Here is a 57,671-nt window from a genome sequence, read left to right as displayed (position 1 = left end):
ACGGGACTAGCCTTGCGCACTCAAGCCCATGAGTGCTTAGCGCATAATCAGATAGCTCACGCTTTGTCCTAATGCCCTTGGCGCGGCTGTCAAAGGCCAGTTGAGGGCTAAATCAATGGCTCCTCATCAACTCTGCTGCACACAGAAAGAAGATGCCTAAACCGTTAGACATCTTCCTAAGAGAATTTTCTACAGAATTGAATCTCTGAGTGCTTAGAGAGCCTCACCATCAACAGAGATTTCGTCTGTTGGTGCTGTCTCAGCGTTTTGTATCTGACGCAGCGCCTCCTGCTGACGCAATCTGAAATCTTCGGCTTCGCCAGAGATAGCCCGATCTTGGCGCTCTTGAAATTCATCGGCACTCATTGAAGGTGCCAGAATAGCCCGGTGAATTAGCTCATAGGGATTTGAGGTGTCTCCAAACAAGTCTGCACCATCATCATCAGTTCCTAATCCCTCAAGCGGGTCAAGATCGGATGTTTGAGCGATCGCGCTGCCTGAAGCAAGAGCGGTCCCCAAGCTTAGCGCCGTACCTAACAGTAGGTAAGAAAAAAGTTTTTGCATTGAAACCATGGCTACCTATCGTCTCCTATTCTGCCAAACATCACGACCGACCAAGTTCACGCACTACTCTAGCAAAGATTTTCTGACACACACCGTGCAATAGACCAGTTTATGCAATGCGACGTCGTAATAGGGGCTGAATGAGGGCCAATGATACCCCACAGAAGGCCAGCAAAATCGCCAAGGCGGCACCCATTGTGACTTCGGCAAATGGCGCGTGCATAACAACGCTGCTTAAGCTCCAACTGCCTGGATGTAAGTAGATATATCGAATGGGTTCGATCGCATAGCTCAGGGGATTCAAAGCAGCAACAAACTGCAACCACTGAGGCATAAAGGACAGGGGAACCAGCGCAGTACTCGAAAATAGCAGCGGCAGGTTGACCACAAAGATAACTGCAATTAGCTCGATGTGTCCGGGTAAGGCAAAAGATAGACCTAAGCTGAGAGCCGTGACGCCCAGGACCAAAGTCAGCACGACTAAGATGACCAAGCCTAAACCCACAGGATCAGGAAGGCCAGCTCCTAATAATGCGCTCAGCCCAATGATGGCAGCCGTTTGAACCAGACTCAGCGCCGCGATAAAAATAGCCGAGGCTACAACGATCGAGTAGCGAGACGCTAAGGGGGCAACCAAAAATCGATTCAGGAATCCAAATTCCCGATCAAACATCACAGGTAATCCAGCGTTCAAAGCGCCCCCAAAGGCGGTGAACACAATGATGCCGGCCCCAAGGAACTGACCGTAGTTCTGGCTTTCGCCAAACAAACCTTGAGGAACATTTTGGAACAGGGCACCAAATAAAATCAGCCACATAACAGGCTGAATGATGCCTGCAATCAGAGTTGAGGGACGGCGCTGTAGCTGAATGAACAGCCGTCGTGTCATGGCACCCGTTTCCTGGAGGAAAGCACTAGAGAAGATGCCCGGCGTTGAGACAGGACCGTTGCCGTTGACCTGAGCTTTCCAGGCGCGCAAGTCGGGATTGTCCAATGAGAGTTTGGGCTTTTGAGAAAGGGTTGTGCTCATAGGTTTTGTGAGAGCGATTGACAACAAGAGTAATCGAAATTGAGCGTTGAACGGGTTGGTAGAGAGAAGTTTCGCGATGGACAAACGAGCGGTGCAGTTACGCCCCCTTCATGGCCTGTTTGCGTTCAGCCTTTAGGTCGCGACTGCCCGCCGCCGCAATCTCAGCATCCATAAGGGTACGCCCAGTAGCGGCTAGATACACGTCATCTAAGCTAGGACGAGATTGGGAAATGCCAAAGGTTGGTAAGCTGGCGTCTTTCAGCGCTTGTTGCACCGTCATCAGCGCATCGGATTGAGATGAAACGACTAAGTTTAACGAATTGCCCTGAGCCGTATTGACAATCACTTCTTCTACACACGGTAGGGTTTGCAGAATGCCTCTGGCTTGGTTGGCTTCATCATCAGGAGTGAACTCACGTAGCCGCAGCGTGATGCGATCGCCCCCTACTCGGTCTTTCAATTCACTAGGGGTGCCTGCTGCAATCACTTTGCCCTGATCGATAATGGCAACACGGTCAGACAGCGCATCTACTTCTTCTAAATAGTGACTGGTCAGCAAAACGGTAGTCCCCGCTTCCCGTAGCTGACGAAGAAATTGCCAAACCGCAGAGCGAGTCTCAATATCCAAGCCCACTGTTGGTTCGTCTAAAACGAGGACATCCGGCTGATGTAGGAGTCCTAAGGCGAGGTCAAGGCGCTTCTTTAAGCCGCCTGAATAGGTACCTGATTTTTTATCAGCCCAGTCTGTCAGCTCCAGGAGACTAATCATCTGTTCAATGCGATCGCGCGCCACTCTAGCCGGCATGTGATAAAGCGCGGCCTGAAGCTGCATCAGCTCTCGCCCAGTCAAAACCTTATCCAGTGCCACATCTTGAGCAATGTAGCCCAACATTTGGCGGGCCAATGGCGGATTATCAAGGACTGAAACGCCGTTGACTTCAACTTTTCCAGCATCCGGCGTGCTCAAGGTACAGAGGCAGCGGATGGTGGTCGTTTTTCCAGCACCGTTGGGACCTAAAAGCCCAAAAATCTCCCCTGGGGCGATCGTGAAGGAGACATCTTTGACTGCTTCAACATCACCGTAGCGTTTCTGCAAACCATCTATCAGAACAGCTGGAGGCATAAAGCTAACCCGAATTCTCATCTCACACGATACATCGATCATTCTATCGAAGTCGCTGTAGGAGTGGGAAAAGGGAGTAAAAGCGCAGGGCGCTAAAGAGTCTGGCTTCTCTCAGTGGAGTGGGTGGGGGTCTAGCTTAACTCTCCACGCTTGTGCATCCAATAGCATCAGTACGCCACCGCCGCCAGCTTCCCGCTGGCTGATTACTCTGGCCAGCTAGATTCAATGCCAGAAAGGACGCTCTCGGCATCTTCGCCACCCACATAATCCACCATACCGCTCCAGAAGGTGCCCGTGCCGACAACGCCCGGCATCATATCAGAAGCGTCGAAGCGAACTGTTTCCGCTTCTGCCAAGATTTCTGCCTGCTGCTGGGTGACCTCATCAGGATAGACATCCAGACTCACCTCATTGTGAGGCGAAATGAAGCTCCCTAGTGAAGCCCAGATTTCGTGGGCTGCGGGCGTCGTCAGATATTCCATCAAAGCCTGAGCCGCTGGGGTGTCGTTGAACATGGCAAAGATGTCACCCGCTACGAGGACAGGAGTACCAAACTCCGGATCAATGCCTGGCAGCGGAAACACTGCAACGGTTTCTCCAGGAACGACATCCTCAGGTAGAAAGCTGGCGATAAAGTTTGCCTGTCGGTGCATATAGCAGCGGGGGGGATCGGTAAAGAGACCTTGGATGGAGTCACCAAAGGGAGTACTAATAGCCCCCACAGTGCCTCCCGACACGTACTCTTCGTTAAGAACAATCTCACCAAACTGCTGAAAGGCTGTCTGTACAGGCTCTGAATCAAAATCAATTTCATGGGTAATCCACTGGTCATACACATCAGGACCAGCGGTGCGCAACATAATGTCCTCAATCCAGTCGGTGCCGACCCAGCCGGTGGCATCGCCGCTCTCCATGCCCAAACACCAAGGCGTCTCGCCATCAGCCACAATCTGGTCACTGAGGGCAATCATTTCTTCCCAAGTGGTGGGAACCTCATAGCCGTTTGCAGCGAAAGCTTGAGGGTTATACCACACCAGACTCTTGACCGAAGCACGGAACCAAACACCGTAGAGGTCTTCGTTAACGGTTGCCAAAGTCAGCCAATCCTCGGAATAGGCCGTTTCCAAAGCGTTCTGATCGATGAAAGAGTCAATCGGAACGAGCTGGCCGGACTGAGCAAAATCACTCATGAGTCCCGGTTGAGGGAACATAGCGATATCCGGCGCATCGCCGGATTCGACCCTTACGGGCAATAGCGTGGCAAAGGCATCGGTCCCTTCATATTCAACAGTGATCCCCGTCTCGGCTTCAAAAGCGTCAAAAACCGCTTCTAGCTTTTCCTGCTGGTCGCCAACTACGACCCCTAGCACGGTGACCGTATTGCTATCAGCCTCGGCATCTCCTGCGGTTTCTTGCCCTCCATTACAGGCTGCCAAAAAGGACAGACTGAGACCGATGACGATGCCCTGACTCAGATACTGTTTTAGCGTTGCGCTGTTCATGGTTCTAAACGTTCACTGTGAGTGTTTCCGTCCTTTCACCATAGGACGAGATGGGCGATCCGGGCAAAGGTCAGGGTGGATAGGTCATGTTAACCGAATGGGACAAAACCCATATCCTTTGTTCGGTAAGATGATAGGCTCTACTAAATGCTGTGTTGATTCTTTCTATATGAGAGGACTTAAGAGATGAAACGTTTGCTATTGGGCCTGGTCGTGGCCTTGGGGATGTTGATGAGTGGCTGGTTAGGGTGGGACGTTCCCTCTGCGTCAGCGACTAACTTAACCAATGCCTGGAGTGTTGCACCCGTTTTAGCCGAAGAGGCATTACGAAACGCGGTTGACGACAAGCTGAGTACTGAGTATGGCTCCAAACTCGACCTGAATAATGCGAATGTTCAGGCGTTCGTCAAGTATAAAGGGATGTATCCAACGATCGCGGGCAAGATTCTGAAAAGTGCTCCCTTCGAAACCGTTCAAGATGTCCTAGATATTCCTGGTCTGAGCGATCGTGAAATCGATATTATTGAGTCCAATTTGAACAATTTCACAGTTACTCCGCCTGATCCCGCTTTTGTAGAAGGGGCTGACCGCTATAACAACGGCGTTTATCGCTAATTGGTGAATCCTGCTGCATTGAGCGGTTTTCATCCATTGTGTGCACTTTTGAGTCGGCAGGGTTTTACAATTCCCTGCCGACTTTTCACTATTTTGTTTTGCTGCTGAGGAGAATGCATTGCCAATAGTTCCCTTCGATGTCCTAGTCATCGGCAGTGGCGCGGCGGGGTTGTATGCCGCGCTGTGCATTCCCTCCCGTTATCGCATTGGTCTCATCACTAAAGACGTTCTCAGCCAGTCCGCTAGCGATTGGGCTCAGGGGGGTATTGCTGCCGCGATCGCCCCTGAAGATTCTCCCCGCCTCCACAAGGCCGATACCCTACAGGCCGGAGCAGGACTCTGTGACCCTGCGGCAGTTGATCAACTGGTCGAACAAGGGGCGACCTGCATCAAATCCCTGGTGGAATTTGGCGTTCCCTTCGACCAGGAGGAAGGCACGCTTTCTCTAACGCTAGAGGCTGCCCATTCCCGGCGGCGCGTCCTCCATGCAGCCGACGCAACAGGACGCGCCGTAGTCAGTACGCTGGCAGATGCCGTTCGCCATCGCTCTAATATCACCGTTTTCGAACACACCTTAGCGCTGGATTTATGGACAGAGGGCGATCGCTGTCAGGGCGTAATAGTTGCCCATGAACACACCCTCTCTTGGTGGCCTGCTGGCGCTGTGGTTGTTGCCACGGGCGGCGGCGGTCAGGTCTTTTCCCAAACCACGAATCCTCCTGCCAGTACGGGAGATGGCGTAGCGATGGGGTGGCGGGCTGGAGTACAGCTGAGGGATCTGGAGTTTTTTCAGTTTCATCCCACAGCGCTTAAAGTTTCGGGTGCTCCACGTTTTCTTATCAGCGAAGCCGTTCGGGGTGAAGGTGCTCATCTAATTGATGCCGCAGGCCGGCGATTTGCCTTTGATTACCATCCCCAAGGTGAACTCGCTCCCCGGGATGTTGTCAGTCGCGCTATTTACTGTCACCTCTTGCAGCGGGAGGCAGACAATCCCGACTGCGTATGGTTAGACTTACGACCCATTGATGACGAGCGGATTAAGTATCGCTTTCCCAACATCATCGCGGTTTGCCAACGATGGGGCATTGATCTTTTTCAGCAGCCGATTCCTGTTTCTCCAGCTGCTCACTATTGGATGGGCGGCATCATCACAGACCGACACAGCCACACAACGCTATCGCAGCTTTACGCCGTTGGCGAAACAGCTAGCACAGGCGTTCATGGCGCCAATCGCTTGGCCAGCAACTCTCTGTTGGAATGCCTCGTATACGGGCGTCAACTTCAGCATCTTCAGGTCGCCGCCAGCCCCCAGTCCCCAGCTCCTGGCGTCTCTGAAACCATCGGCATCTCTCCAGGCGAAGCAGAAACCCTGAGCCAGATCCGCTCAGAGCTACCTGATATCGTTTGGCAAGGAGCTGGCATTAGCCGCAGCGCTGAAGGTATTGAAACGGCCCTAGGCCAACTCGATCACCTGCGATCGCGCTTCACCACCCTCCCCATCACTCAGCGCTGCCTCCAGTGCTTAAGCCAACCCGCCCAATACACCTTACATCTAGAAGCAGACACTCTGCGTCTGTGGTCAGAAACCCGCAACCTGCTGGATCTTGCTCATCTTATTCTCAAAAGTGCTCACTTCCGCCCCGAAAGCCGAGGCGGTCATTATCGTGAAGACCATCCCAACACAAACGAGCAGTGGCAAGTCCATACGCGGGTGCAGGGCGATCAATGGTGGACATAAACATCTGCACGGCGTCTCTTGGTGCAAATCAAAAGCTTGACCCTGGAAAGAATCAAGCTCAGCAGCAGAATTATTTTGATAAAAAAACCTTACAGACTATGACTGTCCGCTAAGAGCAGGCTTAGGTTCAGGTGCGACGCCATCCATCCCCTCTTCGTAAACTGTGAGTTGCTCAGGCGGTTCGCTGAGGGCGATCGCGATGACAGCGATAACCTTTGCCCCTTCTTGCTGTAAATCATCCACATAGCCCGGCTTGGCCAACTCGGCTTCTGGTTCCGTATCAAACGGTCCAAAGTAATACGTGCAGGCTGGCCCAGCCGTTTTAATCTCTAGCCACCAAGACTTATCCGACCCGAACAATGACCCAAAAAGCTGACTCAAAATATTTTTCATAGCAAATGCCCGTCTATCTCTGCTTCTTATCAAACTGCTTTGTGAGGGAGCGATAAAGATTCTACTCCCAGACTTTTATACTCTGTCAATTTGCTTTTTGCAAAGAATTAAGATCCAATCGCCCAATCCGTTGTTGACGATAAATCTCATAAAGCGCCATGCCTGTAGCAACAGATGCATTTAGGCTAGGGGTTTTGCCCCCAAGTGGAATAGACACCAGACTGTCACAGCTTTGCTGAACAATCATACTCAGACCATTTCCCTCAGCACCAACTACCAACACCGTAGCACCATTAAACTCGGCTGTATGTATTGGGCGACTCGCTTCAGCAGATAGTCCATAGATCCAAAAATTTTCAGTTTTGAGCGTTTCCAGGGCCTGCCTCAAATTGACTACGCGAGCAATGGGCAGATGCTCAACCGCGCCTGCGGCCACCTTGGCCACCGTCGAAGTAACCCCTGCCGCCCGGCGCTGTGGGATGATCAATCCCTGAGCACCCAAAGCTTCAGCACTGCGAATTATTGCGCCTAAATTATGGGGATCGGTGATACTGTCTGCGGCCAAGAGGACAGGACGGGTCGTTTTTTCCCGAGCATGGGCAATGAGGTCATTCAGCTCCCAATAGTCGTAAGCCGCAACTTGGGCAATGATGCCTTGGTGGTTCTGACCTTGGGCCATTTGGTTAAGTCGCCGCTGGTCGACCTCATCAATCACAACGCCGTTGGCTTTTGCAGTGTCAATGAGCGGTAAGAAGCGGCCATTGTAGCGGTAGCGATCGTTCACCCAGAGGCGATTTAGCGTACGGTTACCCTCTAGAGCCGCCTGAATGGCGTGACGTCCATAAATCAAATCCGGCGACTCTTGGGATTCTTCGACGGCAGAACTAGCCCCCTCATCCGAAGCTGATCCCAGACGCTTAGCAGGTTTTTCGGGTCTGTCTGATCCCCGTCTGCCATAGCTGGAAGAGGACTGATCGCTGCGCCGTTTACCGCCAATGCGATCGCGCCCAGAAAACCGTTTTCCACTGCCACCACCCCGCTTTGGCGGGCGACCCGAGGAGGCTTTCTGAGGACGGCCTGCAGAGGCTTTCTGAGGCCGTCCCGAAGACGAACGACGGGAAGAGTTAGTAATAGGTTTAGGGCGATCGCTCATGAAACTAATCCGATAGTAAAAACACAAGAATGAATAGGACTAATGCCGAACGTTTGCGGGCAGGAAAAGCACTAGGGCAGAAGGATAAATTGTTGGGCTGGCTAAGGCGACCTGAACAGTTCTAGTCAAATTATGGTTTGCTGCAATTTGAAGAATTAACTGAGCAGCCATTGGGCAGCCTGGGTTAAGTGAAACCCACTAAGAGGAAGACGATTGAGGCTCGTTCATGTCAAGCGGTAGAGCATTTAAGATTTCCATTAGACGCTCAGCATTCGTGAGATAAAGATATCCGAGTAACGCTTCGAAGGCCGTTGCTTGCTGATAGTCCTGGCGACTTGCCCGTTGCCCGCGATTGGGAGCCGCATTACGACCTCGCCGAACAACGTCTGCCTCGGCATCGGTCAGATGAGGTCTCAAATAGCCTAGGTAGTGGGCTTGCTGCTCAGCTCGAACGTGAGATACCACCTGCTGGTGAAAACGCCGCACCTGCTTAGGCGGCATCAGGCAGCGGCTGCGAACAAAGAGTTCATAAACCGCATCGCCTACGTAAGCAAGCGCAAGAGGTGAGAGCGATCGCACCTCATTGTTCGACAAAACAATAGTTCCAGACTGCAACAACAACATTCTGGAACTGACTAACGCTTCACTAGCCTCATTAGGTGAGGATTGAGTCATCGGGATAACTCAACGCTCAGAAGGTGCCATTGGTTTCCATTTACAGGCTAGCTCAGGTTTGTGATCGCCTCGTCCACCGAGGGCTGAATTGCCAAAAACTTTTCCAATCGAACCAGCTTAACCGTCTGCATCACTCTAGGATTTGCAATGAGCTGCAGGCTACCTTGAGCGTCTTTGGCCTTCTTGACCAACTGCACAAGGGCCCCCAGGCCAGAACTATCGACAAAATCAATTCCAGAGAGGTCCAGAATCAAATTGCTAGGCCCTTGAGTTGCGTAGTTTCCCATCACTTTCCGAAACGTCGGTTCTGAGAACGCATCCAAAAGCCCAGTGAGGCGAAATATTTGACAATTCGCCCTAACTTCGCGTGTGCCTCGCAAACTTACAGTAAGGGTCAATGCTTCAGCGATGGGAAACCTCCCGGTGCGTAACTCAGAATTAGAGACATTAGTATAAGACAGGATTTTAGCAACTGCAAGCAACACTGTAATCTCTTCAAAGGAAGAGGTTGCAACGTTTTCGGCCAATTTTAGTCAAAAAGAACCTCAGCTAATTTTTAAGCTAAAGATCCTTTCCTACTTTTCACTCCATCAGGACTCTCAATAGGGTTGAATTTTAACCCAAGCTTGCTTGCTAATCAGGAGAGAACTTGCCCCAAATTTATAGCTTCAGTCCTCTAGGCTAGTGGGTCTAGCAGCCGCGTGCTTAACCCATAGCCCGATAGCTCACCGTCTTATCCTAACGGAAGAACTGACGACAGCTAGAGCAGCTCACCCCGAGTGACAACTCAGGCTAGCATAGGAGAGCTTTAACGCCCTTCATTCTCTATGACTTCTGAGACCTCTGCTCCCAACAGGCTGGATACAACTGCCGACAATTTGACTGAAGACTCCACTCAGCAGGGGTTAACGGCTGAGCAATACAAGCGCAAGATGGAGAAGCGCAAAGCCGTTCAACAGCAGCGGCTAGCCGAGCGGACCGTCGAGAAAGGGTTAATTATTGTTCACACAGGCAACGGCAAAGGCAAAACCACTGCTGCGTTAGGTATGGTGCTGCGATCGCTCGGCCATGGCTACAAAGTTGCGATCGTTCAGTTCATCAAAGGCGCATGGGAGCCAGCCGAGAAAGCCGTTTTTGAACCCTGGTCCGAGCAGCTAGAGTTTCACGCCTTGGGAGAAGGGTTCACTTGGGAAACTCAGGACCGCGATCGCGACATGGCCAAAGCCGAAGCGGCTTGGAACGTCGCCCTGACCTATATCCAAAATCCGACTTATCGCACCATTCTGCTCGACGAAGTGAACATTGCGCTCAAACATGGCTTTCTGTCCATCGAGCCAGTCTTGGCAGGACTGGCTCAAAAAACACCAGACACCCACATTATTCTGACCGGACGCGGAGCACCGAAAGCTCTTATCGACCAAGCCGACTTGGTGACAGAGATGAAGCTTATTAAGCATCCCTTTCGGGAACAGGGTGTCAAAGCTCAACCCGGCATTGAATTTTAGGTAGGGGTGCAGCCGTGGTCCCTACGCACCCAAATCTTGCATCGCGAATCGAATTTGTTCCAACCGCCGACGATTGACCCCCAAATCGGATTCTCCTAACCGAGCCGCCGACCGCACATGAATCACCGACTCATCCTCAGGTAAATAGAACTCCGCATCGTCTACAAACCCCATTAGCCGGCTGGCCGACTCAACCCGAATGTAATCGTCTGTTTGAGCCACAATCTCAGTGCGGGGAACCACACCCAACACCTTGATTAACAAATCACGTGCTTGCTCGCGACTCCCTGTGTAGGGAATCGGCGCGATTGCATGGTCTGCATCGGCCCCCTGACTGACCACGCAGTTCGGTGACTGCGGACAGGTCGACAGATGACCGTCTTTGAGTCCCAGTTCTGGCGCTTCTCCTGCAAACAGCTTGCTGAAGCCCGGTAAGGCGGCGAGGGATGAAGGCGAAGCGGCGATCGCAGGCATCGTCAAGACAGGCATGATCAAGAGGCCGATCGCCAACACAAACGAGACAATAAATGACATAACACCATAGGATTTATGCGAACGTATCGGATTATGGCACAGCCGAGAGGGGAGTGAGTGGACCGTCCGCAGAAGCAGAAATCTTGAGCGTGGCGATTTCCCAAGGCGCTAGATGTTTGGGATGGTCGCTTGCGATCGCCGCTTCCAGCAGGTTTGTGCGTTCCGGCAGTGCCGCCTCCAGAGACAGATCCACTTCACCGCCATACATCTCCCAAAACCGCAGTACATACTCGCTATCATTCTCTTCTGCTAGCTTGAGGGCTGCCAAATGGACATCAGAGCAGCCAATATCTAAAAACGATGCCTGCGTTGGAGAAAAGCAATTACCGCCAACATCTGAATTTTGACTTCCGCTATCATCCATCCCATCGGCCCCATGGCCGACCACCCACTGCAATTCTGAGTTAAAAGTGATTGCATGATTGGGGGTCCTCGCCCTGCGCCAGTCGCCAGCGTGGGGATACAGCGCATAGGTGAAGCAGTGTCGTCCCCGATCAGCTTGAGGATCCGGCCAGAGCGGAGCCTTGAGCAATGTCAGCCGCAGCTGATTGGGACGCGCATCAAAGCCGTGCTTATAGTCCGTCAGCACGCTCAGCCCGACCGTTCCGTCGCTGAGATCAGCCCAGCGATAAGCGGGCACCTCCCACTTCGTTTGCTCATGGGGATCAGTCGATTGAGTGGATCGCGCGATCGCTCCGAAAGGAATCTCGTAAGTCGCGTGATCCGATTCGATGCTGAGGGGAAATGCGGCCTTCAAAACGACCTGAGTTGCGTGCCAGTCAGCAACCGTCTCGACTTTGAGATAGGGAGAGTGACGGTCGAGTATATAGTCCTGCTGTAGCGTAGAATCTGCGATCGCTCGGACAGTTCGGAGCCGCTGCCGAAGCGGGCCGTCCTCCAACCAAGTGATGGACTTCAAAATGGCTGCTGGCAGCGGATGGCTTTCGTAGTCAGGCGCAATATCCCAAGCATCCCAATACTGTCCGGCATCTCGAAACGCCTGCAATTGGTTGGCAGGCGATCGCACCACAGACTGCTGACTCCCCTTGTCCCAAAGTTCTAACAGCTCACCGGTTTGGGAATCTACAACCGCTCGTAAACACTCATTCTCAAGCTGCCAGCCCCCTTTGCTCTCAGCGCTGGGGTTGATCCCGGGTGAAGCCTTGAGCTTGTCGGCTGTCGGCTGTCTGTTGCTGTTGTCTTCCCCATAGAAATCGGGAATCAGCCAGAAAACGCGATAGCCCACTGACGGAACGATAGCAGGGAAAAGCAAGCAGCTGATTGGGGCAGATCGAGAGTCATCTCCTGACTCGATTTGACCGGGTGGGCAGTCTTTTAATTGTGACTGCTGACTCAATTGCGTAGTGACCCAGTTCTGATCTTCTGCATCAAAAACGCTCCAGTGCTCAGCTGCAATGGTCAGCTTCGAGAGATCGACCTCGACTATCCCCTCGTGCTCCCAATTCAAACTGTTGAAGACCAAAATGGGAATCGCCTGAGGATGAGAGGGAGATGAGAAGGGTAAAGATCGAGCGATCGCCTTCAAAGCCTCGGCCCGAATGGTCTGTGCAGTCCCATAAGCTGACTGCCAAGTCTCATTTGCCGTTTCAAAGACCTCAGGAATTGCTGTCCCCGGCAGGATATCGTGGAACTGATTAAACAACACCTGCTTCCAAGCCGTTTCCAAAGTCGATTTGGGATACTCCATCTGTCCCTGTTTATGAGCCCACACCGCAAATAACTCCGCCTCCCGCAGCGTCTCCTCACAGCGTCGGTTAAACCATTTCTGATCCGCATGAACGGTGTAGCAGCCCCGATGAAGTTCGAGGTAGAGTTCGTTTTTCCAGACGGGAAATGGGAATGTGACAGGTCCGTGGGAGGCTGTGATACGTTGCGTCCTCTGCAAATGCTGCACTACCGATGTGAATTGCAGTTGCGGAAAAAATGGGGAATTAGCCCAGCGGCGAGCCTTTTCCAGCATGTCACGGGTAGGACCACCACCGTGATCCCCCATGCCGGGCAGCCAAAGCATTTCTGGGCATCCCGTTTTGTCTTCCCAGTCCGCACCATGTGTCGCCATCTGCGCGGGATCGATATCAGTTCCAATGGGAGGAAGCGTTAGGCTCAGGATGCGAGTTCCATCTAGACCCTGCCACCAGAACAGACTGTGAGGAAACTGAGTCGTCTCGTTCCAACGCAGCTTCTGTGTCGCGAAGTAGTCAATGCCCCCCAGCTTCAACAGCTGCGGAAGCTGCCACGAGAACCCGAAGCTGTCAGGCAGCCAAGCGATCGCACTCACCGCTCCAAACCGCGATCGCGAATACCGTTGGCCATACAGAATCTGTCGAGCTAAGGATTCACCGCCAAGGGTATTCAGCTCTGGCTCCACCCAAAGTCCGGCGTCAATGGACCAGGAACCTTGCTCTACGGCTTGCTGAACCGATTGAAACAAGTCAGGTTTATGGGTTTCCAGCCAATCAAACAGCGCTGGGCTGGAATGGGTATAGGTCAGTTCTGGGAAAGCAGACTGAAGCGACAGGACGGAACGGAAAGTGCGCTCGGCGGCTTGCCAGGTATCCTCTACCGGCCATAACCAGGCAAGATCAAGGTGGGCATGTCCTACACAGGCGATGTGACGCTGCTTGATCCAATCGCTCAACGGTTGGAGGCGCGTGCGGAGCGCTGTTAGCTCCGCTTGAAATGCTCTTGGATGGGGCACTTTAGACCAGTCCAGGGGCGCGATCGCCGCCGTTATTGGGGTCAGCTTTTCCGGAGCCAGCTTTGCTGCATAGGTCTTCAGCACAGTCAGCTCGTCTGCCACAAAGCCCGGATCGGGACAGTCAGGGTTAGAGGATTCGTAAACCAGCTCAGAGCGGACGAGGGCGCCGTCATCGTGCCCCGGACTCAGCATATGAACGGCAACTGTAAAAATATCGCCGGGACGAGCGCGATCGCTTAATTGAATTCGCGCGAAGTAATCAAATAGGTCGCCTTCCTGAATGAGACTGCCATTGACGTAGACCTCAACCGCTTCTGCCCACCAGGTCAAACTTAGCCGCAGCCCCAACCCCTCTAGATGAAAACCATTTAAGGTTTTGGGGATCGCAATTTGCTGACACAGCCAAATGGATTTTTTCCCGCGATCCCAAGCGATATGGTCTTGGTCATTGAGAGGGGCGATCGCCCAGCGTGGCCAATTGCACCTCTGTAAAACGTCCGAGGGGGCACCAGCATCCTGAGAAACATGCCAGTTTAAGTGAATCGATTGTCGGCTAAGCGCTTTAAGTCGATCAGCCGTTTCAGAGATCAGCAGGATGGAGGCCTCATTCTGAGCCATTAAGTTATCAGTGGTGGACATACCTCATCCCTAAAAAGTCCTTTTGAAAATGTTGATAAGACATTTGCACGGGGCTAAATCAGCTTTGTAACTAGGTCAAAGGGTGGATCTAAGACGATGTGCCGTTTGGCGATATGATAGACCTTACCGATTGCTGTCTATAGTGGGACGTTCACAATGCTGACCTTGAAGATTGTTGTTTACATCGTCGTTGCCTTCTTCGTTGGTTTGTTCATTTTTGGATTCCTCAGTGGGGATCCCTCCCGTAACCCTGGCCGTCAAGACTTAGAGTAATCAGCCTGAGTGGTTTTGCGAAATAGTGCTAGTTGATTGGTTTTGATTGGCACTATTTCGCGTCACGGTCGTCTAAGCGTCTAAGCATTTACATTTACGTCGTTTGCTTTCCTTGCAGTTGCTGTTTCTGACAAAGAGTGTTCTCGGGAATATCAGAATCAGGAATAGAAGGAAACCGGATTGACCTGCTTGAATCTTGTAATTTTTAGCGGTACTTTCAAGGCTGTCTCCGAAAGTATCGTCTTTTGTGAGAAGCCCGCTGGTCGGGCTTTAATTTTGACTGTTTGGCGGTCCATGCCCTACCTTCCTCCTTCTGATCTTTCTCCTCCTCCTATTGTTCAATCAGTGCAGACGTCAGACGTATCTGCTAGCACTCTGGAACAGAGTTTTCAGCCCTCGGAGGATCAGGCTAAGCGATCGCGACAAGAGCCTCAAGCCATTGAAACGCAGTCATCAGCAACCCTTATCGCCCTGTCTGATGCCGTTCTTATTGCTGATAGTGATACCGGCGATTTTCCCATTCCTGTCGATGAGGTCGCCCCCCTCGCCACTCCCCAGACACAAGCAACTGGTTTACAAACTACGCCTGTCCCCACCGAGATTGAAACATTCCCGACGGCTTATCCGCGTTTTACCCCTTCACCCATTGCGCCAGTCCCTTCAGGCGCAGTCATTGCTGAGATCGAAACCGTTCTATTCCTCTCCGATGTAATGGCTGTTGAGACAGCTAGCGATGAGGTAGAGCAGGAGGTTGAAACAGATCAAGAGCGCGATCGCTCAGTTCCATCATTGGTCTTGTCGGCCCCATGGGTTGACCAAACAGCTGCCGCCACTGGGGAATCCAGCCTGAGTCAGGCGGAACCAGAAGCCGAGCCAAGCGCCCCCGAGCCTGTTGAGGAAGTCGAATCTGACGAACTGGAATCTAACGAACCAGAGCCAGATGAACTAGAGCCGGACGAATCAGAGTCTGACGAAGCTCCCCCTGAAGCAGAACTTGTTGAGCCGAACGAACCAGAGCCAGATGAACTAGAGCCGGATGAACTAGAGCCGAACGAGCCAGAACCAGATGAACCAGACCAGTCGTTCCCCCGAGCGGCTACCCCAGAACCCTTTTGGTCTAATGGTGCGGTTACCAATGCCGATGTGCTGCTGCCTCCCTCTTTACCGACCAATCGTCCGCCTGCTCCCCTAGATCTGACCTCCGACTACCAAGAATTTGAACCGCTGACCCAAATCATTACCGCAAGAGGTAACGTTGTCTTACGGTTGGGCAATGGCGTTTTGAGTGCTGACCGACTGTGGGCCAATTTAGAGAATCGTTACGTTTTAGTCGAAGGCAACGTCGTTTTTACTCGTGGAGAGCAAGTTGTTGAGGCCGATCGGGGTGAATACAACCTCTTGCAAGGGCAGGGCAGCCTTTTTGATGCCAGAGGTGAGCTGTTTTTGCCAGACATTGATAGGGATTTTGGCGACATCCTGCTGGGGGCGGATACGGCAACTCCAGGGGTCTTGGATGCTGATCCGATTGGGAATGTGCGAAGTACCGGTAGCATCACCTTTGGCACCGGTTTCGAAGCTGGCGAAGAAGACGCAGGTGTGGACACACCGGATGCGGGAGGCTTTGTTCGGCGCATTCGATTCGAGGCAGACAGGCTGGATTTTGATGCCGAAGGATGGTATGCCCAAGGGATTCGCCTGACCAACGACCCCTTCTCCCCCCCTGAGCTAGAGCTACGAGGAGATACGGCTAGGCTGACCCGCCTAACGGAAGTTCAGGATGAGCTGTTCGTCGAAAATGCTCGATTGGTGTTCGACCAAAGCTTCTCAATTCCCCTATTCCGAAATCGGATATTGCTGAGCAGGGGTGAAGCGGACGATGCCAATCCCTTTTTTGTCAACTTCGGATTCGACGATGAAGACCGAGATGGCCTATTCGTAGAGCGGTCTTTTACTGTGATGGATACTGGCTCTTGGACTTTGCAGCTAACGCCTCAACTGCTTGTGCAGCGTTTTGCGGGTGGTGAAGATAACGACAATTTTCTCAGTAACTTTGGTCTAGAAGCCGATTTAACGGGATCGCTAGGCCCCACAACCTCGGTAGAAGCCAACGCCAGCTTTGCCGGGCTGGATTTTGAAAATCTTGAGAATCGCGTGCGCTCTACCGTACGGGTTCGACAAGCGCTTGGCAACCACAGTCTAAACCTAGAAGCCATTTATCGCGATCGCCTGTTCAATGGTTCCCTAGGGTTTCAAGACGTGCAGAGCAGTTTAGGCGTTGTTTTGCTGTCACCCGACTACGTTTTGGGCGATACGGGCATCATTCTTAACTACCAGGCCTCAGCTCAATACATCACTGCGGAAACAGATCGGATTGAGCTGATCGACTCACCACCGCCCTTCGATGACGAGGTGGTCAGTTTAGGTCGCTTTCAAGGCAGTATTGCCCTGTTCAAACCCTTTATGCTCTGGCAGGGAACCGCACTGCCACCCACCCGCGATGAAGGACTCCGGTTCACCCCGGTTCCCAGAACACCGAACATACAACTGATTGTGGGGGGACGAGGCACTTACACCTATTACACCAGCGATGATACTCAGGAAAGTCTTTCCGCCTTCGTCGGCGTAGTGGGTGAGTTGGGCCACTTCTCTGATGACTTTTTTGATTCAACCGTGTTCAACCTGATCTATACGCGATCGTTCATCGGCGACGGTTCCTCGCCTTTTCTATTTGATCGCAACGTGGATCAGAATGTGCTTACCGGAGGTATTATCCAGCAAATCTACGGTCCCTTCCGCTTGGGGTTTCAAACCTCGGTCAACCTAGATACCAATGAAGCAATCAACACCGACTTTGTGCTGGAGTATAGTCGCCGCACCTATGGCATCGTTCTGCGATTCAATCCCACTCAGGCCACTGGTTTTATCGGCTTTCGCCTAAACGAATTTGGTTGGACGGGTCGGGCTGCCCGCTTTGGCGGAGCAGACATTCAACAAGTCGAAGGCGGCGTCATCCGCCGATAGACCATCCTCTTTTTATCCTGAGCCAAGGTGCAAAAACGTACAAGACAGCTCCAAAATTCACCGCTAAGCTAGCAGCATACGCTCGTCAGTGTCAGTCTATGAATCGTCGAGGTGCTCCCAAAGAACGTGTTAAGTTTTGGCGTGACCCAGCCTTGCGTGGCCTGGAAATGCTGCACGCCACGTATATCACCTACTCGTTCTCACCCCATGCTCACGAAGGGTTTGGTATCGCGATCGTTGAGTCAGGGGTGATGGAGTTTGACTATCGGGGGGCGAGTCATAAGGCCCCAGCGGGTAGTGTTGTGATTACTCACCCTGGAGAAGTGCACACCGGGCAGGCTGTACTGGAAACAGGATGGACCTATCGCACGCTACTGCCCGCGATCGACTGGCTACAGCAGGCCGCGAAAGAATTGAATGAGCGTTCCACAACGCTGCCTTATTTTTCATCGCCCGTTATTCATGACAGCTCTCTTAATCGACATCTGACTAACCTTCATCGGACACTGGAAACCTCAGTCTCCCTGTTAGAAAAAGAATCTCACTTTCTGTGGGGTCTCACCCAACTCATCCACGGCTACGCCAGCAATCGTCCCTATAGTAAACCGATGGGTCACGAAAACGCGGCGGTGCAACGGGTGAGAGAGTATCTGCACTGCCACTACACTCGCAATGTTCCGCTCCAAGAACTGGCAAACCTCGTTGATCTCAGTCCGTTACGCTTGCTACGAGCCTTCCGAAAACAGATTGGCCTCCCCCCTCATGCCTACCTGAATCATGTACGGGTCAATCAAGCCAAACAGCTTTTGGCATCTGGAAACGCTATTTCTGATACGGCTTTGGCAACGGGTTTTGCAGACCAAAGCCATCTACATCGCCACTTTAAGAAGATGCTTGGCGTCACACCCGGTCAATATGCTCGTGGTTGCCGCTAAAGCCATAGCCCTGTGCAGCTTGATTAAGTACATCTCAGGGTCTTAGAAAAGCAGGAAACGGGGGTACTTGACCCAAATGAATGCTGCTACATAGCCGTCTTGTCTTAACCAGAATTGGCAACGGCTACAGTCTTGAGGGCGTCTCAGGTATTAATAGAGCGAAACTTGGCAAGCAGACAACGCTGTGAATTCGGCTTCCGTTTCGTCATGCCACAAGCTTTCGGCTAGGCGCAGACAGGCAGCCACTTCTTCGGGTTGTGTGAGACCATTGCAGGCTTGAATCGAGATGAGTTCGCGAGACGTTTGGTCTTGAGTCGATTCTTCGGCCTGTCGCAGGCAGGTGAGATAAGCACCCGTTTGCAGGGTATCCAGTTCGTCTTCAAACAGTAGGCGCTGCACCTGGCAGGCTTCAAATCCGACAAGTTCTGACTCTGAACCGTCAACCCATAGGCGATCAACCAATTCAAGGCAGGCAGCTAAATCTTCAGCTTCAGTTGTTCCTTGGCAAGCACGAATTGCGGTCAACTCGCTTTGAGATCCATCCCTAAAGAGGGTTTCTGCCGTCGTTAAGCAGGTCTCAAAGGGGCGTTGTGCCCATGCTGGAGAGGCTGCCAGAAATACATTGACTGTCGCTAGGGAAGAACACAAACCCGAGGCTACGACAAGTTTCATCACAGTTGAGTTGTTTTCGGCTAATACCGAGGAGTGTAGCTTTACAGTGATGCGATCGCACATCCTCCAACTGGGTTCAACCCATTGGTTTAGCGGCATCTTTCTGGCTTTGAGACAATAGCCAGACCAAAACTGCCCATTTCTGCTTGCTAACATCCTCACAGTGCTCTGATGAATTACCGATTCACGATAGTGGAGCGTCCGTGCAAAGTGCTCCAGTTAAAGCCAAGCGACTTTAGTGCTTTAGCTTAGCGAACCGAGTTCACGCCTAGGATCAGCCAACTGGTTACTCTTTAACCACCTTGTTAGAGGAGAAGGATTGGTTGGATAGAAATCACAATTAGGACAAGGCCGTTGCCAGCTCCGCCATGAAACCGTTCACCTGTTTGGGGACCAGACAAGCCCTTCTCCTCAGTGTAGGACTACTCTGTAGCTGCAGCGACACCACGATGCCAGCACCATCTGACCTATCTGAAGCAGTCGGCTGTCCATTATCGGCTATTCACCTTCCCTTAGAGACGGTCAGGCAGCAAACCATCTCTGGTCGCGATCGCTACTTCAATCGATTTGACTATGCGCCTAAAGCTATCGCAATTGATGAAACGACCGTCCGTTTTCAAGCGCGAGAATATGATTTCGTCTACTGCCGAGGTGATGGTCAGTGGACCGTACAGCCTGGCAGGCTGGGGAAAGAATGGATTGCTCAGCTAGACGCACAGCATCGAGGAGAGAACGAGTTTTCGACTTTGAGGGTCGATAACCAGGTTTACCAGTATCGTGTGACGCCGAAACCTACTTCAGCCGAGTTTCCAGAAGACTATCGGTCCGTCGTTTTAGAACTCATCCTGCCTGGTCAAGAAACCCCTGAGCAACATACGCTGTATACCTTTGAACAACTGCCTGGCGCAGATATTGTGCCTCAAATCAGCCGTCTTGGTCTGCCTCGCATCACCTCGGCGCAACGGTATGGCGATCGCCTCTGGTGGACCATCGCCTTCGAGCAAGGGGAAGGCCTCAACGGCATTGCCACCATTGTCAACTATGATCTAGCGACGAATACCGTCAGCTTAATCCAGCCTTCTGAGATTAAGTTTCAACAGATTCTTGATTTGGCGCTTACTGGCAATCCAGAGCAGCCGACCCTATGGATGGGCATTCGGGTGAGTGGAGAAGGCATGAGCAACGCTCCAGCTTCGGGTCTAGTGGTCTACCAGCCTGATTCGAAAGACTTGACTACGGGCACGATGCAGTCTTATACCCCCCACAATAGTCCTTTGGTGGGACATATCCCGTCTCAACTAGCAATCGATGCCGATCAGCTTTGGGTCGGAACCCGCAATGGGGTCTGCTCTTTGGACTGGCAAACCCATGAGCAGCTAGATAGCTGGAACTGCTGGCGATTTATTGCCCAAGCAATGCTCCCAGCGGATGAAACCGTCCCTGTTTATGCCTCATTGTTGAATCCAACGCCCGCTGCCACTCTGGCAGAAGTGGCGTCTGGGGAGACGGTTGAAGTGCTCTGGTGGATGCTTACAGCGGTCAGCAACTCACCAATGGGTCGCTATGAAATCAGGCTAGAAACGGGCTGGGAGGTCACGCTAGACCAAGGTGCTTCACTAGAGCGATGGCCTAGACAGAGCGAAATTGCTGGACGAGTACCGCTGTATTGGCAAGGCCATCGGTGGCATTGGCAGGGCGATCGCTTCGTGCGTCCGTTCGATGGTCATTTGAACAATCTCATTGCGGGCGATCAGGGCATTGGTCCACCACGAGAAAACTCCGCACCCTTCATCGACTGGCACGCCATCCGGGGTGACCTAGAACTACTGGAACTCTCCGCAGAGACGACCCGGGTCAGATACTATTCAGGCTGGGTTGACGACACCCTACTGACTCCGTTGCCAGCAGTAGTTGAGCGCCCCCATCCTGAGACAACGCTGCCTAATCCCCTCATCGAAATCGACAGTCAACTCAGACGCAGCACCACCCTCAACTGATTGCCTCTAGCTACGAGCTTGCGGCTTTAGTAAACTGCTGCCGAATAAGCTCAAAGATAGACCGCATGCCCATCGCTTCGCCACCTTCAGGACGTCCAGGGAGCAGTCGCAGATTCCAAGCCATCACATCGATGTGAATCCAGGGAATCTCTGGCTTGATAAACTCTTGCAAAAACAAGGCCGCAGTAATGGCCCCGCCATAAGAACCACTGGAGATATTAGAAATGTCAGCTATCTTGCTATTGAGCAGATCACGATAGGGCGAGTGGAGCGGCAGGTTCCATAGCGGATCATCAGCTTGATTCATGGCCGATTCGAACGACTGGATAAGATCTGAGCGGTTGCAGAAAAAGGCAGGTAGCTCAGTCCCCAAGGCGACACGGGCGGCTCCGGTGAGGGTGGCAAAATCGACTAGCAGGTCAGGATTGTCGTTGCTGGCCTCAGATAGGGCATCCGCCAAAACCAGTCTGCCCTCAGCATCAGTGTTTCCCACTTCGACGGTGATACCCTTGCGGGTAGGAATAACGTCCAGCGGACGCATAGCATTGCCGGAAACGCTGTTCTCTACGGCAGGAATTAGCACCCGCAGACGAACTGGGATGTCGAGCTTCATAATCAGTGTGGCAACACCCAAAACATGGGCGGCTCCACCCATGTCCTTTTTCATCATCAACATGCCTTTGGCAGGCTTTAGGTCTAAACCACCGGAGTCAAAGCAGACCCCCTTACCTACCAGAGTCACCTTAGGTGCATCCACATCACCCCACCGTAGATCGATCAGGCGCGGCGCGGTTTCGCTGGCTTTTCCCACCGCATAGATCATGGGATAGTTTTCAGCTTCTAAGGTTTTGCCTGTGGTGACCTTCAGATCGGCGTCGTAGGTCACCGCGAGAATTTGAGCGGCTTCTTCGAGGTTGTCAGGCCCCATGTCATTAGCCGGGGTGTTGATTAGATCGCGGGCCAAAGAAGTCGCCTCGACCACAGCATCCACATAGGCTATGTCCGCATTGTCGGGAGGTACTAGCTCCGCGATCGCTCCCGACTGATTCTTTTTGTAGCGATTGAACTGATATTGCCCCAGTTTCCAGCCCAAGGTCAGCGCTGTCGCCTCGTCAGGCGTTAGCGGATTGGCGATCGCATACTTGCTGACGGGCAAGTTCTTTGACAATCCTCCTAAAACCCACGTATCAAGGATCTCAGGACGACCCACTAAAACTTTGGCAACCCCTTTGTTGGGATCAGGCAGCAAGCAGAACGTCCCAGGTTCAGCCCTAAATCCCATTGCGTCTATCCAAACTATTTCTTCAGCAAAGGTTGTTTTCAATTGCTCAGCTGTGACCAGCAGGATAGGGATGGGTGTAGAAGTTGACATGCGGGATACCAGGTCTAGGTGTAAATCTTAAAGTTCGGATTTTGGTGTTGACTTGCCTACAGCAAGGCTCGCTGGAGCGATCATTAACCATCCATCGCGGGAGGGGATAGTCAATTTAGCCGAGTTAAATTTTGCTCTAATTAGATAATAGATGAGGATACTGCTGACTTGGCTTGTGTGGTTTGCCAATAGCGATACATCGCCCAAGCGAGGGTCGTTACACCTGTCGAGATCGCATCTTCATTAACTTTGAATCTGGGATGATGCAGCGGATAGTTAGCCTCATCTGCAAATCCAATTCCTAATCGAAACATGCTGCCAGGAGCATGATTGAGGTACACCGAAAAATCTTCGGCTCCTAAAGAAGGCTCTGAGATTAGCTGTACACGCTCTGGGCCACAGACATCTCTAGCACAAACTTCTATCAGCTTTGACAAGGTGGGATCATTCATCACGGCAGGAACACCGGTTCGATATCTAACCTCATATTTGGCACCAAACGGCTGACACACCCCAGCAACAATAGATTCGATCCACTGGGGGAGTTCTTGGTGGGTTTCAGGATGAAGCGATCGCACCGTGCCAGTCAGGTGCACTTGGTCCGCAATAACATTGGGTGCCCGTCCTCCTTGAATTTGCCCGATAGTCAGCACGACTGGGCGTAAGGGATTGTGCGTTCGACTAATAGCCTGCTGCAATGTCGTCACGACCTGTGAGGCAATCCAGATGGCGTCAATGGCCTCGTGGGGACGCGCACCATGTCCAGATTCCCCAACAATGTAGATTTCGAGATCGTCCGCTGCTGCTGTCAGCGCCCCATAGCGGATGCCGATATTCTTACCTGGGATAGAGGGATAAACATGCAGGCCTAAAATGGCCTCGACGCCCTCCATGACATCGTCCTTCACCATCCAGCGTGCCCCTTGGGCAGTTTCCTCGGCGGGCTGAAAAATAAAGCGCAGGGGACCTGGCAGTGCAGTATCCAATTCTGCTAATACCATTGCCACACCGAGTCCCACCGTGGTGTGAACATCATGTCCGCAAGCGTGCATGACACCTGGTTTTTGGGAAACAAACTCGATATCAGTGTGCTCTAAGATCGGCAAAGCATCCATGTCGGCTCGCAGAGCGAGAATGTCTTGGCGCTGACCACTACCGGGAAGTTCCGCGACGACACCTGTTTTACCGACCAATTCTTGAGCTTTGAGGCCACAGGAGGAAAGCACCCCAGCAATGTAGGCCGCCGTTTGATATTCTTGTCCGCTCAATTCAGGATGACTGTGGAGATGTCGGCGGATTTCGATTAAGCGGGGCGTCAGGCGGTCGGCGATCGCACGAATTCGGTCGAGCATGAAATCTCAAATAAGGTTAGTTTCTCTATCTTAGAAGTTTCTTGCCGTAAGCAAGGGTTCAAGCCGGACAAACCCAATCATCAATTCTTTGTAGAGATTGGTGTCAGGCCTGTTGGGACATGACACATCACGTTCCGGCGATCTTTTCTATCCTGGCTATTCATCGATCTGAATGCTGGGCCATTGTTGCTGACTCCAAACGCCGTTTGGCAATAAAATTCCTGTTGACTGTTCGATGCGATCGCGCTGCATCAGATACACCCAGGCAGTTCCTAAAGGCTGATGATTACGGTCAAAGACTGGGCGATGCTGGCGGGTATAGAGGTTCTCGGCTGCGGACAGAGTGGGATTGTAGTCTTCAAAGGCATCCATTTGTGCGATCGCCTGTTCGCTTTTTAATTGCAGGAGTGCACCTTGCACCCAGCGATCGCCGTCCGTCATCGCTGGATAGCCTTGAGGCAAATGAAACAAATCGCCTTTCATGTAGGCAGATGTCGCCTCAGAAACATAGGGCGCACAGTATTTTGAATAAGCAGCCTCACCTGGCTTGAGCGTCCCGTATACAAAAAGGGGCGGCATGGACAAAATTCTTGGCAGTGATTTCAGGAGGCGACTGGGGTAGCAACCTTGAGTTCCTTCAAAAAGTTACCCAGCAAGGTCTTGCCCGCGTCGGTTAAAACGCTTTCAGGATGGAACTGAACCCCTTGAATGTGGGGATATTCTCGGTGGCGCACGCCCATAATGGTGCCGTCCTCCACCCAAGCGGTGATTTCAAGGACCTCGGGACAGGTTTCCTTCTTGATCACCAAACTGTGATAGCGAGTTGCGGTGAAGGGGTTCGCTAATCCGGCAAAGACGCCTTTGCCAGTGTGGCTAATAGGCGAGGTCTTGCCATGCATCAGTTCACGGGCAGGGGCGATCGTGCCACCAAAGACTTGACCAATGCTCTGATGCCCCAAGCAGACACCCAAGATAGGCACAGTTGAACCCATTTGGCGAATCACCTCTGAGGAAATTCCAGCATTGTCAGGGCGACCGGGTCCTGGAGAGATGACAATGCCATCAGGCTCAAGCCGCGCAAGCCCATCAACAGAAATCTCGTCGTTACGATACACCTGAATTTCCTGAGCCACAGCATACTCATCACCTAACTCACCTAAGTACTGCACGAGGTTATAGGTGAAGCTGTCGTAGTTATCAATAACAACGATCATGAAGCAGGCTCCTTAATTCGAAAAGTAAGCAGCAAGGACCTCTAGCAATGGCGGTGCGATCAGGCACACCCCAACTAAGATGGCTGTTAGTGCCGCCACAAAGACAGCCGCCGCCGCGCAGTCTTTTGCAATCTTAGCGAGTTCATGATAAGTCTGCTTGACGGTTAGATCGACCACTGCTTCCAGGGCTGTATTGATGAGTTCAAGCGCCATGACGGCACCGCAAGTCAGCCCTAAAACCGCAATGTGGACATTGGAGAGCTTGAGGACGACGCCCAAACTAATGACCAAAATTGACGCCACGGCGTGAATGCGAAAATTCCGCTGAGTTCGCAGCGCATAGTAGATGCCCTGCCCAGCGTACAGGAAACTGGAACCCAAGTTGTGGGCTACCTTAAAGGCATCTGAGCGCTCTAATGCGGACGAGCTTTCAGAACCGTTAGTGATAGGAGCTGGGTTTGAAATCGATGAGGGAGTAGGCATAGAGCTAGAAAATCAAAAGATGTAGCAGTTTTGTCAGCACTTCTAACACTGTCTGTCAATCATTGACCTTCTAACATCCTTTCTACAAACTCGTCTGGAAATAACAGGATATTCCATAGGCTTTATCAATAATTGGAATTACAGGGACTATTTTGGGTAGAGACTTCAAGATATCAAGAAAACCCGTATTTATCATTGGCATGGTTCTCCGTATGTTGTCGTGCTGTTGGTTACAGACAGAAGCCTTTTCACCTCACTCGGTTTTCTCTAAAAAATAAGCTGACTCATCTAGCTGAATGCCAATTAACCCAAGGAGCGATCGCTGCTTCGACCACATTACCTGCAAACTGGGCTCGTCAGGATGATCCCAACCGAGTAGATGAAGCAGTCCATGACTAGCGAGCCAGACTAGTTCTTGCCGCAGCGAGTGACCGTGCTGCTGACACTGTCGCTGGGCAGTCTCAACAGACATAACGAGATCCCCAAGATTGAAGGGAATTGTGTTCAAAATCTCAGTCGCTAGGGGAGCTTCATCCAGGGAAGCAAACGAGAGAACATCAGTAGGACGATCAACCTGTCGATAGTCCCGGTTGAGCTGAGCGATCGTGGTGTCAGTGACGAATTGAAGACTCAGTTCATAAGCTCCGATGGGAGATAGGTTGGGGGCCAATACGGTTAGCCAGTTGGATATCCAAGACTGCCACTGTTGGGAAGGAGCGATCGCCTCAACCGTCTTCAGAGACTCTCCGAAAACCGTCACCTCTACCGTTAGTTCTGTCGCATTCACATCAGCGAGTCAGATAAGACAAGCCGACGAGTAGCCCAATCAGAGCCGTCACCGTCAGGCCAAAATGAAACAGGGATTTTCCTCCCTTTCTCACCATATTTCGCATCGCCAGTTTCACATAGCTAGGAGGCGGCTCCTGCTGAACGGGTTCAGTGACCTCTGAACTCGTTTGTGAAGGATCGGTCCGTGGAGTATCTGTTGCAGAGTCAGTCATACCGCTTGAGTTGGATCAACAGGATAAGGCTTGCCTAGCCTCTTAAACTAGCTTAAACCTTAATTGCTTGGGCCTGTCAGTTGGTCGTAAGAATCAGCACCGACTCAAGAGACAGCAGAAAGCAACACTCTCCTACAGACTTAGGTATACACTCGTCCCTCAGCCTGACCTAATTGAATGTAGTGCTGGGCAGCAGCAAACAAATTCGTACCGAAAGCAGCTTGTAGGTCAGCAGACCCTTGCCCTCTGATATAAGTATTGCCGGACTGATCAACCGCGATCGCATTGACACAGCTGTATTAATCAGTCAGGGCGAACAACAATGGGAGTCCCGATCGCGACTTCAGCGAACACCTCTTGGATTTCGTGATCGCGCATCCTGACGCACCCATGGGAGACGGCTTGTCCTACTAGTTCTTCCTGATTGGTGCCGTGGATGCCGATGGGGAAACCATCCTCGTAAGCAAACCCAATCCAGCGGGTGCCTAATGGGTTGTCTGGCCCCGTTTCTACCGCTTCGCCCGTGATTGGATGCTGCCACAGCGGATCTTTCTGCAAGTCCAAAGCAGTAAAGTAACCAATGGGCGTTTCCCAATCGTCTTGCCCCACTGCGATATCGTAAGTTTTGATCAATTTATCGGCTTCAAATAGCTCCAACTTACGAGACCGCAGACGAATCACAATTTTGGTTTGCCGTACGATGCCAGCAACGGGCGATTGCTTCAGCACCATTTCAATGCGCCCAATGCGGGAGGGTTGTAGAGGCACTAGAATGCCGAACTGCGATCGCAACATGCGCCACTCTGCCGCTAGAAGAAATCCAGCAGCACCAAAACATAGAAGCATCACGCTTCGACGAATGGGTGGGTCAGTCAGCATGGTTTTGGTAAATCAATACCTTAAGGATATCGGCGAGTGGCTCTGGTGTTACACCCAGTATCCATCGAGATATAGCCATCCAACTCAGGTTTTACGCGATCGCTCTCTCAAAATCCATAAATCACCCGCTAGGATGGTCTTTAGGCAAATTAACCCTTAGACAGTATTAGTTAGAAAATATCGTGGCTGTAAAACCAGATTGGCTTCGAGTCAAAGCGCCCCAATGGGAACGAGTCGGTAACGTCAAATCCCTACTCCGCGACCTTGAGTTAAACACCGTCTGTGAAGAGGCATCCTGTCCCAACATTGGTGAATGCTTCAATGCAGGTACGGCAACCTTTTTAATTATGGGTCCGGCCTGCACGCGAGCCTGCCCCTATTGCGACATTGATTTTGAGAAAAAGCCAAAAGCACTTGATCCCGCTGAACCGGTGCGTTTGGCAGAGGCCGTCAGACGGATGGGGCTCAACCATGTCGTTATCACAGCCGTCAATCGCGACGATTTACCGGATGGAGGTGCGTCTCAGTTTGTCCGCTGCATTGAAGAAATCCGCCAAGTATCCGCCAAAACGACGATTGAGGTTCTAATTCCAGATCTGTGCGGCAACTGGGATGCGCTAGCGGATATTCTTTTAGCCCGTCCTGAAGTGCTCAACCACAACACTGAAACGGTCCCTCGTCTCTATCGCCGTGTGCGTCCCCAGGCAAACTATGAACAGTCCGTTGAGCTATTGCGTCGCTGTCGCGAGCTGGCACCGTGGGTCTATACCAAATCAGGAATCATGGTAGGGTTAGGCGAAACCGATGAGGAAGTGCGGCAAGTGATGGCAGATTTACGGGCTGCTGACTGCGATATTCTGACGATTGGTCAATACTTGCAACCCGGAGCTAAGCACCTTAACGTTCAAACATTTATTCCCCCCGAGCAATTTGACCAGTGGCGCGTAGCGGGGGAAGCAATGGGCTTTTTGCAAGTCGTCTCTTCACCGCTTACTCGGAGTTCTTACCACGCCGAACAAGTACAGACTTTGATGAAGCAGTATCCTCGAACGGTTCCTGCGTAAGCGCATAGCCATTCTCAGGATCAATGCGGTAAACCTCGTCAAAATTGTTGAAATTGATAGCGCGGCGACCGTCCTTTGTCCACCCTAAAACATCTTTGAAGCGGAAGTTCCAAAGGACTTCATCGGCTACAAAAGAATGGCGAGCATGAATGGTCTGGGACAGGTTTTCATCGATGCCGGTAATGATGACGATAATTTCTGCGTGATCTCGACGCAGGGACTCAGGCGTGGCTCCGTAAAGCGGACTGTTCTCGTTGACCGGATGCATGGCTGTCCACGTTAGGGCAAATAGGGGAGTGTGGGCACGGATTAATTCCAAATCATAGAACCGCCGAAATAAATCACCCTCTTTCGTAAACTCATCGCGCACTAATGTGACCCAGAGCTGTGCTTCCAGGATCCGGTTGCGGCGTTTGTTAGCCGTGCGAAACATGAGGCACGGTAACCCGTTGAAAGGTGCAATCAGCGCGTAGTTGCTGAACAGAATTCTGGCCGTCGGCACCGAAAAGCGAGCAAAGATCATCCCAGTTGCCATCGCGATGAATAATAGCCCCACAAAGGACTCAATGACGACCAGCCAATTGCCATAATCGGTTTGGGGATACATCGCCCCATAGCCGATAGAGGCCATTGTTTGCACGCTGAAAAAGAATGCGTCTAGAAAAGAGTTGGGATCAGCATTGGCGATCGCATCTTTTCCCAGCCAATACGCCAGCGCAAACGCCCCGTTGATCAGGAGATACGCCAACAGCAAGATAATGACAAAGCCAGGCCATGAGATAGTCAGCAGCAGGTGATATAAATCCCGCCAAGGCGAATGGGGATCTCCTAAGCGAATGATGTCCGGAGACTCTCCGTCGCGTTTGACAATTCTTTGGGGTGAAGGACGAGACGTGTTTTGAATCATGCAATTCTCCTGATAACACCTTCTAACCGCTTGAGCAGCGATCGCAAACCAATCACGCCTTAAACTCAGATCTTGCAGTTGTCCCGATATTGCCTGACTTGCCCCCCTGCCCCCCAAATTTGGGGGGTTCTGAGGTCGAAGTCCCCCAAAATTGGAGGATTTAGGGGCAAATGTAGGATGCCGATGTACTAGTGCAAGATCTCAGTTAAACAAATCCGGCGCTGCTATAACGACAGCGTCGGACACAACAGTATATGAGTCCTGTTCAGACCAAAATGTACAGCGATCGTAAGAGCAGGCCTTTTTAGTTTACAGAGAGTTTTTCGAATGGTGAATGTTCGCTGTTCTACTGATGCTGTATCAAGCAGTTGGGGTGAGGGTTACCGGATCTCCCTCATGAATTTTGCCAGACTGCAAAACCCGGGCATATACTCGGCTACTGCCTGGGTGATGCTTTTGGTGAATCCGGCTGTAGCGTTTATCAGCAAACCAGCGCATATTGGCACGACAGGGGGTGGTGTAGCTGGCAATCTCTAACAAAACCTCGTGCCCAAGCTGCAGGCGCTTGCCAGGAATGATTTCAGGCCAATCTAATCCCGCGATCGTGACGTTCTCTCCGGCACACCCAGGCGCAATGTTATGTCCCTCTTGCTGGAGCGTTTCAATGACTTCTAACGACCAGAGACATACCGCTTTTTCAGGCCCACCGTGGATCTTGGGGTGATTGTGCTTATCGCCAACCAGACCGTTTTCAACAATCTCCGCTTCAGGAACGGCTGTCTTAGGCAATCCCCCGCCAGACAGACTGATTTGTACGATGTGGCCTGCCATTGTGCTATCTCCCCTATGAATTATTCAAACTTATCGCCGGATGGAAAAACCGGTCAATGCTTCAGCAGTTGGCTCTGCTACAACCTCTACAGATTGGACTTGAGCAGCAGCAGGACCAACTTCTGCCCATGCCTGTAGCTGCTCAAGTGCTTCAGAGTGACCTATCGCAACGATCTCGACGCAGCCGTTCGGAAGATTCTTGACATATCCAGTCAGGCCCAACTGGGCAGCTTTGACTTGTGTGCTGTAGCGGAAACCGACTCCCTGTACCCTGCCATACACATTCATTCTGACTCGTTCCATGTTGTCTAGCCCCTGCCTGCGACCTCGCTTGCATTGTATAGCGAACCAATAGCAGCAGTTTTTGTTCAAGTGAGCCTGGAAGGTGGAGTGTGATGAAGTAGGGATTTGCCCAAAATCCTGTCCTAGAAAGATGCTGGGTTAGTGATGTCTGCCTATTCTTGTGGAGGTGCTTGAATAGATAACTGAGGTTCTGAATGCCGTTGATATTGGAAGAGATTGCTTCGCCTCAGCAGAAGCAGACGATTGAGCGTTATTTTCAAACCTTTAATAATGGGGATTTTGAGGCAACGGCGGCTCTCTTCTCGGAGACTGGGCAGATGAAGCCTCCCTTCGAAGAACTGATCGAGGGAACTGAAGCTATCAGCGCTTATCTACATCGTGAAGCTGAGGGAATGCAGGCGTATCCCCAAGAGGTGGCGGGGGAACAGGCAGACGATCGCTCTCAAATCACCGTAATCGGCCAAGTTAAGGCGCTAGTCTTCAAAGTCAACACCGCCTGGATCTTCAAGATCAACGCTACAGGTCAGATTGATTTTGTCCGCATCAAGCTCTTAGCATCCCTGCAGGAGCTATTGCCCTTGCGCCCTCAATCCTGAATCACGCCTATGCGTTTAGACTTCCCACATCAAATTTCTGTTGCATCCACTTCAACGGCTTTCACATCCACCGTTTCCCGAACGGCTTCTCCATCCCGGTTCATGTCTGCCGCAGACTCAGACGCGGGCTGGCGGAGAAACTGTTGACCGAGCCACTGACTCGCGACCGAAAGGATCAGTACAATCAAGGCCACATCATCAATTTGTCCCAATAGCGGCATCAAGTCGGGCGACAGGTCGATGGGACTAATGAGATACAGTAGCGACGCCAGCATCACCCAGATGCCGTATCGGGGATGAGTCAGCAAGTGACGGTACCCTTGAAATAGAAAACGCATGAAACCGAAGTGTAAATGACGATGTAAATGAGTGAGGGAGCGATGCGATCGTCCTTAACAGTTAAAGATCAACTGAAAGAATAGTGCTTTTTGACATCAGAGCGAATGTCCCAAGTGCAGCTCATCCCGGCAGGAAACGTGACCAAATCCCCCTGACTCATACTGACGGGGTCTCCGCCTTCTGGGGTAACAACGACGTCTCCCTCTAGGAAGTAGCAGGTCTCCGAGTCATCATAGGTCCATGGAAAAGTAGAGGCCTCTTTGCCCCAAACCGGCCAATCAAAGACACCTAAAGCGTCTAAGCGATCGCGACCAGGCGACTTTTCAACCGAGATACCCGCAGTTTGAGAAAACGTCATGCTTATTATCTCTATTGGTGCTCTCGCTTTACCCTAACAAACCTGTCTGCCCGAAACCAGCAAGCAGGTTAGTTGGCTTCCCCAGCAGGCACAGCCCACCAAGCTAAGGCATAGTCTTGAGCCAACTCATCTTCGATCTGCTGTCGATAGACAACCCGAAGTTTGTAGGTCCCCGTCTCAGGAATCTGGGTAAAGATGTGCTCCAAGCTATCTTCCTGACTAATAGACGACCATACGCTGTCGGCGATATTGTCATCTTCAGCCCGCATCAAATAAAGATCTAGATTGTTCAAACCCCGATTCTGAAACGATTCACCCAAGTCATAAACATCGTTGCCATTCTCATCATTCAAGACGACTAAACGTTCCCAAGCAAGGGTTGCTGAAAGATAGCTCCCGCCTTGTAGTGGAACATCAAACACATAGTCTTGATACAGAACCGCATCTTCTGTGCGGGGCAAATCGGGTGGCAGGGGAGACTCAGTTGTGCCATAGCTCCAACCGATAACGGGCACTGAGTTGTTGCTGGACCACTGTCCTCCCTGAAGCTGTTGTAGCGCCCGATAGGCATTCAAATGTCCCGTTCCTAGATCGCTGTGCAATGGCCGACTGCGATCGCGATAAGCATCCGACTCTAGCCAAGTGAGATTACTTTCGTCGTACAGTGTGCGCGTCATTCCCAGTAACAAACCGTCCCCTGCATCCTCAAGCTTGTCCGCAGAATTGAGCAGGACTGCTTTCATAACCATCGGTTCACGGGCGTCTAAGCTCCAATCAGCCGAACGAATCTGTCGATCAGACCACTGCTGCAGCAAAGCAATTGTGGCTGTGACATGGGGTGCTGCAAAGCTAGTACCGCTAACGGTACGAAAATCCCCGTCAGGATTAATCACCTCGATTTGGCTACCAGGCGCAACGATGTTGACAGAGCGGCGATCGCCAACGTTACTTTCAGGGACTTGCGATCGAAAAGGTCGAAAGTCAGGTTCACTACTGAGATTTGCAAAGTCAACCTTCGCGAATTGCCCGTCTACTGCCCGAGAATAGGCCACATTGAGACCGTTAAAGTTATCAGTAGGAATGGGAATGCCGCCGCCGCCCTGATTGCCTGCCACGACATATAGGACATCGTGAACCCGCTGAGACCAGTCTATACAAAGCGTTAGCAACGCATTGCCATCCAGCACTGCATCAGGACGAGGATCACGCCCCAACGATTCACCAAAGCTGAAGTTAATGGCTCGTAGATCGCCTCCATTGCTCAAAGCCAACTGCTGAGAGGCGAAACATTCTTCGGGTTGCCCACTCCGACCTCGGATGGGGCCCACCGCTGCGGCATACAGGTGCGCGTCTGGCGCGACTCCCGTTAGCGTCTTATCTTGGCTGACCATCACGCTAGCAACATTGGCAGCATGACCATCTACATATTGGTTAGGCGTTGGCTGCTGATCGAGGAAAAAAACCCGATCCACCTTCACAGGCAGGTCTGCATCGGCAACCTTGTCAAGTCCAAACTGGCTAGGGCGGCCAATTTCAACTTGTCCAATTGCGATCTTCTCCCCCGTCAAAAAGTAGGGAGCGCTGTGTAATCTAAGCGCATCAATGCCTCCTACTCCAACAGATGAAGACAGTGCTAGAGCAGGCAATCCCACTCCGGCAACCCCTGCAACTCCCAAACAATAGGTTTGCCAATTGCGCAGGAGCGCCTTAAGTTTCCGTGAATCCATTCAACCTCAAACTCCAAAGCAGCAGTGTGGCGTTCTCTCAACCATTAACGCTTACAAATGCAGTTTGACGGTGCAGATTTAGGACAAAGTTAAGTAAAACTTGTCATCGGTCGATAACAGTTTCAGCCTCAGCTCACTCATTTTTTTATCGGCGATCGCATTTCGCCAGGTTCAAACAATGGAAGCACTTAAAGAACAGCGTAATTTTGGACTGGGTTCCGCCGTTTTACTAAATAACTCCCTACTGTTTGATTTTGATACCGTTTACAGTCCTCTAAATGCTGAAAAGTTTGATAGTAAGTAGCTCGCAGTAGCTTTTCTAAAGAGATTACTCCTACGCATTCAGAGGTAAACAGGGCTAAAAGTAAACCCAATTTGAAAGATAAGTTCTGTTGAAAAGCCTAAAGTTTTTGTTACGATGAATACTAAAGCATTCTAGGAGAGGGCCGCACTTATGATCCATACCCAGTCACAAAAATCGGTTGTTGTTTCTCCATCAATTTTGTCGGCTGACTTCAGTCGTTTAGGTGATGAAGTCCGTGCCATTGATGAAGCAGGAGCCGATTGGATTCACGTTGATGTAATGGATGGTCGGTTTGTTCCCAACATTACGATTGGTCCTCTCATTGTTAAGGCACTGCGTCCTGTTACTCAGAAGCCGCTAGATGTTCACCTCATGATCGTCGAGCCTGAGAAGTACGTTGAGGATTTTGCTAAAGCGGGAGCCGACATCATCTCGGTTCATGCTGAGCACAATGCATCCCCTCACCTGCACAGAACATTAGGCCAAATCCGCGAGTTGGGCAAGCAAGCAGGTGTTGTGCTAAATCCGTCTACCCCCCTTGAACTGATTAAATACGTGCTTGAGCTGTGTGATCTCGTATTGATCATGAGTGTCAACCCTGGCTTTGGCGGACAGAAATTCATCCCTAACGTTGTTCCCAAGATTCAGAAGCTCCGTCAAATGTGCGACGAGCGCGGTTTAGATCCCTGGATTGAAGTGGATGGTGGCCTTAAGCCTGACAATACATGGCAAGTGCTTGAAGCAGGCGCTAACGCTATTGTCGCGGGATCTGCTGTGTTCAAAGCTCCTGACTATGCCGAGGCGATCGAAGGCATTCGTAACAGCAAGCGCCCAACGCCTGAGCTAGCGGCAGTCTAAAGCTCCCATTAAGAGATCCTCTATTGAGGAAAAAGAGAGAGGGCATGAACATGTCCTCTCTTTCCGTATATATCAGCACTAGACAGAAATGTTTGCGTAAAAACTAACAAGAGTTTATTCTTTTTTCAGTAAGGTCCAGCCATTTATCCGTAAGCGGAATCGCTTAAACATGAATGCATTTGAGAATTCGTCGATAAAACATGCGCCTTAACACTGATGCATTAATAGATACATCACTATTCAATTGACAATATGCAATAACGCACAATTCAAACGAGTGTATTGAGAGGTTGAGGCCAGATATCGAACACTCAAAACCGCTTATATGCCTGTCCAAACACATTGGATATCGCCATCAGTGAGATATCACCATCAATGTCATTTTGAATGGACCTTCTTGTAGTTGAAACACTGCCTTTTCACGGCTGTTACAGCCCCTTGAGCGCTGATTAGACAGAGGGGAGTTCCAGCAGTCTTCTACCAAAACCTGTGTAATCTGCAAGTTTATCGCCAGGAGCATCTTTGAGTCATGACTACCCTCGAAAACACCATCGAAAACATCTTTGCAACCCGTCGTCTAACTCGTTACGATCAGCAGCTTTTGATGCAGTTGTTCTCACAGCGTAGCCTTTCGCCTGCCGATAAAAGGCAGCTGGATCGTGTGTATGAGGCTCTTAGTCAAGGGCGAATCAAGGTCGTCGATTAACCGTTTGATGCCGGTTTTACTTTGAGCGAAAACAGATCTCATGGAATGAGGGGATGATCGCCTTTTATTTTTATAGCCCTGTGCAACTTGGTCAAGTACATCTCAGTGTCTTAAGGGAGTGGGGAGTAGGGTGTGCTTGATTGAAATGCATGCCGCTATAGTCAGCACAGTATAGCTTTAGCCATTTAGGCTTGTGCACGCAACAGCATCCGGTACTGATGCACATCGCAAAGGGCTCGCCGTCTTGACATAACGGAACTAACGACGGCTATACCTATAACTTTTCAGGATTTGCCTGCTATAAAGTTCTATGTTTTGGCTTCAGGCTCCTGGTAGATCCCGATCGCCGCAAAAATTCCCAGTATTAACCCAAAAAGATGTCCCCACCAAGCAACCATGGGCTGCGTTGGCAGAACTCCCCAGAGGGTAGCGCTGTAATTAACCAGAACGAAAACAGAAATGAGTAGGGGAACCAAACGTCGCTCTAGCCACCCGATGACCAACAAATAGCCAAACAAGGTATAAACGACGCCGCTCAGCCCATGGACACTTGTTGGTCCCAGTAGCCAACTAGCCACGCCTCCTCCCAAGTAGCCAATACCAAAGGTGACCCAGTAATCACGGCGGCTCTTGGCGAGAATCAGCCAGCTAAAAATTAGAAATCCGATTGTATTACTAATCAGATGTATGAACCCACTGTGGGAAAACGCCGATAGGAAAATACCCGCAACGCCATCTAGACTGCGAGGATGAATTGGTAGGTTCCAATTTCCAGCAAAGACCACTTGATCAATAATTTCTTGGCTCCAGGGAATCGCTAGAATCCAGATCGGCAGTAGAAGGTTGCCTTTCAGCTTAGCTAAGAATCCTTTATTGCTGGGCTTGGTTTTCACCTGAGATCGTTGAGCGCCCTGATTGCTCTGGGCAGGTGCATATCCGGTCTCAACTTCTGCCATCAAGCGCTGCATTTCTTCTTGGAGGTCGCGATCGCGGTTGGATGTCATAGCCATGAATGAAAGCCACCTGATCACACTAGCGCTTCTGAGGAATGATTGACCATTCACCAGCCGGTGAAAATTTCCTGAAGCACTAAAAAGCCCACGAGCGCATCACTCATGGGCTGGTAGTTCTCAATAGAGTTATTGCTACACCGTCAGTAATTAGCTGCCTGCACAGGGGTCAGCTGCACAAGGATCTTCTTCAGGAGCCGCGCAGGGGTCAGCTGCACAGGGATCAGCCACACCAGGATCTACCTCTTCAGTAGTCCCAGCACAAGGATCAACGGCAGAGCCACCACAACCGACAGTACCAACAGTTAGGGTCGCAGCGATTGCGATCGCACTAAAATATTTTGCGTTCATATTTACTCCCTTAGCAAATAGAAAGACGGTCTGTCTAAATGAAAATCAGACGGGCCGGAAACAATTTTTAGCCATCATATTACAAAACACTTTCGACCGGTTAGTCTGAGATTTTCCTGAGAGAATGTTAAAGATTGAAAGGTAAATATTAAATGGAGCGGTCGTTGTCGGGTGATTGATCCCATAAATGACTCAGCGTGGTGACCCGATAGCCTTGTGATTGCAAGTTCGGCAATATCAGGCGGAGTGCCGCTGCGGTATTGCGAGATCGCGCCACTGAACCACCATGAAGCAACAGAATGGCTCCCGGAAAAACGTGCTGCGCAACGTATCGAGCTGTCAATCTTGGATTGCCGCCTCCCGGTAATGTGTCCAAAGGCAACATAGACGCCAAGGCAAAAGTAGGTTCATACCCCTCTGTTTGCTGAACGGTTTCTAGCATCTGAGACGTGTAGAAAGCTCGGCCTGGACGATACCAGCGAATGGGACAGCTAGGGATCTGCTCCGTAAGCAGGTCGTGAGTCCGTCTAAAATCTTCCGTAAAGCGCATCTTCGATTGGAGGGCAGGCCAGGTATCTATCAATCCATGATTAGCAACCTCATGCCCCTGCGCCACCAGGTCGGTGAGCAGCGTCCGATCTTCGTTGAGATGACTGCCAATCACAAAGAAAGTTGCCCGAACGTTCTCCTCCTGATTCGATACACTCTGGTTATGCTCTGCAATTGCAGTCAAAATCCATCGGGTCGGACAGGGAGACGACGCTTCGGGAACCGGAACGTCATCAATGGTTAGGGCCATCATCCGTTCTGAAATTGGTTTATAGAAGATGGCGGCAGGAAACAACGCGGTCAGCTTTTCAACGCCCTTTTGCAGAAAATCGGTCATCGGTTTCAGATCCTTCTGTTGAACCTACAGTCCCTCTGTCTAGATTTAAACGAATGCTGCTTACTGTTGCGAAAGTGGCTGCTTACAGAACTGCTTCCTGTCATGCTTCTGACAGCGATCGCCCCTGCCGTTGCACAGCCCCGTCGAATTTGTCAAAAGCATGGCTAAACAGAGTGCTGGACTTCTGATGTATCGGCAAAGTCCCAAGGGACTAGAAATTCTGCTGGTACATCCAGGAGGACCGTTTTGGAAAAGACGCGATTTGGGTGTATGGACCATTCCTAAGGGCCTTGTCGAACCCGGTGAAGATTTATTCGTCGCAGCTTGCCGTGAGTTCACCGAAGAAACCAGCCTCACCCCTCAGGCTCCCTTTCTAGAGCTGCCCGAAATTAGGCAGTCCAGCAAACGTGTGAAAGTCTGGGCGTTTGAAGGAGATTGCGACCCTGAGAAGGTCTACAGCAACACTTTCAAGATGGAATGGCCGCCAAAATCAGGTAAGTTTCAAGAATTTCCAGAGGTGGATCAGGCCCGCTGGTTTCGATTCAATAAAGCAAAGCAGTACATCCTTAAAGCACAAGTGCCTCTACTGAAAAATCTTCAAATTGAATTGGCTAAACTTCGTTCATCCACTGACCAAGAAACTGATTCGCTTTCACAAGCTTGACTGTCCTCTAAATCTCCCCATTTTTTCCCGCTAAGCTAGAGACAGAGGTCTATCAAAATTGATGCTGAAATTTAAAGATCCCCAAACTCGACTGCTGGCTGACCAGCTGATGCAACCAGCGCTCATTCGCATCATCGACAACATTCGTAAGCATCTCGACGACTCTGATTGGAAAGGAAGCTATCACGAGACTCAGCTATGGCCGGACAGCGTTGCGGCCTCTGAAATGCAGCGATTTAAAGAACTACAGGCCCAGTTGAGTAATGCGACTCCTGAAGAGGCTGACGACATTCGAACAGAGCTGACTCGCTTGCCTCAGCCTTTCCCAGGCTACGAACTGCATCTGACTCATAAAGACCAGGAGCGCATCGTAGATGTTTGGCAACTATGCTATTGCGTTTGCTTTGAGCAGTATCCTGTATCAAAGGGGTCTGTCAGCATCGATACGTCACTGATTGATCAAGAGATCAATGATGTTGACTGGCTAGTTTTAGATAACAAAGCAAAGTCGATTATTGAAGAGGTATTCAAGCAGTTGGGGACTGATGAATCATGCTAGAGCTGCACTGTCATACCACCTGCTCTGACGGCACACTTACTCCGAAAGAATTAGTTGAGTCGGCGATCGCTGCTGGGGTCAAAGCAATGGCTATCACGGATCACGACACCTTAGCAGGTTGGGAGCAAGCCATTGAAGCTGCTGGCGATCAGATAGAAATTATTCCAGGATTGGAACTCAGCACGGTTCATCGGGAGCGATCGCTTCACATTCTCGGCTACTATCCTAACCGAGCTCAGCTTGAAAATCCCCTAAAAGCTCGTATTGAGGGACGTAAGCGTCGAGCTCAGGCAATGGCTAACAAGCTAGCTGAGCTGGGGTACCCCATTCAGCTCCCAGCGATGCCGGGAGACATGGCCCCCTGTCGTCCCCACATTGCCAAAGCGCTCGTAAAAGCAGGCTACATTACCCATGCCCAAGAAGCTTTTACTCGGTGGATTGGAGACGGCGGCCCAGCTTATGTGCAGTATGAAAAGTTTTCTGCTGAAGACGGCATTCAGCTTTTGCTCGATTGCGGTGCCGTCCCCGTATGGGCACATCCTTACCTGTTCCGTGGCGGCACTGTCGAGTCCGTCCTGCCTGAACTAATGGAGGCAGGTTTGATGGGTATTGAGGTCTATCACCCCAATCACAGCCCTAGCGATGAACGCAAGCTTGAGGAATTGTGTACCCAGCACGATTTGCTCATGACAGGTGGCAGTGATTATCACGGTCCCTCAGAAGATAAGAGCAAGGCAGCAACGGGACTGAACGGGTTGAAGGTACCCTTATCGCTGTTGACTCCGCTGAAGCAGGCCGCGATCGCCCTCAAGCAATGAGGCACATGGGTATAGATTTAGTCCTTTAGGCTCGTGCACCCAAGGGTATCCAGGTGCCTAGCCCATAGCCAGATGACTGAAGCCACAACAGGGTTGCCTTAACTCGCACTGACCTTAACAAACAAAGCGCCTTGCAGGAATATAGAAAATTTATCCCTGCAAGGCGCTGCTTGAGCAAAAGGTCGGTCAAGTGCTTAAATGCGTTTGCCTAGAACCTGGTCTTTTAGTGATGTAAAGTTCTCAGTCAGTTCCTGGCGATTGACGTCCTTAAGCAAGAAGCGATAAACAAACCAACCGCTGTAACCTAGGCCAATCAGTTCAAAGGTTGGCGCGAGTAGAGGAACTTCGTTGACTGCATGGAGAATTGCCAGCAGCAGCTTGACAGAGACAAATGCTGTCAAAATAAGACCTACCGTGATCAAGGGGCGCTGATACTCCTTGAAAAAGTCCGTTACATAGTCAGGCAGATTGGCTAAGACCCCAGACACTTTGTCCAGAATCTCCTGAACCTGTGGATTGGTCTCTTCGTCTTCAATCGTCTCAGTGTGAACCGACTGATAATCAGTCTCGGGTACTTTAGGTACCTCAGGCACTGTCGTTTCAGAATTAATATCTGTGCTCATATTCCCAACAGGGCTAACCACCCAGAATGACGTCTTATTAAAATGCAAACCTCCAGCACTGTTGAACAACAGCAACAGTTTTTCACAAATAGCCAAAAGGTCAGCTATCGCAGCATAGCGATAGCAGATTTATAATCCGAAATTGTCTAAATATCAAACCCTCTTTTTGAATAAATGCGGCGAGGGAATAGGGTACAAGGCACTGGGAATAGAGAATAGCGCATAAGGTACAGGGACTAGGGAATAGCAGATAGAGGAAATTTGAAGCCTAAAAACTTAAGATTTTCTCATTACTTCAGTTCATGATCTCCGGTTTTGAGACTCGCCTTTTCCTGTGCCCACCCCATCATTTCCAAAATTGACTAGGATAGGATTTAACTAAAAAATTGAGGTTATGGGCTTATCGAGACCATTCACGGTAACTTGCAAGGACTCAAGTCTAGTCAGCTGAAGCAGCTTCAACGGCTGTATCATCAGCGTTTGCCGGGCGATCGCTTCACGACACCAGAGTTCGCTCAGCGGCTAGCGGCGATTAGTACTGATCTGAGCCAACCGATCTGTGTCTATCTAAATCGACGGGGACAGGTGATTCGAGTAGGGGTTGGTAGTCCACGCAAGACTCAAATTCCACCGCTAGAGCTACCGCGTTACGGTGCTGAGCGTTTGTGTGGTATTCGCTGCATTGCAACTCAGCTTAAGCAAGAACCCCCCAGCACTAGCGATTTAACCGCGATGGCAATGCAGCGTTTGGATTCTCTAGTCATGGTCAGCTTGTCTGGACAAGGCTTCGAGCGACGCGGTGGGGGAGCCACAGGATATGTACGAGAGGTTTATTTAGCCCATTTAGTCCCTCACCCGGAAGCTCGCTGGACTGTCTCGGATTCGCTCACTTTAGAAGAGGTCGCTCGTCAAGACTTTGTTGAACTGACTGAGGCCCTTGAAGAGGAATTTCGTCGAGTTTTTGTTGCTCAGCAGGTTGATACGGACCATGATCGCGTCTTAGTCGTTGGTCTACTGACAGGACACCTGCCGAAGGACCAATTTCAATACAGCCTAATGGAAGTGGAGCGCTTGGTGGAAACGGCAGGCGGCGAGGTGCTAGAAACGCTCTATCAGCGCCGCGATCGCCCCCATCCTCAGACTGTGCTAGGAGCGGGCAAGGTGCAAGAAATTGCCTTGAGTGCACAAACTTTGGGAGCCAGTTTGGTGGTCTTTGATCGTGACCTGTCCCCTGCCCAGGTTCGCAATCTAGAAATGCAGATGGGCGTGCGCGTAGTGGATCGGACAGAGGTGATTTTAGACATCTTCGCTCAGCGGGCGCGAACTGGAGCCGGTAAGCTACAGGTTGAATTAGCGCAGCTGGAGTACCAACTTCCCCGTCTAACTGGACGCGGACAGGCGATGTCTCGACTGGGGGGCGGTATCGGGACAAGAGGGCCTGGTGAAACGAAGCTAGAGACCGAACGGCGAGCGATTCAAAGGCGGATCTCACGCCTACAGCGGGAGGTCAATCAGCTTCAAGCCCACCGCGATCGCCTTCGCCAGCGTCGCCAACGCACCGACATTCCTTCTATCGCTGTGGTGGGCTACACCAACGCGGGCAAATCCACCCTCTTGAACTCGCTGACGAATTCAGAAATCTACGCTGCTGATCAGCTTTTTGCAACGCTAGATCCGACGACGCGACGGCTGAGTGTGTTGGATGCAGAAGCTCAAGAGCAAAAACAGCTCGTGCTGACGGACACAGTGGGCTTTATTCGGGATTTGCCAGAGTCCTTGATGGATGCATTCCGCGCCACCTTAGAGGAAGTGACAGAGGCTGATGCGCTGCTACACGTGGTCGATCTGTCCCATCCTGCCTGGCAAAACCAGATTCGCTCAGTCATGACGATCTTGGGAGAAATGCCAATTACCCCTGGCCCAATATTGCTCGCCTTTAACAAGCTAGATCAGGTAGACAGCGAGGCCCTCACCCTGGCTAAAGAAGAATTTCCCAACGCCGTATTTGTCTCGGCGCGATCGCGTCTCGGCCTCGAAACCTTGAGACACCGACTGGTTGAACTTGCTAGCTATGCCCTATGTCAGTAAACAAACATCACTTGGTTTCTACCCAACAATATCGGAAGTCAAAAGCACGGAAACGTCCAGAATAGGGGAGAAGCGACACCCGCATCCCATCTGCTCTATCCCTAGCACTCCTGTCCACCGTTAAAAGACTGGTTTAGACAATAAATTTTGACAATCTAAGCAAGACTCTCCGGAGAGAGGTGGGTAACTTGAGATAGGGTTATGGACGGATATCAACGTATCTATCGGTTACTTTTATGGATTTGCTTAAAGTCGGCGATCGCATTCTTCAGTCAGACGAACTAGTCCCCTTACTAAGTAAAACCAACCTCCTGTCGCGGGTCATTCAGGAGGTCATTATTGATGATGCGATCGTAGATATTTCGCTGACTCCTGAAGAAGTTCAAGCAGCCGAAGCAGAGTTTTGCCAGCGCAACAACATCAACAGCCCAGAAGAAGCGAATGCATGGGCACAGCAGCAATACGGCACACCTGACCTAATCCGTACAACCGCATCACGAGAGAAAAAGCTTGCCAAGTTTAAAGATCAGACGTTTGGCAACGAAGTTGATTCCTACTTCTTGCAGCGTAAGAGCCGTTTAGACCGCGTTATCTACTCCCTTATTCGGACTACGCAGGTCGGCCTCGCCCAAGAACTCTATTTTCGTATTCATGATGATGGTCAGTCGTTCGCTGATTTGGCACGAGAATACTCTGAGGGGCAGGAATCTAAGACGGGTGGCCTTATTGGTCCAGTAGAGCTTAGTGTGCCTCACCCGGCGCTAGCAGGCCTACTTTCAGTCAGCAAACCAGGTCAAATTTGGCCTCCCAAACGGATTGGGGAATGGTATGTAGTGGTGAAGCTAGACAAATTTTTTCCAGCGCAACTCGACGATACGACAAAACAGCGCTTACTCGATGAGATGTTCCAAACCTGGATGCGAGAGCAGGTACAGAAATCACCTGTTAGCATACCGGGTGCAGACACCATCACCGTCAATGCCCAAAACACCACAACGACTCCCATAGCTTCTGTGTCGATGAATCGAGAAGAGGTGGAAGCTCAAATTGCAGCTTCTGGACAAACGGCTGTACAAGTCCCTAATCAGACTGTTGTGCCCAGTGAGGCCGGGGAATCATCGGAGTCAGGAACGTCTGCTTCTAGTAGCGATCCTTGGACGTAGGTGCAAGCGACTTGGGCGATCGCGCCGCCTAACAGTTGTGACAAAACAGAATCTCAGGGGGACTTTCCCATCCTTGCTACCAAGGACTGTTCTGCCTGCCGCTTATATGACCTAACTGCCTAACTGCCCCAAAATAATCAGAAAAGACCAGGCAAAGATAACGAATGTGAGAAGTGTGGGAATAACAGGCATTGATAAAAAACTTAACTCAATACTGCCTAGTCTAGGTGATTGGTTAGCGGTGAGAAACCGAATTCAGGTACGGCTTTCGGGAATGGCATGAGCCGGAAAACTCTGTTTCCGCAAGACATCATTTCAATTACCCAAACAGCGATCGCCCCCTGTTCCGGCAAGGATACACAATTTCGAGCTTGACGCTGCATTATTGCACTAAAAATAGGCGATCGTTACACCTGTTCCGCCGTCAGCTTGTTCTGCTGCTTCAAATCGCTGAACTTGTGGATGGCGTTTGAGGTATTCTTGCACGCCACGACGCAGCTTACCTGTGCCGTGACCGTGAATGATCCAAATGGGTCCCCGAGCGCTGACGATCGCCTCTTCCAATTTTGTTTCGGCTTCAGCAACCCGCATCCCGCGCAAATCGAAGGTGTTTCTAGACGTTCGCACGGCTGGGGCTTCTGGCTGCACCGATGGCGGGGGTGGAGCAGTCACCTTCGGTTTCGGCGGTTCAGCCTTTTCCCCGTGCAGCGATTCAATATCTTCTAGCCCTACCGTCATCTTCATGAGACCGAATCGCACCATGAGCCGACCGTCCTCATCCGGATCGCTCAGGACCTCAGCCGTTTGACCCAAACTGGGAATGCGGACGCGATCGCCCTCTTTTGGCTTGTACCCGGGTTTAGATTTCGGGGCTTCAACCTTAGGTTGATACTTCTCCGCAATGGTGCCAACGGCTTCTGTCGCTTTCTGAGCATCCTGGGCAGAGGCATCTCCCTGCTGCAATCGCCGAATCACCCGCGCAATTTCCTTACGGGCCTCCGCAACTGCGGCCTGTACCGCCTGTTCCTGCTGCTGCTGTAGTTCGCGCTCGCGCTCTTGCAAAAAGGCGGCTTTGCGAGAAACCTCCCGATGCAGCTTTTCCGTTTCTGCCAACAGCCCGGCAGCATTATCAGCCTTCTCTTCTTGCTCCTTGCGCTGAGCCTCCAGCCCCGCAATCACCTGATTGACATCCTGCTGTCTATCAAGCCCCACGTGGGTTTTCGCTTGTTCTACGACGGTGTCGTCTAATCCCAATCGACGTGCGATTGTTAGCGCGTTGGACCTGCCTGGAATTCCCCAAAGGAGACGATAGGTTGGCGATAAACTGACATCGTCGAACTCTACGGAGGCATTCTCAAAGCGCTCATCCTCATACTTCAGCGCCTTCAACTCTCCATAGTGAGTTGTCGCTACCGTGAACCGAGCCTGTTCCGCGAGATGACGCAAAAGGGCGATCGCTAACGCACTGCCCTCAGAAGGATCAGTACCAGCACCCACTTCGTCCAAGAGGACGAGAACGTTTGCGGCGGCGGATGAGGGCATGGACTCTAACGCTTGGCGGCTATCTTCTAGCGCTTGGCTTTCATTCTCTAGCGCTTGAGCCTTAATTCCCGATGCCTGATGGCCGTCTTGCTGTTCCTGAATGGACGCTAAAATTCGGCAAATTCGCTTGATGTGTCCTGAAAAAGTAGACAGGCTTTGTTCAATGGACTGCTCATCCCCAATATCGGCCAAAATCTGATCAAACCAGGGAATTTCTACAGGTTCCTTGGCTGGAATGAACATACCCGCCTTCGCCATCAGCGCCGCTAGTCCTAGAGTTTTTAGCGTGACGGTCTTACCCCCGGTGTTTGGTCCGGTAATAGCAACAACGCGCGTACGGGGATTGACCACGATATCGATTGGCACGACTTCGCTACCCTCCTCGTGCTGATGCTGCCAGACCAAGAGCGGATGCCGGAGCCGTCGCAGGGTTGTTTGCTCTCCATCGTCTACGAAGCGGGGAGCATTGGCCTGTAGCCAATAGCCATACCGTGCTCTAGCAGAGGCTAAATCAAGCACAGTCACGATGCGAAGCAAATCTTCTAGGTCGTCGTGAATGTCAGCAACCTTCTGGGTCAAAGCCCGACAGATAGCTTCTTCTTCGACCTGTTCTTGCCGCTGTAGCTGACGCAGGCGGTTTCCCATTGGAACGATGCTGTTGGGTTCTACATACAACGTGGCCCCACTGGTGGACGCATCATGAACGATGCCCGAGATGGCGTCTTTCTGAGGTGCTTTAACTGGAATTACGAAGCGATCGCCTCGCTGTGTAATCACCGCCTCCTGAATAGCATTACTGTGCTGCTGCATGATGTTATTCAGCTTTTGGTAGATTTCGCTCCGCTGAGTTTTCAGCCTTTCGCGAATACCCCCTAGCTTGGGGGTGGCTCGGTCTGCTACTTTGCCGCGATCATCGATGCAGTAGTGAATTTCCTTCTCCAAATCAGGATAGGTGCGTAGGGGAGACACCAGGTCAGACAGAGTAGGGAGTTCCTCGGCTTCAAATCCATCTATGGTGCGCCGAAGCTGTCGTGCACCCGCAAGGGTCGTCGCGACGGATAGCAACTCTTCACCTTGCAAAATACCCTGACGTTCCGCTCTTTCCAGAGCATCTCCAATGTCTTGAATACCTGTAAATTTCAAGCCAGGAGGGTTTTGATCAAGCAGGGCAGCCTCTTGAGTTTCAGCTAATAAACGCTCGCTGTCGGCTTGATGAGCGGGGAGCTGTAACTGACGTGCTGCGATCGCGCCTAGCTTAGTAGCAGCAAAAGTTGATAAATGCTGACATAGGCGAGGCCACTCCAAAAGCGAAAGTGTTTCAGTTTGAATCAAGGCTGACCAATACTAGAGAAGCAATGAATTACAGCAATGTTTTGCCATTTTCCCAGTATAGAATCTTTGACTCCTCACCGGAGAAACACAGAAATTTAATGGGGTTTACAGTAAAAATCGTGTAGATATGGGATTAATAGCGGAAGTTCGGTAGTCCGTATAGAAAGAAGGACAATAAGTCAGGTTCGAACGGCGTATTAATACCTAAGTGTCATAATCAACTTCAGAACAAGAAATTCAAGTTGGAGTGTTGACTCCCGAAGTGCTTCTACCCCCAAAGCATCTGCCCGTAGCACCGTATTGGCCTGTAGTCTTCGTCTGTTCATGAATTCTTTTTGATCGCACGCGATCGCAGCACACAGGATGTCTTCAAAACCCACTTTGCACTCGGTGCTGAATCTGACTCAGAAACTACCACTGCGGGTCGTTTTGGTTGTATCCTTTGTGGTGCAAATTGCAGCAGCAGTCGGGCTAACAACAGCTCTCTCTTGGCGAAACGGGCAAAAGGCGATCGATGATTTAGCGACTCAGCTGAGCACCCGAGCGACCAACCGTATTCAAGAACATCTTCATACCTACCTTCTGCAACCCAATCTCCTTCAGCGTGACAGTCGCAGCAACTTGTTTCACGGGGATGTGCCATTGTCCAATCCAGATGTCGTAGCGCGGCACTTTTGGCATCAAATTCAGGTCTCGGAAGGAATTACAAGTATTTATCTGGGATATCCTGACGGCAGATTTTTAGGGGTTCAGAAACGAGATGATGGGAAAAAGGTACTCTGGGAAGTCACCGAAGAAACCGCACCAAAGCGGCTAACCTATCGCCTGAATGAGTCAGGTCAGCGGCGAGAGGAAATTGGTTCGCAAAATTATGACCCTCGGGAGCGTCCTTGGTATCGAGCCGTTGTCACCAATCGCCATACGAGCTGGAGTCCTATTTATGAATTCGCCTCCCAGGATTATTCTGTGTTGGGGATTACGCTAGCAGCCCCCATTCATGGCGATCGCGGCGAACTCAAGGGTGTGATTGCCCTGGACCTGACACTAGAGCAAATTAGCAGCTATTTGCGCAAGATAGACATCAGTGCCAGCGGCGAAGCGTTCATTATTGAGCGCACCGGAAACATTGTGGCCACCTCCACCGATGAACTCCCGTTTTTGACCTCCGGCACAGGCGAGCAAACACGATTGAATGCGACAGCCAGCACGGAACCCATCATTCGTGAGACAACCCAGCATCTGACCCAAAAATTTGGCAGCTTAGGGAACATTGATGATGCCGAACAGTTCACCTTCGAATCGGCTCAAGAACCACAGCTCGTTCAAGTCGTCCCTTTTCAAGATGGCAGAGGACTTGACTGGTTGGTCGTAACAATCATTCCCGAATCAGACTTTAAGGGACAGATTGCAGAAAACACCCGCAATACCCTGATACTCTGCCTCTTATCCCTTATCGTTGCCAGTGTGATTGCAGGCATCACAGCCCGGTGGGTAGCACAACCTATCTATCGCCTTAGTGAAGCATCGAAAAAGCTAGCCGTGGGAACTTGGGAGACTTCGCTGCCCAACGGTCGGTTTCAGGAATTGACCGAGCTATCTCAATCCTTCGAAAGTATGGCTCAGCAAATCAAGCAGTCGTTTGAGCAATTAGAAGACCACAACCGGGAGCTTAAGCGGATTGACAAGCTCAAAGACGAATTCCTGGCCAACACCTCTCACGAACTGAGAACGCCCCTCAACGGCATTATCGGTCTAGCAGAATCCCTAATTGATGGAGTCAGTGGTCCGCTGCCTCGCCAAACAAAGAGCAACCTTGCCATGATTGTCGCTAGCGGACGTCGCCTGTCTGCCTTAGTCGATGACATTTTGGACTTTTCTCAACTTCAACACGATCGAGTTGACATCAACCTCCGCCCCGTTGGCATTCGAGAAGCGGCTGAAGTTGTGATCACGCTTAGCCGTCCGCTGGCTCATCAGAAACAAGTTCAGCTCATCAACGCTGTCTCTCACAAACTGCCTCCTGCTCTGGCAGACGAAAATCGCCTACAGCAAATTCTCCACAACTTAGTCGGCAATGCGGTGAAGTTCACCGAGTATGGGATGGTGGGTATTTCTGCTCAGATCATCAAAAATCCAGATGCGTGTTCTTTGGCAGTCCGGTCTCGTGTGCCGTCAACCTGCAATGGAGCTTCATTATCTGAAGCATCTGAAGCTGCTAACACTCACCCGACTGAAATGAACGGCAATGGCCATGCTGAAGTCGCTAATACGCACACTGAAATAAACGGCAACGGCCACGCTGAAACGGCTGTTTTGGTGGAGAAGGACACCGTTCTGACTGCGATCGCTCCAGATGACTTTTCTTCCAATTCCAATTACTACTTAGCCATCACTGTTTCTGACACGGGAACGGGGATTCCCGAAGATAAGCTACATCGGATCTTTGAACCTTTTGTCCAAGCCGATGGCTCCACCAGCCGCATCTATGGCGGTATGGGAATTGGTTTGGCGGTTACCAAACGCTTAGTCGAGCTTCAAGGCGGCACGATGAAGGTGGTTTCATCAGTAGGGGTTGGCTCGCAGTTCACATTCACCCTCCCTGTTTCACCGGAAGCGGGTCGATTGATCAGCGATCGCCCCGAAGTTGAACAGGTCCTCTTAAAAGAATCCAATCTAGAGTCCCCTGTCGACTTTCGCTGGCCTATTCAAGCCGTTTCACCCTCCCAGCTAGGGTATGCAGAGATGCCCAATGGTGAAAACGGACACGATGGCACAATGCGTGTGATGGCTCAGCAACAGCATATGGTGCTAGTTGTTGACGATGAGCCCATCAACCGTCAAGTCATCATGAACCATCTATCGGTACAAAACTATCGGGTGGTGCAGGCTGCTGATGGTCCTGAAGCTCTGGCCCTCATCGAAGACGGTGTTCAACCTGACATCGTCCTATTAGATGTCATGATGCCCCGGATGACAGGCTTTGAAGTCTGTCGCAAGCTGCGAGAAACCTATCCTGCCCACAGTCTGCCCATTGTGATGCTGACAGCGAAGAACCAAGTCAGTAGCTTGGTAGAAGGACTTTCCGCCGGAGCCAACGATTATTTAACCAAACCCATTTCAAAAAGCGAGTTAGTAGCCCGCCTCAAGACCCATTTATATCTCGCCAAAATTAACCAGGCTTACGGTCGCTTTGTCCCTCGTGAGTTTTTGCAATTTTTGAACAAAGAAAGCATTGTTGAGGTTGAGCTAGGCGACCAAGTTCAGCAGCACATGTCCGTTCTGTTTGCCGACATCCGCGACTTTACCAGCTTGTCAGAACAGATGACACCGGAACAGAACTTCAAGTTTATCAATGCCTTTCTATCTCGCATGGAACCAGCAATTTCTGAAAATCACGGTTTCATTGATAAATACATTGGTGATGCCATCATGGCGCTATTCAGCCGTGGCGCTGATGATGCTTTGCAAGCTAGCGTCGCCATGCTTAAACGGCTGCATCAGTACAATCAGAAACGACGCGAATACGGTAAATCCATTATCGAAATTGGCATTGGCATTAACACAGGCTCTCTGATGTTGGGCACTGTAGGTGGATGCAACCGCATGGATAGCACCGTCATCAGCGATACCGTCAATGTAGCTTCTCGCATCGAGCGTATGACTCGCTTTTATGACGTCAACTTATTGATTTCTCATCACACCTTTCTTCAGCTCAGCAATCCCAACGACTACGCCATGCGAGTGATTGACCGTGTGCAAGCCAAAGGCAAAATTGCCTACATTAGCGTATATGAAGTGTTTGATCCCGACCCGCCAGAGCAGCGGGAAGGCAAGCTCAAAAGCCGTACCTTGTTTGAGCAAGCTTTGGCTATATACAACCAGCAGTGCTATGGCGATGCGCTTCAGAAATTTCAACACTGCTTAGAGATTTGTCCTTCTGACACGGTGGCGCAAAGCTATTTAGAGCGATGTCGAGAACGAGCCGAGCAGGGTTAAGCCAGCGGGTATCGAACAACGGAAGCAAGAGAGGCCTTCGAAGGGTTGTATCATTGCCTTAAATCCTGTTTGTAGACGCTAAAATCCCTTCTTCAATTCACAGACCATTATGCCAACGTTCCTGCCGATCGCTTTTTTCCGGAATAAATTTTGTCCCTTTGAAGAAGCGACTCTTTCCATTGCGACCCACGGTTTACACTATGGGACGGGGGCATTAGGTGGATTGAGAGGACTCCCCGATCCGGCAAACCCCAAACAGATTCTGTTGTTTCGATTGGAGCGACATTGCCAACGCTTAAGCAACAGTGCTCGCTATCTCCAATTTGATGTTCCCACCAGTCATATCAAATCAGTGCTGATTGACTTTGTGAAGCACAATCGCCCCACAGAACCGTTCTACATCCGTCCTCTCGTCTACACATCCGATTTGGGCATTGCGCCTCGCGTCCACGACATTGAGCATGACTTTGCAGTGTATGGTTTGCCGTTGGGCAACTATCTTTCTCCCGAGGGTATTACTTGTCGAATCAGTTCATGGCAGCGCCCCTCTGACCTGAATCTGCCTCTACGCGGAAAAATCACTGGAGGATATGTCAATTCAGCTCTGGCTAAAACGGAGGCGCTCAAATCAGGGTTTGATGAGGCCATTTTGCTCAATGCTCAAGGCAAGGTCAGCGAAGCCTCAGGCATGAATATTTTCCTCGTTCGTGGGGGGCAACTCATCACTCCCGGTGTTGATCAGGACGTGCTGGAAGGCATCACCCGCCATAGCGTCATCCAAATCGCTCAGAATAACGACATTCCGGTTATAGAACGCCCCGTAGATCGCTCTGAGTTATTGATTGCTGATGAAGTTTTCCTCTGTGGTACAGCAGCCCGTATTGCTCCGATTAAGCGCATTGAGAACTACGATTTGCCTGTTGATCGCCCGATCACAGATACATTGCAAAGTACGCTGACTGCGATCGTTGAAAATCGGGAACCTGCTTACCGAGAATGGGTTGATGTGATCCCATTGGATTAACTGATTCTTAAACGAAAGCGTGGAAGAGCGATAAAGCAGGGGAGCGGAGGAATGGAAAATCCAATCTCCAATTTAGAACACCCTATAGCGGCATGCATTTGAGTCAAGCACACCCCATTCCTGTTCCTAGTCCCTGCTCCCTTAAGCCACTGAGATGTACTCGACCAAGCTGCACAGGGCTATAACTCCTGATTTCCAACGCCTAGCCTCTGACTTCTCTCCAATACTAAAAACTATCGACCCAGCACAGTTGTGCCCTCGTAAAAATAGAGGCCGGCCACACTGCCTGTCATCAGAGTAGCCAAGGTGCCTGCCCAGAGCGCTTTCCAGCCAAGGGAGCTGATGTCTTTGCGGCGAGAAGGGACGAGTCCAGCTAGTCCGCCAACGAAGATACCTACCGATGGAACGTGAGCGAATCCACACAGAACGTAGCTGATGATGACCAGGGCACGATCGCTCAAAGCCCCTTCTGCCGATAACCCTGCCAAAGCAACATAGGGCGGAATTGCCGTTTTCAGGAGTCGCTGTCCAATCAACACAGAGGACGTCCACAGTTCATTCCAATCTAGAGAGACTCCCGTTAAAAAGGTCAGCGGTAAGAACAAAGCTCCCGTAATGTTATCAAGGGTGATAACGCTAAAAGCCTGACCGATGATTTGGAGCATTGCCATATCACTGTTCTGTAACGATGCCAGAGAACCGAAAATCAGATTCAACAACGCGACCAGTCCCAAAATGGCGATCAGCGATGCCGCAATTCCAACGGCTAGCTTGACCCCGTCTAAAGCGCCTAAAATCAATGCATCCATCGGACCCTGCTTTTCCTCTTCGGCATTGATCATCGCAGGAACTTTACCCAGGGTTTCAGGAATGTCCTTCTCCGGAACCAAAATCTTTGCCATGACAAACGCCGCCGGAATCGTCAGCACTGATGCGGACATCAAGTGGCCTGAAATTGCGGGAAAGATCCCCCTGAGAAATCCAGCATAAAGACCCAGAACTGTGGAGGCAATTGACCCAAAACAGGACGCCAAGATGGCGCATAGTTCACTTCGGGTCATATTGACCAAAAAAGGTTTGATGGCGATCGCCGACTCAATTCCAACAAATATATTGGCGGCTCCTGCTAATGATTCCGCCCCACTAATGTTCATAACTGAGCGGAAAAATCTTGCAAAGACTCGCACAATGGGTTGAATAACGCCCAAGTTATAAAGCAGGTTAAAAATCGCCGCAAAGAAGATGACCTGTGGGAGTGCTCGAAACGCGAAAATGTAGCCTAGACCCAGATTATCGACGCCTAAGCGATCGCCCGGCACAGGCGTAAAGGGAGGTGTTAATGCACGAGCAATCCAGCGACCTGCACCTTGAGGTCCAACGGAGGCTCCCAAGTCGGGTACCAGAATTGGTCCAAAGAGAAATTCTGCCCCTGCTTCTGAAGCGTCAATCAGTGCATTTAGCAATCCACTTAGCCAGACCACAATATCTCGCGTTAGCGGAAAACGAAAAATAAACAGCCCCAATGCAAGTTGAATACCAACGCCCCAAAACATGAGCTTCCATGGCACCTGCCTGCGGTCTTCTGAACCCAACCAAGCCACAAAGCATAGCCCTGCGATTCCCAGTAGCGAAAGTAAGTTGAGCATCGGACACCACCTTTCCCACAGTTACCGCCACGATTCTACAGGCGTTGAAGAATTCTGAAGCAGCCTCAATAGACTTTTTAAGGCTTGCTAGGCAATACCGTTCTCACTGAGTGCGTAATTTTGATCCCCAACTCATAATGGGATAGAACGATCGCTCTACAGCTTTATGAATCCCTTTTCTCCCGTGCCGCCCAGTTGGACGGAATCAGCAGTTCACGCGCACCAATTTGACTGTCCTCGTTGTGGGGCTGCGGTCAACAAGGCTAAGTCCGTTTGGATCAATCGGCGATCGCCCGTCTACACAGAGGCCCACCGTCGCAAATGGCAGGAGTTCTATCACTGCGGCGAGTGTGAAACAGCCTGGTGGGCCTGGAGCAGCGACCGCCCCCCGACGGAATGGAGCGGTGCAAAAGAAGACGAAAACCCCAATCCTTTTGGGATATGAATCTTCACCTACTCGTATCCTGATGACAGTTCTCGTTTTCGGTAGTTTGAATATGGACTTAGTTGTCCAGTCTCCCCGCCTCCCTGTGCCGGGGGAAACCCTTTTGGGCAATCAATTTAATACGATTCCTGGCGGTAAGGGCGCAAACCAAGCCGTTGCTGTCGCTCGTCAGCAAGTCCCTACGCAAATGATGGGTCGCGTGGGGGCAGATGATTTTGGTCAACGCCTACGCCATGCCCTGACCTTGGATGAGGTTGCAGTGGAGGGAATCCAGGTAGATCCCAATGCCCACACAGGAGTGGCGGCGATCGTGGTATCTGATCAGGGTGAAAACCACATCATTGTCGTACCAGGAGCCAACAGTCGAGTCGATAAGACTGACCTTTCAAAGCTCGAAGTCGCGCTGAAGCAAGCTGATCTGCTGCTGTTACAATTTGAAATTCCGATGGCCGCTGTTATACAAGCTGCCCAATTGGCTCATGCTGCTGGAGTTACTGTAATCGTCGATCCCGCTCCCGTTCAAGCATTTGATCCCAGTGAACTGTATCCCTACATCCACGTGCTAACGCCAAACCAAGTTGAAGCGGCTCAGCTGGTAGGATTCCCAGTTGATACATTGGAGCAGGCTAGTGAGGCGATCGCACAGCTCCATGACCAGGGTGCTGAGACCGTTTTAATCAAGATGGGTGAACAGGGGGTTTTATGTGGAACTCCCCAAGAGATATTTCACATCCCTGCCTTTCCAATCACCGTTGTCGATACGGTTGCAGCAGGAGATGCTTTCAACGGAGGGCTGGCAGCAGCATTGCAGTCAGGAAAATCCTTAACTGCAGCCGTCACGTGGGCAACAGCAACTGCGGCGCTGTCTGTTTCACACGCTGGAGCACAACCCTCTTTGCCGCAGCGATCGCACGTTGAGACCTTTCTCAAGCAGCAGCACGTGTTGTGACCTTACATTGGCCCAGCAACAGTTTCTATAATCAAGCGAGACATAGGTTGCCTAGTATGACCACATTATTCTCAGCGCAGGACGTCGGCAATTAGTTGCCACCGACGCTAATAGGTGTGCCCACAACTTCTGCACGAGTAAGGTCAATATCACTCAGCGTTGCGCCTTCAACGTTAACGAAGTAGAGTTTTGCCTGCGTTAAGTTCACGTCTGTCAAATCTGCGTCTCGGAAGCTAGCATTCGTCAAAAATGCATCCGTTAGATTTGCGCCGTTTAAATTGGCCCCCGCCAAGTCGGCACCTTCCAAATTGACTTCCATCAAATTAGCGCCTGACAGGTCAGCTTCTCGCAAATCAGCGCCAATTAAGTGCATCTGGCTTAAATCTGCACCTGACAAATCACAGGCATAACAAGCCCTTGTAGTCTCTAACTGCTCCACATGAGCCGGATTCGCAGCTCCAGCTTGGACAGATGCTGCCATCGGAACCAGCACTGATACAGTCAATGCAGCCATAAATTTCATATGTTCCTCCCGGTGTTATTTCAACAAGGCAAAGGAGTCGCTAATTCTTTTGCAAGAACTCATAAACTCTGAGTCCTCAAATTCAGCATCACCCGCTCTTGTTGGTTATCAAGTGCCCAACAAAAACGCTGTCAGTCAAACAAAGCAAATCTTAAACGGGCAAGGATGCAGGTCTAGAACCTATGAAAGCATCAGTCATGCGCGCTACTTTTCAGAAAAGTGTGAATGTTCTCCTGAACATATACTCATTCACCACAGTTCTATGGTGACACATTCTTCCTGATAGGAGGGGTAGAGAACCGTATCTGTTGCAAAAATCACACTTTTTGATTTTTTGTACAATTGGTAGATGATCTTTTTGCTTTCTTTATAAAAAAAGGTGGTCATCCACCGGTTTAATTAGTCAGTATTAAGAGGATCTACCGATGGGTGTTTCTTGCGATATATGTCGATTAATTGAGTATTCAATCGAAAGATAGAAATTGTTGTTGGATACTTCATTTCTTTTGGAAAAGATCGGTTCATCAATGATGTTTCCGAGATGTTCATTATCGACTTTCTTGATTTGAATTGTGTGTTAAGTTCAGCAACGCACAGTTATACGGCAAGCGAAAAGGGCCATTCTTAGCTTGCAGAAACCATATTTTTAGTGGGTTTTCTTACCATGCTCTGTAGTACATGTAGACGGCGGACGGACTGCCTTCCCGCAGCGCTAGCTGAGAAGGATACTGGCATGTATGCTCTCCTAGAACGCCTCAGTCAGTGCGATCGCTACAAACAAGAAAAATCTGCCTCTAAGCGTGAATTCAACGCGCCTCGTCTGAAAATGCTATTTGCTCGACTTTCAGCTTAAAGCGTGTCAGGTTTCACGAAACGAAATAAGAGGCCTTAGGCTTCAGAAAGCTAGTAAGTTACAAACTTGGCTTTCTGAAGCCTACTTTAGTGAGAAGCTGCCAAGCATCACATCATTCTTGGCCTTTTACTTTAGGTGCTCAATGAATGTCGTAGCCAAACAGGTTAGGATTCACGTCACCCAGATCGATATCATCTAAGCCGTACTCAGCCCAACGACGATTGACCAATTCAGCGGTTTCGGGATCGGGGATCAACTCATCACTCCAAGGACGATCCGTTTCGGGATAGACCTTGGTTGTGGCGTCAATGCCCATACGGCTACCTAGACCCGGTTTTTCGGTGGCAAAATCGAGGCGATCGAAGGGATTCTCAGGCAGGATGAAGACATCGCGGGCAGGATCAACCTTTGAGGTTACCGCCCACATCACTTGTCGGGGATCACGAATATTGATGGCTTTGTCCACCACAATGACGAACTTGGTGTAAGTGAATTGAGGTAGGGCTGTCCAAAAGGCAAAGGCAGCACGACGGGCCTGCCCTGGATAGCTCTTGTCAATAGAAACGACTGCGGCCTTATAGCTCAACCCTTCCATTGGCAGGAAAAAGTCCTGAATCTCAGGAACCTGCATTCGTAAAATGGGCGTGTAAATACGGTTCAGCGCTAGCGCCATCATGGCATCTTCCTTGGGTGGCCGTCCGCTGAAGGCCGTCATGTAGACGGGGTTTTTGCGATGCGTCATGCAGTGAAAACGCAGTAGAGGCGCGTTATCACGCTGCGGACCGTAATAGCCGATGTGATCACCTGCGGGACCGTCAATATCGGTCTCGCCAGGGGTAATGGTGCCTTCCAACACAATTTCCGATAGGGCAGGAACCTCCAAGTCAACGGTTTTGCACTTTGCGAGATTGACCCCATTGCCGCTGTAGAGTCCAGCAAAGAGCCATTCAGAAAGATCGATAGGCAGTGGGGTTGCGGCGGCGAGAATCAGCAGCGGGTCCACCCCGATCGCGACAGCCACTTCCAATTTCTCTCCTCGCTCAGCCGCTTTTCGCAGGTGCCGACTAGGACCCCGCACCGAGAGCCACTGCACTGTCGCTGTATTTTTTGACTGGAGTTGAAGGCGATAGACCCCTACGTTGGGAATTTTACTTTCGGGATCTTTCGTCACCATTAGCCCCAAGGTGATTACCTTGCCCGCATCGCCAGAGTAGACCCGCAGCAGTGGCAGTTTGTTCAGATCTACTGCATCGTCCTTGAGGACAACTTGATGACAAGGGGGGAATAGGTCGCGGTCAGGCTTTGCCTTAACAACATCGAATAGCGCCTTACCTAGTTCAACCGCTTGGGAAAACTTCTTAGGCGGTCGAGGTTGATAGAGCAACGCCAGCTTTTGACCGATCGCCTCCAGTTCTTCAGGCGACTCCATGCCAAAGGACCAGCACACCCGCTCCAAAGTGCCCAAAACGTTAATCGCCAAGGGCATACTTGCACCCTTAACGTTTTCGAATAGCAGTGCGGGACCGCCAGACAGCAGCAGCCGATTGGCAATTTCTGCAACCTCTAGATCGGGGTCAACAGCTGCTTTGATACGGCGTAGTTGACCGCGCTCGTCCAGAAGATTTAGAAACTTTTGCAGATCCTTCGCCATGATTTAAGAAAGGTAAAGCTGTTCTCACTTTCCATTCTGTACGAGAGCGGCTCCCTTTGGGGAACTATCGCACTCCTTGAGGTAGGATGCGATCGCTCGATAAGATTTTCTATTGTGAAAACCGACTCGCTGTTCTACTCCCTGTTTCAGTCCAACCCCTCAGTCT

General features: G+C 50.9%; 54 protein-coding genes (1 of these 54 cut by a window edge). 21 read left to right on the top strand and 33 right to left on the bottom strand.

All coding sequences use genetic code 11. The annotated features are described in order from the left end of the window. Positions 1-213 precede the first annotated feature (213 nt). The 4 genes from PN498_RS09665 to PN498_RS09650 all read right to left on the bottom strand — a co-directional run bounded on the left by PN498_RS09665 (position 214) and on the right by PN498_RS09650 (position 4,219). Positions 214-564: a hypothetical protein gene (locus PN498_RS09665; protein WP_272062518.1), complete on the bottom strand. Its 351-nt coding sequence runs from the start codon at positions 562-564 to the stop codon at positions 214-216. A gap of 109 nt (positions 565-673) precedes the next feature. After that, positions 674-1,594 (bottom strand): ABC transporter permease, encoded by a 921-nt coding sequence (locus PN498_RS09660; RefSeq protein ID WP_272062517.1) that lies wholly within the window; start codon positions 1,592-1,594, stop codon positions 674-676. A 97-nt stretch (positions 1,595-1,691) separates the two neighbouring features. Further along, positions 1,692-2,717 carry an ABC transporter ATP-binding protein gene (locus PN498_RS09655; protein WP_272062516.1) on the bottom strand — a complete coding sequence of 342 codons (1,026 nt, stop codon included), beginning with the start codon at positions 2,715-2,717 and terminating at the stop codon, positions 1,692-1,694. A gap of 203 nt (positions 2,718-2,920) precedes the next feature. Continuing rightward, on the bottom strand, positions 2,921-4,219 hold the full coding sequence (locus PN498_RS09650; protein WP_272062515.1) for an ABC transporter substrate-binding protein: 1,299 nt from the start codon (positions 4,217-4,219) through the stop codon (positions 2,921-2,923). A gap of 186 nt (positions 4,220-4,405) precedes the next feature. Between PN498_RS09650 and psbU the strand changes: the two genes are divergently transcribed. Both psbU and nadB read left to right on the top strand, forming a co-directional pair. Next, positions 4,406-4,834: a photosystem II complex extrinsic protein PsbU gene (gene psbU / locus PN498_RS09645; protein ID WP_272062514.1), complete on the top strand. Its 429-nt coding sequence runs from the start codon at positions 4,406-4,408 to the stop codon at positions 4,832-4,834. 118 nt (positions 4,835-4,952) lie between these two features. After that, on the top strand, positions 4,953-6,572 hold the full coding sequence (gene nadB / locus PN498_RS09640) for an L-aspartate oxidase (protein WP_272062513.1): 1,620 nt from the start codon (positions 4,953-4,955) through the stop codon (positions 6,570-6,572). A 96-nt stretch (positions 6,573-6,668) separates the two neighbouring features. Here nadB and PN498_RS09635 read toward each other — a convergent pair whose 3' ends face one another. The 4 genes from PN498_RS09635 to PN498_RS09620 form a co-directional block, all read right to left on the bottom strand. Beyond that, positions 6,669-6,965 (bottom strand): DUF1816 domain-containing protein, encoded by a 297-nt coding sequence (locus tag PN498_RS09635; protein WP_272062512.1) that lies wholly within the window; start codon positions 6,963-6,965, stop codon positions 6,669-6,671. Between the two features lie 85 nt (positions 6,966-7,050). Next, positions 7,051-8,118 carry a 23S rRNA (guanosine(2251)-2'-O)-methyltransferase RlmB gene (gene rlmB / locus PN498_RS09630; RefSeq protein WP_272062511.1) on the bottom strand — a complete coding sequence of 356 codons (1,068 nt, stop codon included), beginning with the start codon at positions 8,116-8,118 and terminating at the stop codon, positions 7,051-7,053. Between the two features lie 198 nt (positions 8,119-8,316). Then, on the bottom strand, positions 8,317-8,793 hold the full coding sequence (locus PN498_RS09625) for a Mini-ribonuclease 3 (RefSeq protein WP_272062510.1): 477 nt from the start codon (positions 8,791-8,793) through the stop codon (positions 8,317-8,319). A gap of 47 nt (positions 8,794-8,840) precedes the next feature. Beyond that, positions 8,841-9,278: an STAS domain-containing protein gene (locus PN498_RS09620; RefSeq protein WP_334312238.1), complete on the bottom strand. Its 438-nt coding sequence runs from the start codon at positions 9,276-9,278 to the stop codon at positions 8,841-8,843. 342 nt (positions 9,279-9,620) lie between these two features. Between PN498_RS09620 and cobO the strand changes: the two genes are divergently transcribed. After that, the gene (gene cobO, locus PN498_RS09615) at positions 9,621-10,298 is read left to right on the top strand and encodes a cob(I)yrinic acid a,c-diamide adenosyltransferase (protein ID WP_272062508.1); all 678 of its coding nucleotides are present in this window, start codon (positions 9,621-9,623) and stop codon (positions 10,296-10,298) included. A gap of 21 nt (positions 10,299-10,319) precedes the next feature. On the opposite strand, the gene PN498_RS09610 is transcribed toward cobO, so the two are convergent. Together PN498_RS09610 and PN498_RS09605 are read right to left on the bottom strand one after the other, a co-directional pair. After that, a complete protein-coding gene (locus PN498_RS09610) occupies positions 10,320-10,832 on the bottom strand; it encodes a DUF1499 domain-containing protein (RefSeq protein WP_272062507.1) in 513 nt (170 codons plus the stop codon). Between the two features lie 31 nt (positions 10,833-10,863). Further along, positions 10,864-14,190 carry an alpha-mannosidase gene (locus PN498_RS09605; protein WP_272062506.1) on the bottom strand — a complete coding sequence of 1,109 codons (3,327 nt, stop codon included), beginning with the start codon at positions 14,188-14,190 and terminating at the stop codon, positions 10,864-10,866. A gap of 156 nt (positions 14,191-14,346) precedes the next feature. Between PN498_RS09605 and PN498_RS09600 the strand changes: the two genes are divergently transcribed. The 3 genes from PN498_RS09600 (at position 14,347) to PN498_RS09590 (ending at position 18,419) form a co-directional block, all read left to right on the top strand. Then, positions 14,347-14,463 (top strand): photosystem II reaction center protein I, encoded by a 117-nt coding sequence (locus tag PN498_RS09600; RefSeq protein WP_272062505.1) that lies wholly within the window; start codon positions 14,347-14,349, stop codon positions 14,461-14,463. Between the two features lie 294 nt (positions 14,464-14,757). Then, complete coding sequence (locus PN498_RS09595; protein ID WP_272062504.1) at positions 14,758-17,484, top strand: DUF3769 domain-containing protein; 2,727 nt, start codon at positions 14,758-14,760, stop codon at positions 17,482-17,484. Positions 17,485-17,582: 98 nt separating this feature from the next. Continuing rightward, entirely contained in the window at positions 17,583-18,419 is an 837-nt protein-coding gene (locus PN498_RS09590; RefSeq protein ID WP_272062503.1) for an AraC family transcriptional regulator, read from the top strand. A 150-nt stretch (positions 18,420-18,569) separates the two neighbouring features. Here PN498_RS09590 and PN498_RS09585 read toward each other — a convergent pair whose 3' ends face one another. Further along, positions 18,570-19,091 carry a hypothetical protein gene (locus PN498_RS09585; protein ID WP_272062502.1) on the bottom strand — a complete coding sequence of 174 codons (522 nt, stop codon included), beginning with the start codon at positions 19,089-19,091 and terminating at the stop codon, positions 18,570-18,572. 449 nt (positions 19,092-19,540) lie between these two features. On the opposite strand from PN498_RS09585, the gene PN498_RS09580 reads away from it, so the two are divergent. Beyond that, positions 19,541-21,088, top strand: coding sequence for a hypothetical protein (locus PN498_RS09580; RefSeq protein ID WP_272062501.1), 1,548 nt, complete (start codon positions 19,541-19,543; stop codon positions 21,086-21,088). 10 nt (positions 21,089-21,098) lie between these two features. Here PN498_RS09580 and PN498_RS09575 read toward each other — a convergent pair whose 3' ends face one another. The 8 genes from PN498_RS09575 to PN498_RS09540 all read right to left on the bottom strand — a co-directional run bounded on the left by PN498_RS09575 (position 21,099) and on the right by PN498_RS09540 (position 27,389). Beyond that, positions 21,099-22,460: a leucyl aminopeptidase family protein gene (locus PN498_RS09575; protein ID WP_272062500.1), complete on the bottom strand. Its 1,362-nt coding sequence runs from the start codon at positions 22,458-22,460 to the stop codon at positions 21,099-21,101. Positions 22,461-22,600: 140 nt separating this feature from the next. Continuing rightward, complete coding sequence (locus PN498_RS09570; protein WP_272062499.1) at positions 22,601-23,812, bottom strand: M20 family metallopeptidase; 1,212 nt, start codon at positions 23,810-23,812, stop codon at positions 22,601-22,603. Positions 23,813-23,968: 156 nt separating this feature from the next. After that, positions 23,969-24,391 carry a gamma-glutamylcyclotransferase family protein gene (locus PN498_RS09565; RefSeq protein ID WP_272062498.1) on the bottom strand — a complete coding sequence of 141 codons (423 nt, stop codon included), beginning with the start codon at positions 24,389-24,391 and terminating at the stop codon, positions 23,969-23,971. Positions 24,392-24,414: 23 nt separating this feature from the next. After that, positions 24,415-25,026, bottom strand: coding sequence for an anthranilate synthase component II (locus PN498_RS09560; protein WP_272062497.1), 612 nt, complete (start codon positions 25,024-25,026; stop codon positions 24,415-24,417). 12 nt (positions 25,027-25,038) lie between these two features. Beyond that, a complete protein-coding gene (locus PN498_RS09555; protein WP_272062496.1) occupies positions 25,039-25,509 on the bottom strand; it encodes a diacylglycerol kinase family protein in 471 nt (156 codons plus the stop codon). 253 nt (positions 25,510-25,762) lie between these two features. Further along, positions 25,763-26,296, bottom strand: coding sequence for an rRNA maturation RNase YbeY (ybeY, locus tag PN498_RS09550; RefSeq protein ID WP_272062495.1), 534 nt, complete (start codon positions 26,294-26,296; stop codon positions 25,763-25,765). 1 nt (position 26,297) lies between these two features. Beyond that, complete coding sequence (locus tag PN498_RS09545) at positions 26,298-26,510, bottom strand: DUF3285 domain-containing protein (RefSeq protein ID WP_272062494.1); 213 nt, start codon at positions 26,508-26,510, stop codon at positions 26,298-26,300. Positions 26,511-26,813: 303 nt separating this feature from the next. After that, positions 26,814-27,389, bottom strand: a complete 576-nt coding sequence (locus PN498_RS09540; RefSeq protein WP_272062493.1) for a L,D-transpeptidase — start codon at positions 27,387-27,389, stop codon at positions 26,814-26,816. A gap of 182 nt (positions 27,390-27,571) precedes the next feature. Here PN498_RS09540 and lipA point away from each other — a divergent pair, with 182 nt between their 5' ends. Then, positions 27,572-28,453 carry a lipoyl synthase gene (gene lipA, locus PN498_RS09535; RefSeq protein ID WP_272062492.1) on the top strand — a complete coding sequence of 294 codons (882 nt, stop codon included), beginning with the start codon at positions 27,572-27,574 and terminating at the stop codon, positions 28,451-28,453. Here lipA and PN498_RS09530 read toward each other — a convergent pair. The 3 genes from PN498_RS09530 to yccX form a co-directional block, all read right to left on the bottom strand. Then, positions 28,380-29,360 carry an ion channel gene (locus PN498_RS09530; RefSeq protein WP_272062491.1) on the bottom strand — a complete coding sequence of 327 codons (981 nt, stop codon included), beginning with the start codon at positions 29,358-29,360 and terminating at the stop codon, positions 28,380-28,382. The two genes, lipA and PN498_RS09530, sit on opposite strands and share 74 nt — an antisense overlap. A gap of 360 nt (positions 29,361-29,720) precedes the next feature. Next, positions 29,721-30,191 carry an MOSC domain-containing protein gene (locus tag PN498_RS09525; protein ID WP_272062490.1) on the bottom strand — a complete coding sequence of 157 codons (471 nt, stop codon included), beginning with the start codon at positions 30,189-30,191 and terminating at the stop codon, positions 29,721-29,723. Between the two features lie 30 nt (positions 30,192-30,221). After that, on the bottom strand, positions 30,222-30,494 hold the full coding sequence (gene yccX, locus PN498_RS09520; RefSeq protein ID WP_272062489.1) for an acylphosphatase: 273 nt from the start codon (positions 30,492-30,494) through the stop codon (positions 30,222-30,224). A 194-nt stretch (positions 30,495-30,688) separates the two neighbouring features. Between yccX and PN498_RS09515 the strand changes: the two genes are divergently transcribed. Then, positions 30,689-31,090, top strand: a complete 402-nt coding sequence (locus PN498_RS09515; RefSeq protein WP_272062488.1) for a nuclear transport factor 2 family protein — start codon at positions 30,689-30,691, stop codon at positions 31,088-31,090. Positions 31,091-31,119: 29 nt separating this feature from the next. Here PN498_RS09515 and PN498_RS09510 read toward each other — a convergent pair whose 3' ends face one another. The 3 genes from PN498_RS09510 to PN498_RS09500 form a co-directional block, all read right to left on the bottom strand. After that, positions 31,120-31,428 carry a YkvA family protein gene (locus PN498_RS09510; protein WP_272062487.1) on the bottom strand — a complete coding sequence of 103 codons (309 nt, stop codon included), beginning with the start codon at positions 31,426-31,428 and terminating at the stop codon, positions 31,120-31,122. A 68-nt stretch (positions 31,429-31,496) separates the two neighbouring features. Beyond that, entirely contained in the window at positions 31,497-31,787 is a 291-nt protein-coding gene (locus PN498_RS09505) for a cupin domain-containing protein (RefSeq protein WP_272062486.1), read from the bottom strand. Between the two features lie 68 nt (positions 31,788-31,855). Continuing rightward, positions 31,856-33,514 carry a S8 family serine peptidase gene (locus PN498_RS09500; protein ID WP_272062485.1) on the bottom strand — a complete coding sequence of 553 codons (1,659 nt, stop codon included), beginning with the start codon at positions 33,512-33,514 and terminating at the stop codon, positions 31,856-31,858. A 454-nt stretch (positions 33,515-33,968) separates the two neighbouring features. On the opposite strand from PN498_RS09500, the gene rpe reads away from it, so the two are divergent. Next, entirely contained in the window at positions 33,969-34,676 is a 708-nt protein-coding gene (gene rpe / locus PN498_RS09495) for a ribulose-phosphate 3-epimerase (RefSeq protein WP_272062484.1), read from the top strand. A 529-nt stretch (positions 34,677-35,205) separates the two neighbouring features. Beyond that, on the top strand, positions 35,206-35,382 hold the full coding sequence (locus PN498_RS09490) for a hypothetical protein (RefSeq protein ID WP_272062483.1): 177 nt from the start codon (positions 35,206-35,208) through the stop codon (positions 35,380-35,382). A gap of 308 nt (positions 35,383-35,690) precedes the next feature. On the opposite strand, the gene PN498_RS09485 is transcribed toward PN498_RS09490, so the two are convergent. From PN498_RS09485 to PN498_RS09475, 3 genes are all read right to left on the bottom strand, one after another. After that, positions 35,691-36,392 carry a rhomboid family intramembrane serine protease gene (locus PN498_RS09485; protein WP_272062482.1) on the bottom strand — a complete coding sequence of 234 codons (702 nt, stop codon included), beginning with the start codon at positions 36,390-36,392 and terminating at the stop codon, positions 35,691-35,693. Positions 36,393-36,542: 150 nt separating this feature from the next. Continuing rightward, positions 36,543-36,743 carry a hypothetical protein gene (locus tag PN498_RS09480; RefSeq protein WP_272062481.1) on the bottom strand — a complete coding sequence of 67 codons (201 nt, stop codon included), beginning with the start codon at positions 36,741-36,743 and terminating at the stop codon, positions 36,543-36,545. A gap of 148 nt (positions 36,744-36,891) precedes the next feature. Further along, on the bottom strand, positions 36,892-37,629 hold the full coding sequence (locus tag PN498_RS09475) for a polysaccharide deacetylase family protein (RefSeq protein WP_272062480.1): 738 nt from the start codon (positions 37,627-37,629) through the stop codon (positions 36,892-36,894). A 160-nt stretch (positions 37,630-37,789) separates the two neighbouring features. Here PN498_RS09475 and PN498_RS09470 point away from each other — a divergent pair, with 160 nt between their 5' ends. From PN498_RS09470 to PN498_RS09460, 3 genes are all read left to right on the top strand, one after another. Beyond that, entirely contained in the window at positions 37,790-38,293 is a 504-nt protein-coding gene (locus PN498_RS09470) for an NUDIX domain-containing protein (protein WP_272062479.1), read from the top strand. A 61-nt stretch (positions 38,294-38,354) separates the two neighbouring features. Then, the gene (locus tag PN498_RS09465) at positions 38,355-38,852 is read left to right on the top strand and encodes a hypothetical protein (protein WP_272062478.1); all 498 of its coding nucleotides are present in this window, start codon (positions 38,355-38,357) and stop codon (positions 38,850-38,852) included. After that, a complete protein-coding gene (locus PN498_RS09460) occupies positions 38,846-39,670 on the top strand; it encodes a PHP domain-containing protein (RefSeq protein ID WP_272062477.1) in 825 nt (274 codons plus the stop codon). Before PN498_RS09465 ends, PN498_RS09460 begins: the two co-directional genes overlap by 7 nt. A gap of 194 nt (positions 39,671-39,864) precedes the next feature. On the opposite strand, the gene PN498_RS09455 is transcribed toward PN498_RS09460, so the two are convergent. Continuing rightward, the gene (locus PN498_RS09455) at positions 39,865-40,293 is read right to left on the bottom strand and encodes a CAAD domain-containing protein (protein ID WP_272062476.1); all 429 of its coding nucleotides are present in this window, start codon (positions 40,291-40,293) and stop codon (positions 39,865-39,867) included. Positions 40,294-40,716: 423 nt separating this feature from the next. On the opposite strand from PN498_RS09455, the gene hflX reads away from it, so the two are divergent. Together hflX and PN498_RS09445 are read left to right on the top strand one after the other, a co-directional pair. Beyond that, a complete protein-coding gene (gene hflX / locus PN498_RS09450; RefSeq protein WP_334312237.1) occupies positions 40,717-42,381 on the top strand; it encodes a GTPase HflX in 1,665 nt (554 codons plus the stop codon). A gap of 236 nt (positions 42,382-42,617) precedes the next feature. Beyond that, complete coding sequence (locus PN498_RS09445) at positions 42,618-43,544, top strand: peptidylprolyl isomerase (protein WP_272062475.1); 927 nt, start codon at positions 42,618-42,620, stop codon at positions 43,542-43,544. A gap of 390 nt (positions 43,545-43,934) precedes the next feature. Here the strand turns inward: PN498_RS09445 and PN498_RS09440 are convergent, their stop codons facing one another. Continuing rightward, a complete protein-coding gene (locus tag PN498_RS09440; RefSeq protein ID WP_272062474.1) occupies positions 43,935-46,418 on the bottom strand; it encodes an endonuclease MutS2 in 2,484 nt (827 codons plus the stop codon). 363 nt (positions 46,419-46,781) lie between these two features. Here PN498_RS09440 and PN498_RS09435 point away from each other — a divergent pair, with 363 nt between their 5' ends. Then, positions 46,782-50,414: a response regulator gene (locus PN498_RS09435; protein WP_272062473.1), complete on the top strand. Its 3,633-nt coding sequence runs from the start codon at positions 46,782-46,784 to the stop codon at positions 50,412-50,414. Between the two features lie 109 nt (positions 50,415-50,523). Next, entirely contained in the window at positions 50,524-51,438 is a 915-nt protein-coding gene (locus PN498_RS09430; RefSeq protein WP_272062472.1) for a branched-chain amino acid transaminase, read from the top strand. Positions 51,439-51,671: 233 nt separating this feature from the next. On the opposite strand, the gene PN498_RS09425 is transcribed toward PN498_RS09430, so the two are convergent. Beyond that, positions 51,672-53,084, bottom strand: coding sequence for a NupC/NupG family nucleoside CNT transporter (locus PN498_RS09425; RefSeq protein ID WP_272062471.1), 1,413 nt, complete (start codon positions 53,082-53,084; stop codon positions 51,672-51,674). Between the two features lie 166 nt (positions 53,085-53,250). Between PN498_RS09425 and PN498_RS09420 the strand changes: the two genes are divergently transcribed. Further along, positions 53,251-53,529, top strand: a complete 279-nt coding sequence (locus tag PN498_RS09420; RefSeq protein WP_272062470.1) for a hypothetical protein — start codon at positions 53,251-53,253, stop codon at positions 53,527-53,529. Positions 53,530-53,551: 22 nt separating this feature from the next. Next, complete coding sequence (gene rbsK, locus PN498_RS09415; protein ID WP_272062469.1) at positions 53,552-54,478, top strand: ribokinase; 927 nt, start codon at positions 53,552-53,554, stop codon at positions 54,476-54,478. Between the two features lie 91 nt (positions 54,479-54,569). Here the strand turns inward: rbsK and PN498_RS09410 are convergent, their stop codons facing one another. Together PN498_RS09410 and PN498_RS09405 are read right to left on the bottom strand one after the other, a co-directional pair. Continuing rightward, positions 54,570-54,992, bottom strand: coding sequence for a pentapeptide repeat-containing protein (locus PN498_RS09410; RefSeq protein ID WP_334312236.1), 423 nt, complete (start codon positions 54,990-54,992; stop codon positions 54,570-54,572). Positions 54,993-55,993: 1,001 nt separating this feature from the next. After that, on the bottom strand, positions 55,994-57,505 hold the full coding sequence (locus tag PN498_RS09405; RefSeq protein WP_272062467.1) for a UbiD family decarboxylase: 1,512 nt from the start codon (positions 57,503-57,505) through the stop codon (positions 55,994-55,996). 114 nt (positions 57,506-57,619) lie between these two features. Between PN498_RS09405 and PN498_RS09400 the strand changes: the two genes are divergently transcribed. After that, on the top strand, positions 57,620-57,671 hold the 5' end (the start) of the coding sequence (locus PN498_RS09400; protein WP_272062466.1) for an Rpn family recombination-promoting nuclease/putative transposase. The gene runs 815 nt beyond the window's last position; the window shows 52 of its 867 coding nt (coding positions 1-52); the start codon lies at positions 57,620-57,622; its stop codon lies off the right edge, out of view.

This window comes from Oscillatoria sp. CS-180, assembly GCF_028330965.1.
Lineage (GTDB): Bacteria > Cyanobacteriota > Cyanobacteriia > Phormidesmidales > Phormidesmidaceae > Halomicronema.
Note: the sequence above shows the minus strand (reverse complement) of the source record. Positions and strands in the feature narration are given on the sequence as shown.

Excerpts from the sequence above, each read along its gene's own strand:
- PN498_RS09600 (WP_272062505.1), top strand. The coding sequence starts at position 14,347 with ATGCTGACCTTGAAGATTGTTGTTTACATCGTCGTTGCCTTCTTCGTT.
- PN498_RS09560 (WP_272062497.1), bottom strand. The coding sequence starts at position 25,026 with ATGATCGTTGTTATTGATAACTACGACAGCTTCACCTATAACCTCGTG.
- PN498_RS09540 (WP_272062493.1), bottom strand. The coding sequence starts at position 27,389 with ATGCTGACTGACCCACCCATTCGTCGAAGCGTGATGCTTCTATGTTTT.
- PN498_RS09590 (WP_272062503.1), top strand. The coding sequence starts at position 17,583 with ATGAATCGTCGAGGTGCTCCCAAAGAACGTGTTAAGTTTTGGCGTGAC.
- PN498_RS09545 (WP_272062494.1), bottom strand. The coding sequence starts at position 26,510 with ATGACTGACTCTGCAACAGATACTCCACGGACCGATCCTTCACAAACG.
- PN498_RS09605 (WP_272062506.1), bottom strand. The coding sequence starts at position 14,190 with ATGTCCACCACTGATAACTTAATGGCTCAGAATGAGGCCTCCATCCTG.
- PN498_RS09445 (WP_272062475.1), top strand. The coding sequence starts at position 42,618 with ATGGATTTGCTTAAAGTCGGCGATCGCATTCTTCAGTCAGACGAACTA.
- PN498_RS09475 (WP_272062480.1), bottom strand. The coding sequence starts at position 37,629 with ATGACCGATTTTCTGCAAAAGGGCGTTGAAAAGCTGACCGCGTTGTTT.
- PN498_RS09530 (WP_272062491.1), bottom strand. The coding sequence starts at position 29,360 with ATGATTCAAAACACGTCTCGTCCTTCACCCCAAAGAATTGTCAAACGC.
- PN498_RS09435 (WP_272062473.1), top strand. The coding sequence starts at position 46,782 with ATGTCTTCAAAACCCACTTTGCACTCGGTGCTGAATCTGACTCAGAAA.
- PN498_RS09665 (WP_272062518.1), bottom strand. The coding sequence starts at position 564 with ATGCAAAAACTTTTTTCTTACCTACTGTTAGGTACGGCGCTAAGCTTG.
- psbU (WP_272062514.1), top strand. The coding sequence starts at position 4,406 with ATGAAACGTTTGCTATTGGGCCTGGTCGTGGCCTTGGGGATGTTGATG.
- PN498_RS09410 (WP_334312236.1), bottom strand. The coding sequence starts at position 54,992 with ATGGCTGCATTGACTGTATCAGTGCTGGTTCCGATGGCAGCATCTGTC.
- PN498_RS09585 (WP_272062502.1), bottom strand. The coding sequence starts at position 19,091 with ATGAAACTTGTCGTAGCCTCGGGTTTGTGTTCTTCCCTAGCGACAGTC.
- yccX (WP_272062489.1), bottom strand. The coding sequence starts at position 30,494 with ATGGAACGAGTCAGAATGAATGTGTATGGCAGGGTACAGGGAGTCGGT.
- PN498_RS09420 (WP_272062470.1), top strand. The coding sequence starts at position 53,251 with ATGAATCCCTTTTCTCCCGTGCCGCCCAGTTGGACGGAATCAGCAGTT.
- PN498_RS09555 (WP_272062496.1), bottom strand. The coding sequence starts at position 25,509 with ATGCCTACTCCCTCATCGATTTCAAACCCAGCTCCTATCACTAACGGT.
- PN498_RS09580 (WP_272062501.1), top strand. The coding sequence starts at position 19,541 with ATGCCAGCACCATCTGACCTATCTGAAGCAGTCGGCTGTCCATTATCG.
- PN498_RS09525 (WP_272062490.1), bottom strand. The coding sequence starts at position 30,191 with ATGGCAGGCCACATCGTACAAATCAGTCTGTCTGGCGGGGGATTGCCT.
- PN498_RS09465 (WP_272062478.1), top strand. The coding sequence starts at position 38,355 with ATGCTGAAATTTAAAGATCCCCAAACTCGACTGCTGGCTGACCAGCTG.
- PN498_RS09455 (WP_272062476.1), bottom strand. The coding sequence starts at position 40,293 with ATGAGCACAGATATTAATTCTGAAACGACAGTGCCTGAGGTACCTAAA.
- PN498_RS09655 (WP_272062516.1), bottom strand. The coding sequence starts at position 2,717 with ATGCCTCCAGCTGTTCTGATAGATGGTTTGCAGAAACGCTACGGTGAT.
- PN498_RS09460 (WP_272062477.1), top strand. The coding sequence starts at position 38,846 with ATGCTAGAGCTGCACTGTCATACCACCTGCTCTGACGGCACACTTACT.
- PN498_RS09480 (WP_272062481.1), bottom strand. The coding sequence starts at position 36,743 with ATGAACGCAAAATATTTTAGTGCGATCGCAATCGCTGCGACCCTAACT.
- PN498_RS09635 (WP_272062512.1), bottom strand. The coding sequence starts at position 6,965 with ATGAAAAATATTTTGAGTCAGCTTTTTGGGTCATTGTTCGGGTCGGAT.
- rbsK (WP_272062469.1), top strand. The coding sequence starts at position 53,552 with ATGACAGTTCTCGTTTTCGGTAGTTTGAATATGGACTTAGTTGTCCAG.
- PN498_RS09510 (WP_272062487.1), bottom strand. The coding sequence starts at position 31,428 with ATGCGTTTTCTATTTCAAGGGTACCGTCACTTGCTGACTCATCCCCGA.
- rpe (WP_272062484.1), top strand. The coding sequence starts at position 33,969 with ATGATCCATACCCAGTCACAAAAATCGGTTGTTGTTTCTCCATCAATT.
- rlmB (WP_272062511.1), bottom strand. The coding sequence starts at position 8,118 with ATGAGCGATCGCCCTAAACCTATTACTAACTCTTCCCGTCGTTCGTCT.
- PN498_RS09565 (WP_272062498.1), bottom strand. The coding sequence starts at position 24,391 with ATGCCGCCCCTTTTTGTATACGGGACGCTCAAGCCAGGTGAGGCTGCT.
- cobO (WP_272062508.1), top strand. The coding sequence starts at position 9,621 with ATGACTTCTGAGACCTCTGCTCCCAACAGGCTGGATACAACTGCCGAC.
- PN498_RS09500 (WP_272062485.1), bottom strand. The coding sequence starts at position 33,514 with ATGGATTCACGGAAACTTAAGGCGCTCCTGCGCAATTGGCAAACCTAT.
- PN498_RS09505 (WP_272062486.1), bottom strand. The coding sequence starts at position 31,787 with ATGACGTTTTCTCAAACTGCGGGTATCTCGGTTGAAAAGTCGCCTGGT.
- PN498_RS09650 (WP_272062515.1), bottom strand. The coding sequence starts at position 4,219 with ATGAACAGCGCAACGCTAAAACAGTATCTGAGTCAGGGCATCGTCATC.
- PN498_RS09515 (WP_272062488.1), top strand. The coding sequence starts at position 30,689 with ATGCCGTTGATATTGGAAGAGATTGCTTCGCCTCAGCAGAAGCAGACG.
- PN498_RS09570 (WP_272062499.1), bottom strand. The coding sequence starts at position 23,812 with ATGCTCGACCGAATTCGTGCGATCGCCGACCGCCTGACGCCCCGCTTA.
- PN498_RS09660 (WP_272062517.1), bottom strand. The coding sequence starts at position 1,594 with ATGAGCACAACCCTTTCTCAAAAGCCCAAACTCTCATTGGACAATCCC.
- PN498_RS09610 (WP_272062507.1), bottom strand. The coding sequence starts at position 10,832 with ATGTCATTTATTGTCTCGTTTGTGTTGGCGATCGGCCTCTTGATCATG.
- PN498_RS09575 (WP_272062500.1), bottom strand. The coding sequence starts at position 22,460 with ATGTCAACTTCTACACCCATCCCTATCCTGCTGGTCACAGCTGAGCAA.
- PN498_RS09430 (WP_272062472.1), top strand. The coding sequence starts at position 50,524 with ATGCCAACGTTCCTGCCGATCGCTTTTTTCCGGAATAAATTTTGTCCC.
- PN498_RS09595 (WP_272062504.1), top strand. The coding sequence starts at position 14,758 with ATGCCCTACCTTCCTCCTTCTGATCTTTCTCCTCCTCCTATTGTTCAA.
- PN498_RS09425 (WP_272062471.1), bottom strand. The coding sequence starts at position 53,084 with ATGCTCAACTTACTTTCGCTACTGGGAATCGCAGGGCTATGCTTTGTG.
- PN498_RS09625 (WP_272062510.1), bottom strand. The coding sequence starts at position 8,793 with ATGACTCAATCCTCACCTAATGAGGCTAGTGAAGCGTTAGTCAGTTCC.
- PN498_RS09470 (WP_272062479.1), top strand. The coding sequence starts at position 37,790 with ATGGCTAAACAGAGTGCTGGACTTCTGATGTATCGGCAAAGTCCCAAG.
- PN498_RS09490 (WP_272062483.1), top strand. The coding sequence starts at position 35,206 with ATGACTACCCTCGAAAACACCATCGAAAACATCTTTGCAACCCGTCGT.
- PN498_RS09485 (WP_272062482.1), bottom strand. The coding sequence starts at position 36,392 with ATGGCTATGACATCCAACCGCGATCGCGACCTCCAAGAAGAAATGCAG.
- PN498_RS09405 (WP_272062467.1), bottom strand. The coding sequence starts at position 57,505 with ATGGCGAAGGATCTGCAAAAGTTTCTAAATCTTCTGGACGAGCGCGGT.